Raw genomic sequence first — 54,186 nt, 5'->3', positions numbered from 1 at the left:
GGCACCTACGTCGCCGACGTGACCGTCAGCAGCGTCGAGCCCGTCGACCCCCCGCCCGGCTTCGGCTACACCCGCAGCGGCGTCCCGGTGAAGAGCTTCCCCGGCAGCGCGGTCAACCGCGCCGACGTGACGGTCCGCGCCGTCCGGGTGCCCAATTCCTACATCATGGCGACCAACTTCAGCTTCGACGGAGTCACCCAGTTCGCCGACGCGTACAAGCCACGACCCTGCGACGCACCCGATTGGCTGGACGCCGCGCTGGGCAACGCCCCGCAGGGCGCGATCGTCCGCGGCGGAGTCTATTGGGATGCCTACCGTGACCCGGTCTCCGTTGTCGTGCTGCTGGACCGCAAGACCGGCCAGCACCTCGCCCAGTGGAACCTGTGACCTGAACGTTCAGATCACCCCGACGGATCCCGCAGACGCGGCCGAGTTGGCGGCCGTTGCCGCACAGACCTTTCCGCTGGCCTGCCCGCCGTCGGTGGCCCCGCAACACATCGCGTCCTTCATCGACGCAAACCTGTCCGCGCCCCGGTTCGCCGAGTATCTGACCGATCCGGGACGTGCCATTCTGGCCGCCCGCGACCAGGGCCGAATTGTCGGTTACGCCATGCTCGTTCGCGGTGCCGACCGTGATGACTCAGCCGAGTTGTCAAAGCTGTACGTAATACCCGACTTTCACGGCAAGGGTGTGTCCTCGTCGTTGATGAATGCCGTGCTGTCGACGGCCGCCGGGTGGGGTGTTCCCCGGGTGTGGCTGGGAGTGAACCGGAAAAATGTTCGCGCCCAACGTTTTTACCTCAAGAATGGCTTCATCGTCAGCGGGGCCAGGACGTTTCAGCTGGGCGATCACCAGGAACACGACTACGTCATGAGCCGACCCGTCACCGGGCGGTCAGCGCTAACAGGCGTGACGTGGCCCGCAGATACTTCTTCCGGTAGCCACCAGCCAGCATCTCCTCGCTGAAGATGGTGTCCAGCTTCGTCCCGGAGGCCACCACCGGGATGCCGGCGTCGTAGAGGCGATCGGTGAGCGCAACCAGCCGCAGCGCGACGTGTTGGTCGTCGATGCCGTGCACGCCGGTCAGGAATACCGCAGACACCCCCTCGATCAACGTCAGATAGCGCGACGGATGCATGGTGGCCAGGTGCGCACACAGGGCGTCGAAGTCGTCGAGGGTCGCCCCCCGGACGGAGGCCGCCCGCGCGGCGACGTCCGCATCCGACAACGGCGGCGGCGCCGGCGGCAGGTCACGATGGCGGTAGTCCGGACCCTCGATCCGTACCGTGGTGAAAATGCTTGCCAGCGTGTGGATCTCGCGTAAGAAGTCCTGGGCGGCAAAGCGGCCCTCGCCCAGTTGCTCGGGCAGCGTGTTGGACGTGGCGGCCACCGACACACCGCGTTCGACCAGCGCGGAGAGCATCCGCGAGATCAGCGTGGTGTTACCCGGGTCATCCAGCTCGAATTCGTCGATGCACACGGCGGTGTAGTGCGCCAGCAGATCGATGCATTCGGCGAAACCGAACACCCCGGCCAGCTGGGTCAACTCCCCGAAAGTCGCGAACGCCTTGGGGCGCTCCCCCGGCAGTTGGTAATAGGACGACGCCAGCAGATGGGTCTTGCCCACCCCGAACCCGCCATCCAGGTACAGGCCTACCCCGGGCAACACCTCACGCTTGCCGAACAGCTTCTTGCGGCCCGCCCGCCGCTCGACGGCGTGCCGGCAGAAGTCCTGACAGGCGAGCACGGCGGCAGCCTGAGTCGGCTCTGCCGGATCGGGCCGATACGTCGCAAAGCTCACCTCGGCGAAGGTGGGCGGCGGCCGCAGCTGGGCGATCAGCCGTTCCGGCGACACCGAGGGATGCCGATCCACCAAGCGGCCCACCCGGCCGCCGGCGCCCGCAGGGGTGGACCCGTGCATGCTGGCACTGTAGCGGCGTGCTGCAATCACACTCATGCCCGACTTCGGGGCCGGCCCGGCCGCCGGCCGATCCGCCGGCATCCGCCTGACGCTGCTCGGATCGGACCGCACACTCGAGGAAGCCGACCTACCGGAGCTCTACGGATACCCGGCGGACACCGACCGCACCTGGGTACGGGCCGATTTCATCAGCAGCGTCGACGGCGGCGCCACCGTCGCCGGCACCAGCGGCGGACTCGGCGGCCCGGGTGACCGGACAGTGTTCCGGCTGCTGCGTGAACTGGCGGACGTGGTCGTGGTGGGCGCGGGCACCGTGCGCGTCGAGGGCTACTCCGGCGCTCAGCTCGGCGTCGTCGCGCGCCGCCAGCGACAGCTGCGCGGCCAAAGTGAGGTCCCGCCACTGGCGATCGTCACCAAGTCCGGTCACCTCGCCCGGGATCTCGGCGTGTTCACCCGCACCGAGGTGCCACCTCTGGTGCTCACCACCACGACGGTGGCCGACGAGACACGACGGCGCCTGACCGGCCTCGCCGAGGTGGTCGACTGCTCCGACACCGATCCCGCCAAGGTCGACGAGGCAGTGCTGCTGGCCAGGCTTGCCGAGCGTGGTCTGCGTCGTATCCTCACCGAGGGCGGGCCGGTACTGCTCGGATCGTTCATCGAGCGCGGCTTGCTCGACGAGCTGTGCCTGACGATTGCACCGTTCGTGGTGGGCGGTCTGGCCCGGCGCATCGCCACCGGACCGGGGCAGCTGCAGACCCGAATGCGCTGCGCCCACCTGCTCACCGATGACGCCGGTTATCTGTACACCCGCTACGTCAAAGCCTGACGTTACTGTGGTCGGCATGAGTCGGCGCATCACGTCCGCAACAGTCCTGGTCTCGATGGCCTGCTCGGTGACCACGGCGCTGACCGGCTGCGTCCCGGTCCTGGGCGCCAACCCGCGCTTTGCCACCTATAGCGGCGCCAAACCCCAGGGCGTCGCCACCACCACACCACCTCCCAGTGGCCCGCCGCCGATCGCCGCTCCCAAAAACGATCTGTCCTGGCGCGACTGCACGTCTCAGGTCTACGGAAACGCGGCAATCCCCGCCGCGCCGGGCATCAAGCTGGAATGCGCCACCTTCGACTCCGACCTCGACCCGGTCAACGGTGGGTCCGGTTCGGTCACCATCGGCGTGGTCCGCGCTCGCTCGGGCCAAACCCCGCGTGACGCGGGACCGCTGGTTTTCACGACCGGTTCGGATCTGCCGTCGTCGACGCAATTGCCGGTTTGGTTGTCGCATGCGGGCGCCGACATACTGCGCAGTCACCCGATTGTCGCCGTCGACCGCCGCGGCATGGGCATGTCGAGTCCGATTGACTGCCGCGACCACTTCCAGCGCGACGAGATGCGCGATCAATCGCAGTTCCAGACCGGCGACGACCCGGTGGCCAACCTCTCGGCGATCTCGAATGAGGCCACCACCAGCTGCACCGACGTCATCGCACCCGCCGATTCCGCCTACGACAACGGACACGCCGCCTCCGACCTCGAGCGACTGCGCAATCTGTGGGATGTGCCCGCACTGGCGCTGGTCGGCATCGGCAACGGTGCCCAGGTGGCGCTCACCTATGCCGGTTCCCGCCCGGATAAGGTGGCCAGGCTGATCCTCGACTCCCCGGTCGCTCTGGGTGTCAGCGCCGAGGCCAAGGCCGAGCAACAGGTCAAAGGCCAGCAGGCGGCACTGGACGCGTTCGCCGCGCAATGCGTCGCGATCAACTGCGCACTGGGCCCGGATCCGAAAGGCGCCGTCACCGCGTTGCTGAATACGGCTCGCTCGTTGCGGGGTCCCGGGACCTCGGTCGCGTCGATCGTCAACGCGATCACCACCACGCTGGGCTTTCCGACCGGCGACCGCATCAGCACCACCACCACGCTGGCCAACGCATTGGCGGCTGCGCGCGCCGGTGACATGAATCAGCTGTCCAACCTGATCAATCGCGCCGACGGCCTTCAGGACACCGACGGCCAATTCGTCAATTCGTGCAGCGACGCGGTCAACCGCCCGACCCCGGACCGGGTACGCGAGCTGGTGGTGGCCTGGGCAAAGCTCTATCCCCAGTTCGGCACGGTCGCCGCGCTCAATCTGGTCAAATGCGTGCATTGGCCAACTGGTTCGCCGCCGCAATTGCCCAAGGAGCTGAAGGTCGACGTCTTGCTGATGGGCGTGCAGGACGACCCGATCGTCGGCGTCGACGGGGTTGCGCAGACGGCGGCCACCGTCATCAACGCCAACGCCGCGAGCAAGCGGGTGATGTGGCAGGGCATCGGCCACGGTGCCAGCATCTATTCCTCCTGTGCGGTGCCGCCGCTGGTCGGCTATCTCGACGACGGCAAGCTGCCCGGCACCGACACCTACTGTCCCGCCTGACACCTGCCGGCCGGCAGCCCCGGTGTACGGTGCGCTGGTGACGGCAGCTGACTCCACTCGAACCCGCCTCCGCGAATCGATGTTGGCCGCATTCCGTCCCCGCACCGGCGCACCGAGTACGGCGTCGATCGTGCGGGCGGCGCTCTGGCCGGCAGCCATTCTGTCGGTGCTGCACCGCAGCATCGTGTTGACCACCAACGGCAATATCACCGACGACTTCAAGCCGGTCTACCGCGCGGTGCTGAACTTCCGGCATGGCTGGGACATCTACAACGAGCACTTCGACTACGTCGACCCGCATTACCTCTACCCGCCCGGCGGCACGCTGTTGATGGCGCCGTTCGGGTATCTGCCCTTCGCGCCGTCGCGCTACCTGTTCATCTCCATCAACACCGTGGCCATCCTGGTCGCGGCGTACCTGTTGCTGCGGATGTTCAATTTCACGCTGTCCTCGGTGGCCGCGCCCGCCTTGTTGTTGGCCATGTTCGCCACCGAGACGGTGACCAACACCCTGGTGTTCACCAACATCAACGGCTGCATCCTGCTGCTCGAGGTGCTGTTTCTGCGGTGGCTGCTCGACGGCAGAGTCAGCCGTCAGTGGTGGGCCGGGTTGGCCATCGGGCTGACGCTGGTCCTCAAACCGCTGCTGGGTCCGTTGCTGTTGCTGCCCGTGCTGAACCGCCAGTGGCGGGCAGTGGTGGCCGCCATCGTGGTTCCCGTCGTCGTCAATCTGGCCGCGCTGCCGCTGGTGAGCCACCCGATGGACTTCTTCACTCGCACACTGCCCTACATCCTGGGGACCCGCGACTACTTCAACAGCTCGATCCAGGGCAACGGCGTGTACTTCGGTCTGCCGACGTGGTTGATCGTGTTCCTGCGGTTGCTATTCACCGCACTCGCCGTGGGTGCGCTGTGGCTGCTATACCGCTACTACCGCACCCGCGACCCGCTGTTGTGGTTCACCACCTCGTCGGGCGTGCTGCTGCTGTGGTCGTGGCTGGTGATGTCGCTGGCCCAGGGCTACTACTCGATGATGCTGTTCCCGTTCTTGATGACAGTGGTGCTGCCCAACTCGGTGATCCGCAACTGGCCGGCATGGCTGGCGATCTACGGGTTCATGACGCTGGACCGCTGGCTGTTGTTCAACTGGATGCGGTGGGGCCGCGCCCTGGAGTACCTGAAGATCACCTACGGTTGGTCGCTGCTGTTGATCGTCACGTTCACCGTGCTCTACTTCCGTTACTTGGATGCCAAGGCCGAAAACCGGCTGGGCGGTGGTATCGACCCGACCTGGCTGACGGCCGAGCGGGAGCGCGCGCGGTGATCGCAAGCGCGGGGGACGCAACGGGTCACCGCCATTGGCGCTAGCGTGGACGTATGACGCGTCCGAAGCTGGAACTGACCGACGACCAGTGGCGCCAAAGGCTCACCCAGCAGGAATTCGACGTCCTGCGCAGGGCCGGCACCGAGCGACCCTTCACCGGCGAGTACACCGACACCAAAACCGAGGGCATCTACCAGTGCCGGGCCTGCGGTGCCGAATTGTTCCGCAGCACAGAGAAATTCGAGTCGCATTGCGGCTGGCCGTCGTTCTTCGACCCGGCGAGCTCCGAAGCGGTCATCCTGCGTCCCGACCACTCGCTGGGGATGACGCGCACCGAGGTGATCTGCGCGAACTGTCACAGCCACTTGGGTCATGTGTTCGCCGGTGAGGGTTATCCGACGCCAACGGATCAGCGTTACTGCATCAACTCCATCTCGCTGCGGCTGGTCCCGACGGGCTAGCTTTCGCCGAGGCGGTAATTTTGCAGACCCTTACTCGCACTTTCACTGCAGAATTACAGTTTCGGCGGATCCGCCCAGCGGCATCCGTCAGTCCAGCCGAGTGGCGTGCACTTCCCAGAACGGAGCGTGTACCCGGCCGCCAACCAGCCATGGTTCCATCGCCCGGAACCGTTCCAGCATGGGCCGCACCTCGTCGGCCATGTCGGGATTTCGCGCGGCCATCATCTCGATCGATTCGACGCTCAGATTGATCTGGTAGCTCGTCGGCCCCAGGTAGGTGATCACCCAGCCGCCGACCGGCAACACGTCGCGAAAGTCGCTCTCCGACAACGACCGCGCCATGGTGAACCCGTTGATGTCGTGCTCGCCGAACTCGAACATGTACAGGCGAGCGCCCGGTTTGGTCGCCCGGTGCAGCGCCTGCACATAGGACTTCTGTAGCTCCGGCGCGGTGCTGAAGGTGTGGTAGAAGGCGCAGTCGACGACGGTGTCGAACCGGCCGTCCAGCCCTTCCAACTTGGTGGCGTCGGCCACCCGGAAGTCCACCGACACGCCGGCGTTGCGCGCGTTGTCCCGGGCACGCTCGATGGCGGCCGCCGAACCGTCGATGCCGGTGGCCGAGAGGCCCTTGGCGGCGTAGTAGATGGCATGGTGGCCCGGCCCGGTGCCCGGGTCGAGCACCTCCCCCTTGATCGCGCCGAGGGCGACGAGCTGCTGGACCACCGGCTGCGGGCCGCCGATATCCCACGGCGTGGCCGCCGGAAGGCCGTGCGCGACGCGGTCGTCGCGATACATCTCCTCGAAGCGGGTGGGATCGGCCGGGTCAGGAGCGGTCATGGCAGCGATCCCACGAGCTGCTCCACCGGCACCCGCGGCCCGCTGAAAAACGGCGTCTCGGCGCGGGTGTGCCGCCGGGCGTCGGTGGCCCGCAGCTCCCGCATCAGGTCGACGATGCGGTGCAATTCGGGGGCCTCGAACGCCAGGATCCATTCGTAGTCGCCCAGCGCGAACGCCGGCACCGTGTTGGCCCGCACGTCCTTGTACTCGCGGGCGGCCATGCCATGCTCGGCGAGCATCCGGCGACGCTCCTCGTCGGGCAGCAGATACCACTCGTAGGACCGCACAAAGGGATATACGCAGATGTAGGCACCCGGCTCCTCGCCGGCCAGAAACGCCGGAATGTGACTCTTGTTGAACTCCGCCGGCCGGTGCAGCGCCACACTGCTCCACACCGGCGTGCAGACCCTTCCCAGGGCGGTGGTGCGCCGGAAGTCGGCATAGGTGGCCTGCAGTGCTTCCACCCGCTCGGCATGGGTCCAGATCATGAAATCGGCGTCGGCGCGCAGACCGGCGACGTCGTAGAGGCCGCGCACCACCACGCCGCGTTCCTCCTGCTGCTTGAAGAACATTGCGGCGTCATCAATCACGGCGTCGCGTTGCTCACCGAGTTCGCCGGGACGCACCGCGAACACCGAGAACATCAGGTAGCGGATGGTCGCGTTCAAGGCGGCAAAGTCTAGTTTCGCGTCTAGTTTCGCGTCGGGGCGTGCCATGGCACCTATCGTGCCACTTGTGCGACCGGGCCTGCCCCGGGCCTCACAAGGCGTCGACGATGCCGGTGACCGCCCGGCCCGCGGCCGCCACACAGGCCGGCACCCCGATCCCGTCGAGGTAGCTGCCCGCCACGGCCAATCCCGGAGACAGGCCGGCACGCACCTCGGCGACCAGATCCGCGTGACCCGGCCCGTATTGCGGCATCGCCTGGATCCAGCGCTGCACGCGATATTCGATCGGGTCCACGGTCACGCCGAACACCGTGGCCAGGTCGTCGACTGCCCAGGCCAGTAGCTCCTCGTCGGACTCGCGCTCGGCCAGGTCGTCGCCGAAGCGGCCGAACGACAGCCGCAGTAGTTGCGTGTCCCCACGGGGGCCCCACTTGCGTGACGACAGCGTGATCGCCTTGGCGCGTAACCGCTCGCCGCTGGCCACCAGCACACCGGAACACTGCGGAAACGGGGTGTCGAGCGGCACCGCCAGCGCCACCACGGCCGACGAGGCACTCCTGATCCGGCGGGCGGCCGCGGCGCTACGCGGCGCGATGTCGTCGACCAATGGCACCAGGCGCGGCGCCGGGATGGCCAGGATCACCGCATCGGCGTCCCAACGACCTCCGGTGTCGTCGTGCAATTCCCAGCCCTCACCGCTTCGGCCGATCTCAACCACCGCGGCGCGCACCCAATTCAGTCGGCTACCGGCGACCAGCTCGTCGACCAGCACCCGGTAGCCACCGTCCAGGGCACCGAATACCGGTCCAACACCGGCAGGCGGCAACGCCTGCCGAACCGCGTCGGTCACGCTGGCGGCGCCGCGATCGAGCGCCGCCGCCACGCCGGGGGCCGCGGCGCGCAACCCGATCGTCGCCGCCGAGCCCGCATACACCCCGCACAGCAGCGGATCCACCGACCGTGCCACCGTCTGCTCGCCGAACCGGTCGGCCACCAACTCGGCCACCGCGGGATCGCTACCCGGACGCCAGCAAAACGGCCGACCGGGCTCGCTCTCGATGCGTGCGATCGTGGCCTCGTCGACGAGGCCCGCCAGCGACGACGCCGACGACGGAATTCCCACCACCGTGCCCGACGGCAGGGCATGCAGCTGCTGCCCGCTGTAGATCAGCGGCCGAGCACCGGTGGTGGCCCGTTGCCGGCCGGCCAGGCCGAGCTCGGCCAGCAGCGCCGGCACCTCGGGCCGGCGCAGCACGAACGCTTCGGCGCCCAGATCCATGGGTTGTCCGCCGACCAGCTCGGTGCGCAGTATCCCGCCGAGCCGGTCAGCGGGATCGAACACCGTGATCGTCGCGTCGTCACCGCCGGCCGCCCGCAACCGATAGGCCGCCGTCAAACCCGAAATACCGCCGCCCACAACACAATATGTGCGCCGACTCATAGCGAGTGGACCAGCGAGACCAGTTCGGTCAGTACCCCCGGATCGGTCTGCGGCAGCACTCCGTGGCCAAGGTTGAAGACGTGCCCGGCGGCGCCCGCGTCGACGGCACGGCGTCCGTCGTCGACGACGGCGCGGGCGGCGCGTTCCACCACCGGCCAGCCCGCCAGCAGCAGCACCGGATCGAGGTTGCCCTGCAGCGCGGTACCCGGCTGCACCCTGGCGGCCGCGTCGGCCAGCGCGGTGCGCCAGTCGACGCCGACGACGGTCGCCGTTGCGGGTTTGAGGGCCTCCGACATGGCGCCCAGCAGCTCGGCCGTGCCGACCCCGAAATGCGTCATCGGCACGCCGTGTTCGGCCAACGTGGCGAACACCCGTGCGCTGTGCGGCAACACGTATTGGCGGTAGTCGACCAGCGACAACATTCCCGCCCAGGAGTCGAACACCTGAATGGCGTCCACGCCGGAGTCGATCTGTCCATGCAGAAACGCGATGGTGAGGTCGGTCAGCTTGCTCATCAGCGCATGCCAGCTGGCCGGCTCGGCCAGCATCATCGCCTTGGTGCGGACGTAATGGCGGCTGGGTCCACCCTCGATCAGGTAGGACGCCAGTGTGAACGGCGCACCGGCGAAGCCGATCAGCGCGACGTCGCCCAGCGCCGCCACCAACAGCCGAACGGTTTCCATCACCGGCTGAATCGCTTGTGGGTCAAGGGGTTTGATGCCGTCGATATCGGCGGCGGTGCGCACCGGGTGGGCGATCACCGGACCGACGTCGGCGACGATGTCCAGCTCCACGCCGGCCGCACGCAACGGCACCACGATGTCGGAGAACAGGATCGCCGCGTCCACACCGTAGCGCCGTACCGGCTGCAGAGTGATCTCGCAGGCCACGTCCGGCTCCAGACAGGCGTCCAGCATGCTGTGGCGTTGGCGCAGCGCCCGGTACTCGGGCAGCGACCGGCCGGCCTGCCGCATGAACCACACCGGCACTCGGCTGGGTTTGCGGCCGGCCACCGCCGCCAGATAGGGCGAATGCGGAAGCTCGCGTCGGGTACGCGCAGGAGTATTCACTGGCCCCAATGCTGCCATGACGGGCCCGTAGGCAGGTGTGCCCTCCGGGTTGTTTGGGTACTGCCCAATACGGCGGTCGCCGCATTGCGCGGAAATCCGCCCCTCGAAGACCCATAGATGGCAGGCAAGGAGACGGGTTCATGTTGCTGACTCGAGATTCGGCACCTCGCGGGCATGTGGTCGAGGAGGCGGAGTATTTCGTCGACCGGGTGTTGCGCAATATCGCCCACGGTCGCTTCGAGCGGTCGCTGTCGGGCTTGACGGCGTTTGCGGCTCTGGTGACCACCGCGGAGGTGTACTTCGAGCACTATCGCGCCAGCTTCGGCAACAAATGGATGTGGAGCCCGATCGTCGTCACCCCGCCGGTGGTGGTTGCCGGGGTGGGCGGAGTGTTCTCCAAGCGCTGGGCCAAGCGGTGGCTGCCGGTGACCGCGGCGGTATATGCGGCGAACGGCCTGTTGGGCGAATACTTCCACGCTCGCGGTGTGGCGCGCCGCCCCGGCGGTTGGCGGCTGTACAACTACAACGTGCCGATGGGTCCGCCCATCGCCGCGCCCGGCCTGATGAGCATCGTCGGGGCGATGGGTCTGCTGGCGGCGGTCCTGCGGCGGGAGAAGTAGCGCCGTGCCTGACATCTCGGACGGGCACCACCTGCCCAAACTGCGACCGGACGGCAAGCCGCTGCATCCGTCCTGGCTGCCGCGCCAGCGCCGCGGCACCACCCCGCAGATGATCGGCCGCTATCCCGACTACGACGTGCTGTCGACCGCCGACACCTGGGACGAGGCCACCCGAAAAGTGGTGCTGGCCCGCCTGGAGAAACCGGGGCCGTTACGGTTCTTCGACGAGTCGCAGGAGTCGACGCTGCGCGCGTTCTGCGACACCGTGTTGGCTCAGGACGCCGAGCCGCGGATACCGGTGGCCGAATTCGTCGACGCCAAGCTCGCCGATGGCCGGCTGGACGGCTATCAATACGCCGACATGCCCGACGACCGCGACACCTGGCGGCTGGTGCTCTCGGGTCTCGACGAGGCAGCCCGCGCCGCGGGCGCGGAGTCGTTCGCGGCGGCCGACCTCGCGACCCGCGAATCGGTGGTGCAGCGGTTCGCCGACGGCGAGCTATCCGGCGGCAGTTGGGAGAAGTTGAACGTCTCCCGGGCCTGGTCGGTGGTGATGCGGATGACGTTGAGCGGCTTCTACAGCCATCCGTGGGCCTGGAACGAGATCGGCTTCGGCGGCCCGGCCTATCCCCGCGGCTTCATGCGACTGGGCGGAGTGGGCAGCCGTGAGCCCTTCGAAGCCCCGGGAGCCACCTCCGAAGACCCCGTCAGGACCGTCGAACAGGAACACATCAATGGGTGATTTCTGGCGCGGGCTGCTCAAGGGCTCGCTCGGGCCGCGCGACAACGATTCGCGGTTCCTGCTCGACGTGCACTCCCGTGATCTGCCCGGCGAGTCCACCATGCGCCGCTACTCCGACGACGAGGAGGTCGATCTGGTGGTCGTCGGGGCCGGCGCGGGCGGTTCGGTGCTGGCCCAGCGGCTGGCGCGGGCCGGCTGGCGCATCGTCATTTTGGAGGCCGGCCCGTTCTGGCACCCGGACGAGGACTGGGTGTCCGACGAAACCGGCTCCCACGAGTTGTACTGGACACAGAAACGGATCATCGGCGGATCGGATCCGGTCGAGCTGGGCAAGAACAACTCCGGGCGCGGCGTCGGCGGGTCGATGGTGCACTACGCCGGCTACACGCCGCGCTTCCATCCCAGCGACTTCGAGACCTTCACCCGCGACCGGGTCGGCGCCGACTGGCCGATCAGCTACGCCGACCTGCGGCCGCACTACGAACGCCTGGAACTCGAGCTGCCGGTGGCCGGTCAGGACTGGCCGTGGGGTGATCCGCATCGCTATCCGCATGCGCCGCATCCGGTTTCGGGCGCCGCGATGAAGCTGTGGGAAGGCGCGATGCGCCTCGGCATCGAGATGCGGGTCGGCCCGGTCGGCATCGTCAACGGCACCTTCGGCAACCGGCCGCACTGCATCTACCGCGGTTACTGCCTGCAGGGGTGCAAGGTCAATGCCAAGGCCAGCCCGTATGTCACTCACCTACCCGACGCGCTGGCCCACGGCCTCGAGATCCGGGCGAACTGCATGGCCAGCCGGATCGAGCTCGACGCAAACGGAAATGCAAGCGGGGTAACGTATTTCGACGAGGTCAGGGGCCGTGAGCGGTTTCAGAGGGCCAAGGTGGTCGCGGTGGCCTGCTATTCGATCGAAACTCCGCGGTTGTTGCTCAATTCCACCAGTGCGCGGTTCCCCAACGGCTTGTGCAACAACCACGACCAGGTGGGCCGCTACGTGATGGTGCAGGGCGCCTCGCAGACCGCGGGCCGCTGGCCGGAGGAACTGCGGATGTACAAGGCGCCGCCGCCGGAGGTGTCCTCGGAGCAGTTCTACGAAACCGATCCCGACCGCGGTTTCGCCCGGGGGTTTTCCATCCAGACCGTCTCGCCGCTGCCGATCGGCTGGGCCGAGCATGTGCTCGCCGACGGGCATTGGGGCGCCGCACTGCGCGAATACATGCGTGACTACAACCACTGGTCCACGATCGGTGTACTCAACGAGCTGCTGCCACACGAAGACAACCGCGTCACCCTCGCCGACGAGACCGATCAATACGGGCTGCCCGTGGCCCGATTCGACTACAACCTGTCGGACAACGACAAGGCCAACATGGAGTACTCCACCCAGGTGATCACCAATATCCTGCACGCCGCCGGCGCACAGGACGTGCTGACCATCCAGCGTTTCGCTCACCTCATCGGTGGTGCCCGGATGGGCAGCGACCCCGAGAGCAGCGTCGTCAACTCCGACCAGCGAAGCTGGGCGGTGCCCAACCTATTCATCGCCGACGGTTCGGTGTGCCCCACCCAGGGCGGCGCCAACCCGGCGCTGACCATCATGGCGCTGGCCTCGCGGCTGGCCGAGCGGATCGTGCGCGGTGACGTGCAGGCAGACACCCTGGTCGGCAGCCGATCGGCCCGTGCGTAACATCCAGGTATGTCAGTGCGCCACCCGCCTGTCGACTACGGCGAGTCCCCAAGTCTGCAAATAGAACCCGCCGATAACGGCGTCCTGAACCTGGTTCTGGACTCCCCCGGACTGAATTCGGTCGGGCCGCAGATGCATCGCGACCTGGCCGACATCTGGCCGGTGATCGACCGCGACCCGGCCGTGCGGGTGGTGCTGGTCCGCGGCGAGGGCAAAGCATTTTCCTCCGGCGGCAGCTTCGACCTGATCGACCAGACCATGGGCGCCTATGAAGACCGGGTCCGCATCATGCGCGAGGCCCGCGATCTAGTGCTCAACCTGGTCAACCTCGACAAACCGGTGGTCTCGGCGATCCGCGGTCCGGCCGTCGGCGCGGGTCTGGTAGTGGCGCTGCTGGCCGACATCTCGGTGGCGGGCCGGACGGCGAAGATCATCGACGGTCACACCAAGCTCGGGGTGGCCGCCGGCGACCACGCCGCGATCTGCTGGCCGCTGCTGGTGGGTATGGCCAAGGCCAAGTACTACCTGCTGACCTGTGAGCCGCTTTCCGGTGCGGAAGCCGAGCGCATCGGCCTGGTCTCGACGTGCGTCGACGACGACGACGTGCTTGCCACCGCGAGCCGCCTTGCCGAGAATCTGGCGCAGGGCGCCCAGCACGCGATTCGCTGGACAAAACACAGTCTCAATCACTGGTACCGCATGTTCGGGCCCGCCTTCGAAACGTCGCTGGGCCTGGAATTCCTCAGCTTCAGTGGCCCTGACGTGCGCGAAGGACTGGCCGCGCACCGCGAGAAGCGCCCGGCGCGATTTGGCGCCGGTTCCGGGGGCTGAGCATGATTCGGCGCGCCTGTCTGCGCGTGTCGGACGTTAGGTCTACCGTCGGATTTTGTGACCCGCGCCGACGATATTGCGGAGCGCAGCGACGAGCAGGAGCCAAGCTCGTGACCGCAGCCGAACCGGCCCCCTTCCGCGAGGCGGTCGCGGCTATGAACGCTGTCACAGTACGCCCGGAGATCGAGCTCGGCCCCATCCGTCCGCCGCAGCGGCTGGCGCCCTACAGCTACGCACTGGGCGCAGAGGTCAAACATCCCGATCTCGACATCGTCCCCGAGCGGTCCGAGGGCGACGCGTTCGGCCGGCTCATCCTGCTCTACGACCCGGAGGGCTCCGACGCCTGGGACGGCACCATTCGCCTGGTCGCCTACATCCAGGCAGACCTGGACTCACAGGAAGCCATCGATCCGTTGCTGCCCGAGGTGGCGTGGAGCTGGCTGGTGGAGGCTCTCGAGTCGCGCACCGAGCACATGACCGCTCTGGGCGGCACCGTCACCGCCACCACCTCGGTGCGCTACGGCGACATTTCCGGACCGCCGCGCGCCCACCAGCTCGAGTTGCGGGCGTCGTGGACGGCGACCACGCCCGAGGTGGGCAGCCACGTCGAGGCGTTCTGCGATGTTCTCGAGCATGCCGCGGGCCTACCCCCAGCCGGGGTCATCGACCTGAGCTCGCGGTCACGCGCCTGACATGTGCCCCGACCCGTCTCCCGCGGAGACCGAACCGTCGGGCAGCACGGCATCCGGGCCCACGCCGCTGCTGCGGCCGGCGCACGGGATGCCGGACCTCTCGGTGACCGTCGGCCAGATCGAGGCGGCCGCCGAGCTCTTGGACCGCGGCCACGGGCCTTTTGCGGTGGACGCCGAGCGGGCATCCGGTTTTCGCTACTCCAACCGGGCCTATCTGATCCAGATCCGGCGGGCCGGCGCCGGCACCGTACTGATCGACCCGGTCAGCCACGGCGGCGACCCGCCGGCCGTGCTGGCACCGGTCGCCGAGGTGCTCAGGGACGACGAGTGGATTCTGCACTCCGCCGATCAGGATCTGCCGTGTCTGGCCGAGGTCGGCATGCGACCCTCGGCGCTCTATGACACCGAACTGGCCGGACGGCTGGCCGGATTCGATCGGGTGAACTTGGCGACCATGGTCGAGCGGCTGCTGGGGATGGGGCTGGCCAAGGGCCACGGTGCGGCCGACTGGTCCAAGCGTCCGCTGCCGCCGGCCTGGCTGAACTATGCCGCCCTCGACGTCGAGCTGCTCATTGAATTGCGCGCAGCGATCTCGCAGGTGCTGACCGAACAAGGCAAAACAGGTTGGGCCGCAGAGGAATTCGAGCATCTGCGGACATACGAATCGCGCACGGCCCCGGCGGCGGCGCGGCCGGACCGCTGGCGCCGCACCTCCGGTATCCACAAGGTGCGCGACCGTCGGGGTTTGGCCGCGGTTCGCGAGCTGTGGCTGGCCCGCGACCGAATTGCCCAGTTGCGCGACATCGCGCCGCGCCGGATCCTGCCGGACTCGGCCATCATCGAGGCGGCCGTAGCCGACCCGAGATCGGTCGAGGACCTCGTCGCTTTGCCGGTGTTCGGCGGGCGCAACCAGCGTCGCAATGCCGCGATCTGGCTGGCGGCGCTGGAAGCGGCCCGGGAAAACCAGCATCCGCCGGAGGTCACCGAGTCGGCCAATGGGCCGCCGCTGCCGGCGCGGTGGAGCAGGCGGAAACCCGATGCGGCCGCACGGTTGGAGGCGGTGCGGGCGGCGCTGGCAGAACTGTCGCAGCGGGTGCGGGTACCGACGGAAAACCTTGTTGCACCCGAGTTGGTGCGACGGCTGTGCTGGGAATGGGCCGGCCCCCGGGATGGCGCCGCCGACGCGATCGACGAGTTCCTGCGGGCCGGCCACGCGCGGGCGTGGCAGCGTCGACTGGTGGTGCCGGTGCTCGCCGCGGCGGTGGCCCGGGCCCATGCCGAACCCTCGAGCGACGACAGCTAGTCGAGATGCTCGCTGATCTCAGACGCCGGCCCGAGCGTCCGGCCGTACCCGCCCGTTTCTGAGTTCCCCAGCGCGGCGACCCAACCGGTGATGCGCCGGGCCACGTCCTGGTCGGTCAGCCCCAGATCGGCCAGCACCTCACCCCGTGAGGCGTGATCGAAGAACTCCTGCGGCAGCCCGACGTCGCGGCATGGCACGTCGACCTCCGCGCGCCGCAACGCGGCCGACACCGCCGAGCCGACGCCGCCGTTGACCCCGTTGTCCTCGAGCGTGACCAGCAGCTTGTGCCGCACCGCCAGCTCGCGAACACTGTTGGAGACCGGCAACACCCAACGCGGGTCGATCACCGTCACCCCGATGCCCTGAGTATGTAGCCGCTTGGCCACCGCCAACGCCATCGAGGCCAGCGGTCCCACCGCCACCAGCAGCACATCGTGGTTCAGGCTGTCGGCCGGCACCGCCAGCACGTCCACCCCGGCCCGCCGCTCCAGGGCCGAAATATCCTCGCCCACATCGCCTTTCGGGAACCTGAGGGCCGTCGGCCCATCACTGATGTCCAGCGCCTCACCCAGTTCCTCACGCAGCCGGGTGGCGTCGCGAGGTGCGGCCACCCGGATGCCGGGCACGATGTTAAGCATCGACAAGTCCCACATGCCGTTGTGACTGGGGCCATCCGAGCCGGTGATGCCGGCGCGGTCCAGCACCATGGTGACCGGCAGCTTGTGCAACGCCACGTCCATCATGATCTGGTCGAATGCGCGGTTCAGGAACGTCGAATAAATCGCGACCACTGGGTGCATCCCGCCCATCGCCAGCCCGGCGGCCGAGGTGATCGCGTGCTGCTCGGCGATACCGACGTCGAACAACCGATCCGGAAAGCGCTGCCCGAATGCCGTCAGCCCGGTCGGCCCGGGCATGGCCGCGGTAATGGCAACGATGTCGCGGCGTCGCCGGCCGTAGTTGATCAGCGCGTCGGAAAAGGTGGCCGTCCAGCCCGGGCCGGCCGCCTTGGTGGCTTGCCCGGTGACCGGGTTGATCGGGACCGTGGAGTGCATCTGCTCGGCCTCGTCGGCTTCGGCCGGGGCATAACCCATGCCCTTACGGGTGACCACATGCACGATCACCGGGCGGCCGAAGCCACGCGCCTTGCGCAGCGCGACCTCCACCGCCCGTTCGTCGTGCCCATCGACGGGTCCGACGTACTTCAGTCCGAGGTCGGTGAACATCAGCTGCGGCGACAGCGAATCCTTGATGCCGGCTTTGACGCTGTGCAGGAAGTGGTAGCACACCTCACCGACCAGCGGCACCGCCCGCACCACGTCACGGCCCTTCTCCAGCATCTGCTCGTAGGCCGGCTGCAGCCGCAGCGTGGCCAGATGATCGGCGACGCCGCCGATGGTCGGGGCGTAGCTGCGGCCGTTGTCGTTGACCACGATGATCACCGGCCGGTGCGACCCGGCGATATTGTTCAGCGCCTCCCAGCACATACCGCCGGTGAGCGCGCCGTCGCCTACCACCGCGACCACGTGCCGATTGCGGTGCCCGGTCAACTCGAACGCCTTGGCCAGGCCGTCGGCATACGACAATGCCGCGCTGGCATGGCTGGACTCCACCCAGTCGTGTTCGCTTTCGGCGCGGCACGGATACCCCGACAACCCACCCTTTGTGCGCAGGCTTTCGAAATCCTGGGCACGTCCGGTCAGCATCTTGTGAACGTAGGCCTGGTGGCCCGTGTCGAAGATGATCGGGTCGTGCGGTGAATCGAACACCCGATGCAGCGCCAGCGTCAGTTCCACGACCCCCAGGTTCGGCCCGAGGTGTCCCCCGGTCGCGGCAACCTTGTGGATCAGGAACTCGCGGATTTCCTGGGCCAGCTCCCGTAGCTGGGCCTGGGAAAGGTGCTGCAGATCGGCGGGCCCACGGATCTGTTGCAGCATCTCGCCAGTGTACGCAGCAAGGGCCCATTTAGCCCTCGTGCGCGACCTTGATAACGTCAGTGGCCGGTGAGCCGGGAAGCCTGGTCGGCGTCGAGTGGTACCAGCAACGTCCGACGACGCGAAAGAACATCATGGCCACAACAGAGCTGACCGCGACCAGAAAAGCGACGTATCGTCGCCATATGCGGGCCGAGGATATCGCCGAAGATTTTCCGGTTATCGACATCAATTCGAACGCGCTGGACGCGGCTCGCCTGCTGGCCGAGCACGGCCTGCCCGGGCTGCTGGTCACCAAGCCGTCGGGCACGCCCTACGCGGTGTTGCCGGCCTCCCAAGTGGTGCGATTCCTGGTGCCCCGCTATGTCCAGGACGATCCTTCGCTGGCCGGCGTGCTCAACGAATCAATGGCCGACCGCTGCGCCGAAAAGTTGAGCGGCAAGACGGTTCGCGATGTGTTGCCCGACCACCTGGCCGAAGTTCCGCCGGTCAATGCCGACGACACCATCATCGAGGTGGCCGCGATCATGGCCCGACTGCGCAGCCCGTTGCTCGCGGTGGTCAAGGACGGCAAGTTGCACGGGGTGATCACCGCATCGCGCCTCCTAGCAGCGGCGCTGCAGCGTTGATCGCACGGGATTCGGCGACAGCACAGGCAACTATCCGATGAGCGTGTTCGCGCTCGCGGTCTTTGTGGTTGCCTACGCACTGATCGCCAGCGAACGCGTCAACAAGACGCTGGTGGCACTGACGGGCGCAGCAATCGTGGTCGCGCTGCCGGTCATCAACTCCGAGGACGTCTTCTATTCCCACGAGACCGGAATCGATTGGGACGTAATCTTTTTGCTGCTGGGCATGATGATCATCGTCGGTGTGCTGCGCCAGACCGGGGTGTTCGAGTACGTGTCGATCTGGGCGGCCAAGCGGGCCCGGGGGTCGCCACTGCGAATCATGATCCTGCTGGTCCTGGTCACCGCGATCGCTTCGGCCCTACTCGACAACGTCACCACGGTGTTGCTGATCGCCCCCGTCACGCTGCTGGTGTGCGACCGGCTGGCAATCAACGCCGCTCCGTATTTGATCGCCGAAGCGCTCGCCTCCAACCTCGGCGGCACCGCGACATTGGTCGGCGATCCACCCAACATCGTGATCGCCAGCCGAGGAGGCCTGAGCTTCAACGACTTTCTGATCCACTTGGCCCCGATCGTCGTGATCGTGGTCGCGGTCTTCACCCTGATGCTGCCGCGGCTGTTTCCCGGTGCGTTCGCCGCCGACCCGGATCGGGTCGCCGATGTCATGCAGCTGGAAGAAAAAGAGGCCATCCGCGATCACGGGCTACTGATCAAGTGTGGTGTCGTCCTGGTCGCGGTGTTCGCGGCGTTCATCGCCAACGAACCACTGCATATGAAGCCGTCCATGGTGGCGCTGGTCGGCGCCGGGATCCTGGTCGTCGTCTCCCGGCTGGAGCAGTCCGATTATCTGTCCAGCGTCGAATGGGACACGCTGTTGTTCTTCGCCGGCCTGTTCATCATGGTCGGCGCTCTGGTGAAGACGGGTGTCGTCAAGCAACTGGCGGAGTTGGCGGTCACCGCGACCGGCGGCAACGCGTTGTTGGCCACGATGGTGATCCTGGCCGCTTCGTTGCTGATCAGCGGGGTCGTCAACAACGTTCCCTATGCCGCGACCATGACCCCGATCGTCGCCGAGCTGACACCGGTGCTCATCGACCGGGGAAACCCGGACGTGCTGTGGTGGGCCTTGGCGCTGGGCACCGACTTCGGCGGCAACCTCACCGCCATCGGCGCCAGCGCCAACGTCGTCATCCTGGGCATCGCCAAGAGGGCGGATAATCCCATCTCGTTCTGGGAGTTCACCCGCAAAGGCATTGTGGTGACGACCATGTCGCTGGCGCTGGCAGCGCTATACCTCTGGGTGCGCTACTTCGTATTGGGATGACCGAATCGGAGCGGAAACGATGAAGGACAGCCGATGAGCGTCATCGCCATCGCGATATTCGTGGTCGCCTACGCGCTGATCGCCAGCGACCGGGTCAGCAAGACCCTGGTGGCGCTGGCGGGGGCCGGGGTCATGCTCGCGGTTCGAGTCGTCGGCTCGCACGACGCGTTCTATTCGTCGGAGACCGGGATCGATTGGGACGTCATCTTTCTGCTGCTCGGCATGATGATCATCGTCGGTGTGCTGCGCCAGACCGGTGTCTTCGAGTACGTGGCCATCTGGGCGGTCAAACGCGCGAAAGGTTCCCCGCGCCGGATCATGATCCTGCTGGTGCTGGTCATGGCGGTCGGCTCGGCCATGCTGGACAACGTCACCACGGTGTTGTTGATCGCGCCGGTCACGCTGCTGGTATGTGACCGGCTGGCGATCAACGCGTCGCCGTTCCTGATGGCCGAGGTCTTCGCAGCCAACATCGGCGGCGCGGCGACGCTGGTGGGCGATCCACCCAACATCATCATCGCCAGCCGAGCGGGGTTGACGTTCAACGACTTCCTGATCCACATGGCGCCGATCGTGCTGATCGTGCTCGTCGTCTTCGTCGCCCTGCTGCCCGTGCTGTTCGGCTCCATCGCGGTCGCTGCCGACCGCGTCGCCGACGTCATGTCGCTGGACGAACGGGAAGCCATCCGCGATACCAGATTGCTGATCAAGTGCGGCGCGGTGCTGCTGCTGGTCTTCGCGGCGTTCGTCGCCCATCCGGTGCTGCACATCCAGCCGTCGGTGGTGGCGTTGCTGGGCGCCGGCGTCCTCGTCGTGATCTCGGGACTGGGACGCTCAGACTATCTGTCCAGCGTCGAGTGGGACACCCTGTTGTTCTTCGCGGGGTTGTTCGTCATGGTCGGCGCTTTGGTGAAAACGGGCGTCGTCGACAAGATGGCGCGGGCCGCGACCGAATTGACCGGCGGCAACGAAACACTCACGGTGTTTTTGATCCTGGGCGCCTCAGCGCCGGTGTCGGGCATCATCGACAACATCCCGTATGTGGCCACGATGACCCCGATCGTCACGGAGTTGGTCGCAGCCATGCCGGGTCACGTCCACCCCAACACGCTGTGGTGGGCGCTGGCGCTGGGCGCCGACCTCGGCGGCAACCTGACCGCGGTGGGAGCCAGCGCCAACGTCGTCATGCTCGGAATCGCCCGGCGCGCAGGCACTCCCATCTCGTTCTGGGAATTCACCCGCAAAGGCGTTGTGGTCACTGCGGTTTCGATCGCGTTGTCGGCAATCTACTTGTGGCTGCGTTACTTCGTGCTGGGTTAGCCGGGGGCCAGTGAGCGCCCGCCGAGACTGTACTGATGGCGTCGAGACCGCGCCCACGGCGCGCCAAGTGCCTTGGCGCGCACGCTCATCGCAGTCTCGGCGCGGGATCGAGCCTCGGCAGCGCAATGACGACTACCGGTGCGGTTTGCGATCTTCTTGTTTGACACGAGTTGCTTCTCGGCCGCGCTGTCCGGTTCGACCGATGCGCCGCGTCTGAATGCGTGCTCCACTGATTCGGTATCTGGACATTGACCGGGTTTAGTGTGCCGGTCAGCGGGTATCTCACTCACCCTAAGCGTGCAAGGGCAGCACGGCTGCCCTGGTTGCACGCGGTGCCGAGCGATAGGGCATGGGGGCCGATAGTGTGCGAGATGGCAGAGAAGGTACGGCGGGCGATAGCGGCCTATTCCGGTTCTCGGTACTCGCCGTCAACAGCGTGGCGCGCTGGAGTTCAACACAACCGCAACGTTGAAGGGTATCTGCAGCGGCGGCAACACCGGCCATGGCGTAACCGCGGATCATGACGTAACCGCGACCTTTACGCCGTCGACAAACGCAAGCACTTTGCTTTGCCGACCCGCTTATCACTGTTGGCATCACACCGCATAGTGGTTCACTCACCGACCGACGGGCTGGCCAGACTCACGCCGCTGCGGCGCCAAGCTGGACGCAAAACATCGTGATGACTTAAACGCCCTGGGCCAGAAGCTGTTTCGGCTATGTGCGGGTTGTTTCACATCACTTAGCGGGAACGACGCTTGCCCGCACACGCCGAACCGAATCGCAGCCCATTCGCTAACCGGAGGTTGCAAAAATGGATTTTGGGTCGTTGCCTCCCGAGGTCAATTCCAGCCGCATGTATGCCGGCCCCGGATCGGGACCGATGGTGGCCGCGGCCACGTCCTGGGACACGCTCGCCGCCGAACTGCGCTCGATGAGCACTGTCTACCAAGCGGTGATCTCAGCGCTGACGAGCCAGGGGTGGCAGGGGTCGGCATCGGCCGCGGTGTTGGGCGCGGTCGAACCATATATCGCATGGCTGTCCGCCACTTCGGCGCAAGCCGAACAAACCGCCGCTCAGGCCAGGGCCGCGGCGGCGGCCTACGAGACGGCGTTCATGCTGACGGTGCCGCCGCCGGTGATCGCCGCCAACCGGGCACAGCTGGCCACGCTGGTGGCGACCAACTTTTTCGGCCAGAACACTGCCGCGATCGCAGCCACCGAAGCCCAATACGGCGAGATGTGGGCCCAGGACGCGACCGCGATGTACGGCTACGCCGGCTCGTCGGCAACGGCGGCGAAGGTGACGCCGTTTACTGCGCCCCCGCCGACCACCAACCCAGCCGGCCTCGCGGGCCAGGCCGGCGGGGTTACCCATGCGGCGAGCATGGCTGCGGGCAGCCACCCCCAGCTGCTCTCCAGCATGCCTGCGGCGTTACAGGGACTTGCTTCGCCGACGGCGCCTGCGCCCAGTTCACCGTCACCGTTGTCGATGCTGAAAATGCTGGAGACCGCGGTTTCCATCGCTGTCTCGGGAACCGCTGCAGCGCTGACGGCGACCGCGATCCCGGTCGTGCTAACAAATGTCGGTTTCGTGTCAACCAATATCGGACTCACGTCACAGAGCGTCCAGCAAAAGGAGCAGCAACAGCGTCAACAGTCCCAACCGCCTCCCGGGTCAACGTCAGCTTCGGAAAGCAGGCTGGTGTCGGGAGGCTCGGCGGCCAGCAATAGCGCGGCGGGCATGGGGCGGGCGAAAGTCGTTGGCGCGCTATCGGTGCCGCCTAGTTGGACCACGGCAGCGCCGGTCAGACTGCTCGCGGCGGCGTTGCGGGACGCCGGACTCAGCGCCGCCCCGGCCGCATGGGTACCCGACCTGCCCGGTGGCCCGGCTCTTCCGATCGCGGGCATGGCCGGCGCCGGCCTCGGCGGTGCCGCCGGGGGCAGCCTGGCTGCAGCAGCGCGCGGCGACAAGTCGGGCGGCCGCAACGATTACCGCTCCGCAATCGCTGCCACCTTGGGGCTGCCGGCGGAGCGGGCCGGCGATGCCGCCGCCCCGGATTTCACCGCCGGGTCCGCAGGGAACCAAGATCCCGAGAGCGTGATCCTGACCGGATTCGAACGCGAAATCGTTGCGCTGGCGCGCCGTTACACCGAAGGCCATCGACCATGACGCGCCGGGCCATAGATAACACCGCCGAAATCACCGTCGAGATCTGTTGATGCGATCCGAATGGAGTCTGAAATGTCCTTTGTCAGCACGCAACCGGAGAGTCTGGCAACAGCGGCGGGCGATTTGCCGGCCATCGGGTCTGACATGGCCGCTCGGAACGCGGCGTCGGCAGGTGCGTTTCATCCTTTGGGTACGTCGCCTCGTTGACCCGCCGGTGCGGGTGCTGATCCGCTGTGGTCACGTTGATCAACGCAACTTAAGACGTTGCAGGCTCACCCGCGACGACCTGGACCCGATCCTGCGTGAACATGGTCACGACACAACTGATGTCATTCAGTTGGCCCTTTTCGAGACCAAGGGAGTGGTGTCGATCCTCACCGACGACCACTGTTCACATGGGCCCGCGTAGGCAGCGGTACTGTCTTGTCCCCACCAGCGATGGTCTGCCGCCAAATGAGAATGGTTCTGCCGTATGGACTTTTGTGGCGTCGCTGTTCGCGCCAGACGGACCGATCAACCGCAACCAAGTCGGTGCGCTCGCGCCGCGGCAGTCGCACCGAGCTCATGAGTCGCCGAGGTCGCCAGCGCGGCCGCAGCCTACCGCCGGCCGAGCGGAGCAAACCGCCGGCCAAGCCATGGCCGCCGCTACCGCCTACGAGGAGGCGTTCGCGACGACGGTCCCGCCCGCCGTGATCGCCGCAAACCGCGCCCACCTGGCCGTGCTGATGGCGACAAACCTTCTCGGCCAAAACACTCCGGCGATCGCCGCTACGGAAGCCGATTACGCCCAAATGTGGGCCCAGGATGCCGCCGCCATGTACGGCTATGCCAGCAGCTCGGCCGCCGCCACGGCGTTGACGCCCTTCACCCCGCCAGCCCCGGCCACCGACCCCGGAGGAGTGGCCGGTCAAGCTGCCGCGGTAGCCGATGCCACGGCTACCGGCGCCACCACCCAAACGACCGCCGTGCCTATCTCAGCCGTGCCGCAAGCGCTGCTGAGCCTCGCATCGCCTGCGGCGTCGACGGCCGGGTTGCAGCAGACACTGCTCAGTGCGACGTCGATTCCGGCAGTGGGTGCGATGTCTTCCTTGGCGGCACCGGCCGCAACCGCCGACCCGGCTTTGACCGTAGCGCTGATCGGTTTGGGGGTAGATCTTTTCGGTGCGTTCATCATCAATTCGGCCGGCTCGTTCGGTATTGATTCGGCCGGCTCGTTCGGTATTGATTCCGCTGGCATAGGAATCGCCTTGCAGGCAGCAGAGATCGAGACAAAGGGCGCATTTCCGGGCTTGGGCATGCCGACCGCGGCGAGTGTGGGTCAGGCCGTCCCGGTCGGCGCGTTGTCCGTGCCGCCTGGATGGGCCACGGCAGCCCCGGCATACCGGCCCGTTGCCCTGGCGCTACCGGCCAGCACCGCCGGGCTTGCCAGCAACGTGGCGGCAGGCAGCTCGGCAGGCCCGCTCAGTGACATGGCGCTGGCCGGTATGGCCGGCCGGGCTCTCGGCAGGACTGCCGGTTTGCGCCGCCGTGATCGGGGGGTGTTGAGTGCTGATGAGCCCGCGGAACCCAGCTACCGGGCAACCGAAAGCCCGATAACCGGCATCGCTGCCGAACTGCGCGAGCTGGCCGGCCTGCGGGATTCCGGAATCCTCACCGATGAGGAATTCGCCCGGCAGAAGCAACGCCTCCTCGATCGGTAAGCCGTGTTCGCGGGCGAGGACATGTCATGAGGCCGACGACCAACTCCCCAGCGAGGTGACGACCGGACTGCTGGACTTCCACTAGCCAAAGCTGATGCATTTTGCATAGAAGCGCCAAAACAGCACCCAGGCGATGACCACGTTATAGCCAGCACCCGCAACGAGATACGGCCACCAGATGCCGTGGTCACATGCCACCCAAAACGCCTTGGCGGCCCAGTACGGCGGCAAGACTCCGAACGCGATATTCCAATACGAGTGGACAAACCAAGCCAGACAGGGCAAACCCGCGATCAGCATACCCAGTCCACGAACCGCGGCCAGACCCTGAATCTTGTTGTGCGCCAAGCTCAGAATCAGCAGCAAGGTCACGACCGCCGAGAGCCCGGCCAGCAGTCCGATCGGGATCAGCGACGGCACCAAGCCGGGCTCGAGTATGCCACTGAACGACAGCGTGACGATGACATAGCCGGTGGTTAGCACCATGACGGTCGCTGCGCGATAGGCGAGGAAGGCCCACAGTGGGACCGGGGTCACCCGCAGCGCGGTCAGGGTGCCGGCGTCGAGCTCGTCCAGGACCAGGAACGCCGCCAGGCCGCCCACGATGATGATGCTCGTCAGCAGCAGGAAGCCGGTCAAGATCAGCGGGTAGTAGGGGACCAAGTCGAAGCCGTTGCGGTTGGCCAACATAGCGGTAACTCGCGGAGTCAGCAGCGCGACAGCGCTAGTCCAGATGACCGGAGCGACGACGATCATCACCAGCAACGGATCGCGGTAAGTACCACGAAGGTCGTTGCGCCCGAACGCTACCAGCGCCCGTGCTGCCTGGGACCGCGCCGTTACCATCCGCCGGCCGTTGCGACGACGTAGCGGCCGAACATCGCATCGGCCGCCCAATACAACGCAGCCACGCAGGCCGCCGGGTACACCACCGCGTACCCGATCTGCCAGGGCGCCAGCCGAAGCTGATCGAAGGCCGCACCCAGCAACAGCAGCGGTCCCTGGGTAGGCAGCAGATACAACACCGGGTTTGGCCAGACACCCGAGTAGTACAGAACGGGCAGGTTCATCACCGCCAGCGGGATGGTCGCCACCAGAAACCAGTCGCTGATCGAGGCAAACGGCAACGAGCTGACGAAACCTACCAGCAGCATCAGCAACGTCCCCAGCCCCACCCCGACGATCATCGGCGCCGGATGATACGAGAACCCGTGCACGATAGTGGCTACCACTACCGCCACCCCAAGCGAGATCATCAGCAGGACAATAAGTTTGGCAGCCAGATACTCGCTGAACCGCAGCGGGCTGGCGACAACCGCGCTCAGCGTGCGTTCCTGTTTCTCGAAGAAGACGGTGCCGGCGATGAAAAAGAACCCGATGATGGTGATGTCGCCGGCGAGCACATAGGGCTCGGCGACCGCACGCAGATGCTCTGACATCGGCAGCAGCACCGCTAGCCAGATCAACCCCGAAAATATCGCCGCGTGCAGAAACCGTTGCCGGGTCTGCAGCGTCACCTCCAGCCGCAACGCCTGTGCCAGCCGCATCACAACAACCGCCGGCCGGTGACTTCGACGAAGACGTCGTCGAGGCTGGCTTCCCTGCTGTGGATGGTCTCCACGTGGTGGTCACGCAGCACCGCGTAAAACGCTGGGTCGTCGGCCAGGGTGTCGAGCGGAAACTCGGCAGCGCGCAGGCCGCCGCCGTCGCGTCGATACTCGACCTTGACCAGGCGCCGGCTCCGGGCGATCTTCAGCTCGGCGGGGCGGTCCAACACGACGATCCTCCCGTCGACCACGAAGGCCACCCGATCACACAACTCGTCAGCCGTCGCCATGTCGTGCGTGGTGAGAAACACCGTGCGGCCACGTGCTTTCAGATCCATGATCAGGTGCTTGACGGTGCGGGCGTTTACCGGGTCCAGGCCGGCGGTCGGTTCGTCGAGAAAGAGCAATTCGGGGTCGTTGATCAACGCCCTGGCGAACGTCAGGCGCATCTGCATGCCCTTGGAATACTTGCCGGCCCGGATATGGGCGTGGTCGGCCAGACCGACGGCATCCAGCAGCTGCATGGGGTCCAGGGTGGGCTGTGCATACAACGAAGCGAAAAACCGCAAATTCTCCAGTCCGGTGAGCTTCTGATAATGGTTGGGCAGCTCGAACGACACGCCGATGCGTTCGTAATAGTCAGATCCCCAGGCTGCCGGGTCCTTTCCCCAGACCGCGACCTCACCGCCGTGCCCGCGCAGCAGGCCGATGAGAATCCGCTGCGTCGTCGACTTACCCGCGCCGCTGGGGCCTAGGAATCCAAAGATTTCCCCGCGGCCCACGGTGAAATTCATCCCGCGGACCACCGCGGCGGACGCTCGGGGATAGGTATAGGTGAGCCGACGGACCCGGATCACCTCGCCCACAACATCCGACACTGCCGGCTCGGGGTCCCGCATGCGCGTCCTTCCGTCGTACCGCGTCAATACGAATACGAACATCCGACCAGACTTCCCGGAGCGCCGTCGCCAGCATAATCAAGATTGCGGCCGCTCGGCATGGGCCTAGCAGGTCAACAGCGCAACGCATTCCACGTGATGAGTCAGCGGGAACGCGTCGAACACCCTGATCTTCTCGACCAGGTAGTCATGACTGCGGTAAAGGCCGATGTCGCGCGCGAAAGATGCTGCCTCACAACCGATATGCACCACGCGCGGAACCCGCGCGGCGGCCAGCAGGTTGATCACGTCGCGTCCGGCCCCGGTGCGCGGCGGATCGAGTACCGCGATGTCGGCGCCGGGCGGTTGCCCCTCGAGCACCCGCCGCACCGAATCGCTGACGACGGCTACCTGCGGCAGATCGGCCAACGCGGCATGGGCCGTCCTCGACGCCGCACGCGCGCTGTCGACGGTCCATACCCGTCCCGACTCCCCCACCGCCTCACCCAGCACCGCGGCGAAAACACCGGCACCGCCGTACAGATCCCACGCCGTCATGCCGGGAGCAGCCTGCGCCCAATCGGCGACCAGGCCGCTGTACACCTCCGCCGCATCGCGATGCGCCTGCCAAAAGGCCGTCACCGGCACCCGCCAAATTCGCCCGCCAACCCGCTGCACCGCGCGAGACTCACCCTCGACCGCGCTGGTGGCGACCCGCCGGCCATGGCGCACCGTGAGCATCACGTGACGCTGGCCGTCGTCGTCGAGCACCACGTTCACCTGGCCGCCCGGTGGCCAGGCACGACCCGAATTCAAGCCGTCCAGCATCCTCGCGGGTAGCTGCCCGCAATGCAGATCGGTCACCAAGGAGCTGCTGTGGTAGCGGTGAAATCCGACGCGACAGTAGGGTCCCACCTCCAGTCGCACCCGGGTGCGCCAACCGGTGGGACCGGCATCCGAGAGCGGTTCGACCGCGCCGAACCAGTTGTATCCGCCGAGCCGTTTCAGTTGATCGGCCACCACCTGCGCCTTGAGCGCCCGCGCCGCTTCCGGGGCGGCAAAAGCCAGATCACAACAACCGGCGCCAGTCACCCCGGCAATCGGGCACAACGACTCGATCCGGTCCGGGGACGGATCGAGAACCTCGATAACCTCTGCGTGCCAATAGGATTGACGCTCGGCGGTCACCCTTACCCGCACCCGCTCGCCGGGTAAGGCATAGCGGACGAAGACCACCCGGCCTTCGTGGCGCGCCACACAGCTACCGCCGTTTGCCGGCGCACCGGTGACCAACGTCAGTTCGGGTGCCAAGTTCAATCGAAGATGCCTCGCCGCGCATCGCCGGGAGCCACATGTGGCTGCAGCGTCTTCACCCGCTCCGACGAAGTCAGTTGCCAGGGAACCGATGTCACCATCACCCCCGGCATGAACAGCAACCTGCCCTTGAGCCGCAGCGCGCTCTGGTTGTGCAACAGCTGCTCCCACCACCGGCCCACCACGTACTCCGGAATGAACACCGTCACCACGGTCCGAGGGGATTCCTTGCTGACCCGTTTGACGTAATCCAGAACCGGACGGGTCACCTCACGGTAGGGCGAAGCGATGACCTTCAGCGGCACGCTGATATCGCTTTCCTCCCACTTGTGCACCAGGTCACGGGTTTCGGCGTCGTCGACGCTGACCGTGACGGCCTCGAGCACGTCGGGACGGGTCGCCCGCGCGTAGGCCAGCGCACGCAGTGTCGGTAGATGCAACTTCGACACCAGTACCACGGCATGATTGCGGCTGGGCAATACGATTTCGTTGTCCTGGGCTGCGGCCTGTTCCGCCAATTCCCGGTTGACCGCGTCATAGTGGCGGCGGATCAGCTTCATGAGCATGAACAGGGCGCCCATGGCGACGATCGCAATCCAGGCGCCCACAAGGAATTTCGTGACCAGGACGATCAGCAGGACGGTGCCGGTAGACACCAATCCAACCGAGTTGACCACCCGCGAGCGGATCATCTTGCGCCGGCCCGCGGGATCGGTCTCGGTGCGAAGTAACCGAGTCCAATGCCGGACCATCCCGATCTGGCTCAGGGTGAACGAAATGAACACACCGACGATGTAGAGCTGGATCAGCGCGGTGAGTTCGGCGCGGAAGGCCATCACCGCGGCGATGGCGGCTGCCGCGAGGAACAAGATCCCGTTGGAGAACGCCAGCCGGTCTCCGCGGGTGTGCAGCTGGCGCGGCAGGTAGCTGTGCTGCGCCAGCACCGAGCCGAGCACCGGGAAGCCGTTGAACGCGGTGTTGGCGGCCAACACCAAGATGAGCGCGGTGACCGCGGCGATCAACAAGAACCCCACGTGGAAGCCGCCGAACACGGTCTGCGCCAATTGAGCAACCAACGTTTTTTGTTGATAGCCCGGCGGGGCGCCGGTCAGCTGCGTCTCCGGATCGTCGACGACCTGGACCCCGGTTTCGACGGCGAGCAGGACCATGGCCATCAACAAGGTCACCGCGATGGTGCCCAGCATGAGCAGTGTCGTGGCGGCGTTGCGGGACTTGGGCTTCTGGAAAGCCGGGACCCCGTTGCTGATTGCCTCCACACCCGTCAGTGCCGCGCAGCCCGAGGAGAATGAGCGGGCCACCAGAAATGCCAGTGCGGCACCGACGACTTTGCCGTGTTCAGCGTGCATTACGAATCCGGCGGACTCGGCGCGCAGCGGGTTGCCCAACACGTAGATCCGGAACAGCCCCCAACAGAGCATTGCGCCGACTCCGATGATGAACGCATAGGTCGGAACGGCGAATGCCAGCCCGGATTCGCGGACTCCCCGCAGGTTCATCGCCGTCACCAACACAATGGCGCTCACCGCGAAGAACACCTTGTGCTCATACACGAAGGGGATCGCCGAACCGATGTTCGACATCGCCGATGCGATCGAAACGGCAACCGTGAGAACATAATCGACCATCAGGGCGCTAGCGACCACGAGACCGGCGGTGGGGCCCAGGTTGGTGCTGACGACCTCGTAGTCGCCGCCCCCGGATGGATACGCGTGCACGTTCTGCCGGTAGCTCGATACCACCACCAGCAGCACAGCGGCCACCGCCAGTGCGATCCACGGCGCCATGGAGTATGCGGCGAGACCGGCCACCGACAGCATCAGAAAGATCTCTTCGGGGGCGTAGGCCACCGAAGACATCGCATCCGAGGCGAACACCGGCAACGCGATCCGCTTCGGAAGTAGCGTGTGGCTGAGCCGGTCGCTGCGAAACGGCCTGCCGATCAGCAGCCGCCGCGCGGCGGTGGAAAGTTTGGACACGAGAGCCAAGGGTAAGCCCCGACGGCTTTGACGGTAGCGTTCCCTGGGCGAGAATTTTGCACACCCGAATCAGCTACAGCCGAGAGGACGTCACGTGCGAGTGGTAGTGATGGGGTGCGGCCGGGTCGGCTCGTCGGTGGCCGACGCGCTGTCCCGCATCGGCCACGACGTCGCGGTCATCGACCGTGACAGCACCGCTTTCAACCGGCTCAGCCCCGAGTTTGCCGGTGAGCGGGTGCTCGGCCAGGGATTCGACCGAGATGTGCTGCTGCGGGCGGGCATCGAAGGTGCCGACGCATTCGCTGCGGTGTCCTCCGGTGACAACTCCAACATCATCTCGGCACGGTTGGCCCGGGAAACCTTCGGTGTGCCGCGAGTGGTCGCCCGTATCTATGACGCCAAGCGCGCCGAGGTCTACGAACGCCTGGGTATTCCCACGATCGCCACGGTGCCCTGGACCACCGACCGGCTGCTCAACGCGCTGCTCCGGGAAACTGAGACCGCCAAATGGCGCGATCCCACCGGTACCGTCGCGGTCGCCGAGGTCATCTTGCACGAGGACTGGATCGGCCACCGGGTCACCGACTTGGAGCAGGCCACCGGCGCCCGGGCGGCGTTCCTGATCCGATTCGGAACCGGGGTGCTGCCCGAGCCGAAGACGATCCTGCAGGCCGGCGACCAGGTCTACGTCGCCGCCATCTCCGGCCGGGCGGCCGAGGCGGTGGCCATTGCGGCCCTGCCGCCCAGTGAGGACTTCGAGTCAGGGCCGCGCAAATGACGCGCGCCGACGACGAAGACCCCGGCTCGGCCCGGCTTCGAGCCGGGGTTAAGGAGTGGCGCAAATGAAGGTAGTCGTCGCCGGGGCCGGCGCCGTCGGCCGCTCAGTCACCCGTGAGCTCATCGGAAATGGGCACGACGTGACCCTGATCGAGCGCAATCGCGACCACCTCGACCCCGATGCCATCCCGACCGCGCATTGGCAATTGGGCGATGCCTGCGAGCTGAGCCTGCTGGAGTCGGTACACCTCGAGGATTTCGATGTCGTGGTCGCCGCTACCGGCGACGACAAGGTCAACGTGGTACTCAGCCTGCTGGCCAAGACCGAATTCGCGGTGCCGCGGGTGGTGGCCCGTGTCAACGATCCCCGCAACGAGTGGCTGTTCACCGACGCCTGGGGCGTTGACGTGGCCGTGTCGACGCCGCGCATGCTGGCCTCGCTGATCGAGGAGGCCGTCGCCGTCGGCGACCTGGTACGGCTGATGGAATTCCGCAAGGGCCAGGCAAACCTGGTGGAGATCACGCTGCCCGACGACACACCCTGGGGCGGCAAACCGGTGCGCAGGCTGCAATTGCCGCGGGATGCGGTCCTGGTCACGATCCTGCGCGGACCGCGAGTCATCGTGCCGCAAGCCGATGAGCCGCTGGAAGGGGGCGACGAATTGTTGTTCGTCGCGGTCACCGAGGCAGAGGAGGAGCTGAGCCGGCTGTTGCTGCCGCCAACTTCACCGGCGGGCGAGCCCGGTCCTCGAGCGTGAGCTAACGCTTCTCCCGGTGCGGCCCACGACTGCCCAGTCGGTAGCGTCCCCCCAATGAGCGCCTTCACCACACCGACAAACGAGCGCACACCCGCAACGCGCTAGAACTCGCGACCGGCGTCAGTATCGAGGTCTGCCACCCCCGCCACCGCAGGGCCTTCGACGATCGGCATCGCCCGCTGAGCGGCCTTTATCGCGGCGTATGTCGCCAGCGCCGCCATCGCGGTGAGCGGCCAGCCCATCCCGATGCGCGCGACGCCCAGCCAGCCGGTCTTGTCGGCATCGTAGAGGAGCCGCTGGACGATGAACCGGGCGGCGAACACCAGCGTCCAACCCAGCGTGGCGATGTCAAACGCGTAGCGGGCGCGGGCTACGTCGCGCCAGCCGCGGTCCCGCCCGGCGGCCCAGCTCCAGAGGACACCGACGGCGGGCCGGCGAATCACCACCGACAGGGCGAAAATCACCGCCCATAGCAACGACATCCAAATGCCCAACAAGAAATAACCCTTGGACTGACCCACCAGGTAGGCGATCAGTGCACACACGGCGACCCCGAAGAACCCGGAAACGGCGGGCTGCGTGGACTCCCGCCGAATCAGCCGCAATAGCAACACCAATGCGGCCACACCCACGGCAGACCCGATTGCGGGCAACAATCCGGCCACACCGGATACCGCGACAAAGACGATCACCGGCAGCGACGAATAGACCAGACCACTGACGCCACCGGCCTGTGCCAGCAGGCGCTCTGCGCTGATGCGGTGCGTACTCATGCCGGGGCCGCTGCCGCTAGCCGGCTCAAGACTGCGTATCCCAGACAAACCCGGATAACGGAAATGGTCACCGCTGAATTTCGTAGTGCGGGTTGTAGATGGCCTTGCTCCCGTTTTCGAGCTTGCCCAGCCGGCCGCGTACCCGCAGCGTGCGGCCGGAGTCGATGCCGGGGATCCGGCGCTGGCCCAACCACACCAACGTCACGGTGTCGCTACCGTCGAACAACTCCGCGCGAACACCGCCGGCGCAACCCTTGCCGTTGGTTTCGACACTACGCAGCGTGCCCACCATCGTGACTTCCTGACCACGCTGGCAATCTATGACGCGCTGCGCGCCGGTAGTGAGGACTTCGTCCGACAATTCTTCGACGTCGCGCTGCTCCGGATCTTCCGTCAATCGACGGGTCAGCCGGCGCAGATAACCTTGGGCGCCCATGCCCTCTCCTGACACTCCAACGTCGTAACGGAAGCTCTTCTTGCGATCAGCATTCCACCTATGCCAACGGTCACCGTAGACCTGTTGGTTCCCGTCCGCCACACGTATCGATGCACCGGGGTCGGAGTACCCGCGATGGCGGAGCACTATCAAGGAATGCCAGTCGATTTTCGCGGAGTCACGGCCGTGGTGTTGCCCGGAACCGGTTCCGACGACGACTACGTCTACCGGGCGTTTTCCGGCCCCCTGAACGCGGTCGGTGCGACGCTGCTGACACCTGCACCACAACCAGAGCACTTGATCGCCGGGTACCTGTCCGCCCTGGACGACGCCGCGCGGGCAGGCCCGGTGGTGGTCGGCGGCATCTCGATCGGAGCCGCCGTCGCCGTCGCGTGGGCGCTGGCCCATCCCGACTTGACCCTGGCGGTCCTGGCCGCGTTACCTGCGTGGACGGGCCCGCCCGAATCAGCCCCGGCCGCCCACGCGGCGCGACACACGGCCTCACAGCTGCGCCGTGACGGCCTGGCGACGACGACGACGCAGATGCGGGCATCCAGCCCCGCCTGGTTGGCCGACGAGCTGGCCCGATCCTGGCGGGTTCAATGGCCGCAATTACCCGACGCCATGGAGGAAGCCGCAGCCTATATCGCGCCTGGCCGCAGCGACCTCGAGCGGCTGACCGCGCCGTTGGGGGTCGCTGCCGCCATCGACGATCCGATTCACCCGCTGCAGGTCGGTGTTGACTGGGTGACCGCGGCGCCGCATGCCGCCCTACGAACGGTGACGCTCGATGAGATCGGCGCGGATCCGGCCGCACTGGGAGCTGCCTGCCTGGCCGCGCTGGCCGAGGTCCGAGACGCCTCCTAGAACGCTCGCCAAGTCCTAGCCGCTGGTGCTGCTGCGCAACTGCCGCATCGCCGACCCGCCGGCGCCGCGTCGCGCCGCCGGCTGGTTGGATTGTTGCTGCTCCAGCTCCTGCGCCTGTGCCTGCGCCTGTGCGGCCGCGGCCTCGCGCAGCTGCTCCACCATCGGCTCGGGCAACTGCACCGGCAACGGGGTACGTACCGGCAGGGGGGTGTCTCCGCGGCGCACAACGGTGTCCGCCAACGCCTCGCGAGCCTCGTCGGTCAACGCATCGATCGTCTCGTGCGGGCCGTTGACCACACATCGGATCATCCAGCGGTAGCCGTCGACGCCGATGAAACGCACCACGCCGGAGGCCGTGCCGATCACTTCCCGACCCCATGGGCCGTCCTTGATGGAAACCTGAGCGGAGTCCTTGCGCAGCGAGTCGGCCAGCTCGCCGGCCACCTCACGCCACAGGCCGGCGGACTTGGGCGCCGCGTAGGCCGCGATGGTGAAGCGGCCGTTGGGCGTGACAATCCACACCGCGCTGGGGACGCCGTTCTCGGTCAGTTCGACCTGCACCTGGCCTGCCGTCGGCATCGGAATCAACACCGAACCCAGGTCGAGTCTGGCCAACTCCGCGACCGAAGGGTCGTCGAAGTCTTCGATGTCGAACGGTCCCACCAACTCGTCGCCGTCTTCGTCGGCCAGTTCCGATGCTTTCGGCGCGGCGGCGGCCGGTGCTTCCGGCTCAGCCGAACTCGATCCGCTGTCCCTGTTGCGTGTGCGTCTACCGAATGCCATCACAAACTCGCATGTCCGCCGGAGGAGCCGTGGCCACCATCACCACGGGATGTCTCGGCCAGCCCGGCCTCGTCGAATGACGCGACCTCGACCAGCTCGACTAACTCGACCCGCTGCACCAGCAGCTGGGCAATACGGTCACCTCGATGCACCACGATCGGCGTGGCGGGGTCGAGGGTGATCAGCGCGACCTTGATCTCGCCACGGTAACCCGCGTCGATGGTGCCGGGGCTGTTGACGATCGAAAGACCCCCCCGGGAGGCCAAGCCCGAGCGCGGATGGACCAGCCCCCCCACCCCGAACGGAATGGCAACCGCCACGCCCGTCGGCACCAGGGCGCGCTGCCCGGGGGCCAGCTCCACGTCTTGCGCACTGTAGAGATCTACTCCCGCGTCGCCGTGATGAGCGCGGCCGGGCAGCGGGAGCCCGGGGTCGAGACGGACAACGGCCAGACTGGTCGACACGGGGCCACAGACTACTCTCGATCGAATGTCGGGTACCCGCGTCGCGCCGCACAGTGTGCGATACCGCGAACGACTCTGGGTGCCGTGGTGGTGGTGGCCGCTGGGGTTTGCGGCGGCGGCGCTCATCGCTTTCGAAGTCAACATGGGTGTCGCCGCGCTGCCCGACTGGCTGCCGTTCGCGACGTTGTTCGCCGTCGCGGCTGGCACCCTGCTGTGGCTGGGCCGGGTGGAGATCCGAGTCACAGCCGACCAGACCGGCGTCGAACTGTGGGCCGGTGCGGCGCACCTGCCGGTCGCCGTCGTGTCCCGATCGGCCGAAGTGGCGCGCACCGCCAAGTCAGCGGCACTGGGCCGACAGCTCGACCCGGCAGCATTTGTACTGCATCGCGCATGGGTCGGCCCCATGGTTCTGCTGGTGCTCGACGACCCGGAAGACCCCACCCCGTACTGGCTGGTGAGCTGCCGTCACCCCGAGCGGGTGTTGTCGGCCCTGAAAAGCTGAGTGCAGCGATCACGCCGCGCAGTCGGTACAGATCATCACGCCGTTCTTCTCGCTGGCCAGTCGACTGCGGTGTTGCACCAGGAAGCAGCTCGAGCAGGTGAACTCATCCGCTTGCTTCGGGATGACACGCACCGACAGCTCTTCACCGGACAAGTCGGCGCCAGGCAGCTCGAATGACTCGGCGGACTCGGACTCATCTACGTCGACCACGGCCGACGCCGCCTCGTTCCGTCGAGCCTTCAGCTCCTCGAGCGAATCCTCCGACACATCGTCGGCCTCGGTGCGCCGTGGAGCGTCATAGTCGGTAGGCATTATTCCGTCCCCTCGCATGCCCTCTCATAAGTTCAAGCATCGCTTTGTACCAGCGTCGAACGCATCCACCAAACGATTCGTGCCCAGAACTCGGCTCAATCAACTGTGATTTACGTCACACTCTCTTCGGCGGCCTCGTGATCGGGCCTCAACGCGGCAATCCAGGCGCGGACTACAGTGCACGTGTGGTCGCACAAATCACCGAGGGCACCGCCTTTGACAAGCACGGTCGGCCATTTCGGCGGCGCAATCCCCGCCCCGCGATTGTCGTCGTGATCCTGCTGGCGATCGCGACGGCGGTGGCGTGGACGGTGGCCCTGACCCGACCGGCGGACGTCCGCGAGGCCGCGACGTGCAATCCCCCGCCGCAGCCGGCCGGGTCGACGGCGCCGCCCAGGCTCGGTGAGCCGGTGTCGCGGACCGAAATGACCGACGTCGCCCCGGCCAAGCTCAGCGAGACGAAAGTGCGCGTTCTCAACGCCAGCGGACGAGGAGGTCAAGCCGGCGACATCGCCGGGGCCATGCAAGATCTCGGTTTCGCCCAGCCGACGGCCGCCAACGACCCGGTCTATGCCGGCACCCGGCTGACCTGCCAGGGCCAGATCCGGTTCGGCACCGCAGGTCAAGCCGCGGCCGCCGCGGTATGGCTGGTGGCGCCGTGTACCGAGCTGTTCCACGACAGCCGTGCCGACGACTCGGTCGACCTCGTCCTCGGCACGGACTTCACCACGTTGGCCCACAACGACGACATCGACGCGGTACTCGCGAGCCTGCGGCCCGGTGCCACGGAGCCGACGGATCCCACGCTGGTGGCCAAGATCCACGCAAGCAGTTGCTGAGCAGCTCAGTCCGGCATCGGCTCGAGAGCATCGAATCGCGTCAGCACCGCCACCAGCTCGTCGGCAATGCCGGGCGCGGCGGCGAGCACCAAGCCCCCTTCCTGGGCATTCGCGGCGGGTAACAGCACCCGGGCTCCCGCTTCGGCTGCTATCAGGGCGCCCGCCGCTCGGTCCCACACCTGCAGCCCGTGCTCGTAGTAGGCATCCAGCTGGCCGGCGGCGACCATGCACAAGTCCAAGGCCGCAGACCCGATCCGGCGCACATCTCGGACCACCGGCAGCATCCTGGCCAGCAGCGCTGCCTGGGTAGCGCGGCGCCGCGTCGAGTACGCGAAGCCGGTGCCCAACAGGGCCATCGACAAACTGTCGACAGCGGTGCAGCGCAACCGACGAGTCCCGTGCTGGTCGGTGACACGCGCGCCCAGCCCGGCGGCAGCCGAATACACCCTGCCGCCGACGACATCGGCGACCGCGCCGGCCACCGACACGCCGCCGACTTGGGCTCCCACCGACACCGCGTAGGCCGGAATGCCGTAGACGAAGTTCACGGTGCCGTCGATGGGGTCAAGCACCCAAGTCACGGCGTCCGCCGCGGCCGTCGAGTCTGCTGGGCCCCCGCCCTCCTCCCCCAAAATCGGGTCACCGGGCCGAAACTGAACCAGCCGTTCACGCAGCAGTCGCTCGGTATCGGTGTCGACGACGGTCACCGGATCGGTCGGAGTGGTCTTGGTCCGGACCGCGTCACCGGCGTCCGTGACCGCATGCAGACCGAATATCTCGGCGCGCCGACCACGGACGAACTCGGCCGCCTCCGCGGCGAGCGTCTCGGCCACCGCACGCAGCCGCGCGGGCTCGTTGTCGGATCGTGTCACCGCACTATCGCATCACAATCGCCCGGAGACGCGCGCGTCGTCGCCGGGCCGAGCCATAATCGCCCGGCTCCACAACAGGCCTCAACAGACAGAGCGCGCATCGTCGCCGAGCCGGGCCAGAATGCCCGGTCTCGGTAAGCATGCGGGCTAAGGTATTCGGACACATATGTCTCGCCGAGGAGAACCGATGACCAGCGCCGACCCCCTGCCCCACACCGCCGATGACACACCACAACGTCGCGGGTTCGGCATCGATGTCGGGGGTAGTGGCATCAAGGGCGGAATCGTCGACCTGGACACCGGCCAGCTGATCGGGGACCGGATCAAGCTACTGACTCCCCAACCGGCCACGCCGTCAGCGGTCGCCAAGACCATCGCCGAGGTGGTTCACGGCTTCGGCTGGACCGGACCACTCGGAGTGACCTATCCCGGCGTGGTCACGCACGGCGTCGCGCAGACGGCGGCAAATGTGGACAAGTCATGGATCGGCACCAACGCCAGCGAAGTCATCGCCGCCGAACTGGGCGGTCAAGCGGTGACGGTTCTCAACGACGCCGATGCGGCCGGGCTTGCCGAAGAACGCTATGGAGCCGGCAAGGACAACTCCGGGCTGGTCATCCTGCTCACCTTCGGAACAGGTATCGGGTCTGCGGTCATCCACAACGGCAAGCTGATACCCAACACCGAGTTCGGGCATCTCGAGGTCGGGGGTAAGGAGGCCGAGCAGCGGGCCGCGTCGTCGGTCAAGGAACGGAAAGGCTGGAGCTACGAAAAGTGGGCCAAGCAGGTGACGCGGGTTCTGGTCGCTATTGAGAACGCGATGTGGCCCGACCTGTTCATCGCCGGCGGCGGCATCAGCCGCAAAGCCGACAAATGGGTGCATCTGCTGGAAAATCGCACCCCGGTAGTGCCGGCAACCCTGCAGAATGCCGCTGGGATAGTTGGCGCAGCAATGGCCTCCATCAGGGATGTGACCCACTGAATTTTTCCCGCTCGGGCGGTACGGGCGCGCGGTGAAGTTACAATGGTCGTCGGCGACCGCCCGACTGATAGAGCGCACGTTTTCACGCCGATATCGACGCCGACATTCGACATAGCAGACACTTTCGGTTCAGCACGCCCAGACTCATACCGGAAGCGAGTACCACCGAAGGGGTGTATGTGGCAGCGACCAGGGCCAGCCAGGCGACCGGTGAGCCGGTGAAGCGCACCGCCACCAAGTCCCCGGCCAAAGCCGGCGCCAAGCGACCGGCGGCAAAGACAGCCAATGGCGCTGCCCCCGCGAAGCGGGCCACTAAGGCGGCGGGCCGGTCCACAAAGGCGGCCGATGCCGCCAACGACGCCGAGGACCCCACCCCGAAGAAAAGCCGTACCGCGGCCAAAGCCGCAAAGGCCCCGGCCCGTGACGCCGGCACGTTCGGCGACGAACTTGCAGGCGCGGCCACCGACCCGGCGGCTGCGCTCGATGCCGCCGAAGACCTCGACGATGAGCCCGACCTCGACGTCGACGCCGTCGAAGACCTCGACCTCGATGCTGGTCTGGGCCTAGACGACCTGGGAGACGACGTGGAAGACGACGTCGTCGCCGCCGTCGTCGAGGACACCGACGAGGTTGAATCTCCGGCTGTCGCTGCGCCCGGCAGCGCTGTCGATGACGAGGAGGAGATCGCCGAGCCCACCGAGAAGGACAAGGCCTCAGGCGATTTCGTATGGGACGAGGACGAGTCAGAAGCGTTGCGCCAGGCACGCAAAGACGCCGAACTCACCGCCTCCGCGGACTCCGTTCGCGCCTACCTCAAGCAAATCGGCAAGGTGGCGCTGCTCAACGCCGAGGAAGAGGTCGAGCTGGCCAAACGGATCGAGGCCGGCCTCTACGCCACGCAGCTGATGGCGGAGATGGCAGAGCGCGGCGAGAAGCTACCCGCCGCGCAACGTCGCGACATGATGTGGATTTGCCGCGACGGCGATCGCGCGAAGAACCATCTGCTGGAGGCCAACCTGCGGCTGGTGGTTTCACTGGCCAAGCGCTACACCGGGCGCGGGATGGCGTTCCTGGACTTGATCCAGGAGGGCAACCTGGGCTTGATCCGGGCGGTGGAGAAGTTCGACTACACCAAGGGTTACAAGTTCTCCACCTACGCGACCTGGTGGATCCGCCAAGCCATCACCCGCGCCATGGCCGACCAGGCCCGGACCATCCGTATTCCGGTGCACATGGTCGAGGTGATCAACAAGCTCGGCCGAATCCAGCGGGAGCTCCTGCAGGACCTGGGCCGCGAGCCCACCCCCGAGGAGCTCGCCAAGGAGATGGACATCACCCCGGAGAAGGTGCTCGAGATCCAGCAATACGCTCGGGAGCCGATCTCGTTGGACCAGACCATCGGCGACGAGGGCGACAGCCAGCTGGGCGACTTCATCGAGGACAGCGAAGCGGTGGTGGCCGTGGACGCGGTGTCGTTCACGCTGCTGCAAGACCAGCTGCAGTCGGTCCTGGACACGCTGTCCGAGCGCGAAGCCGGCGTGGTACGGCTGCGCTTCGGCCTCACCGACGGCCAGCCGCGCACCCTCGACGAGATCGGCCAGGTATACGGCGTGACCCGGGAACGCATCCGGCAGATCGAGTCCAAGACCATGTCGAAATTGCGCCACCCCAGCCGCTCGCAAGTCCTGCGCGACTACCTGGATTGAGCGAGCCCGCCGACGTGGTGGGACCGTGCGGTTTCCACCTATGTCTCGTCGGCAAGTTGATCCCGAGTCTGCTGCAGACCGGGCGCGTCCGGGTCGTCGCCTTGGTGCTGCAGCTTTTCCTGCAGGTCGCGTTGCTCGTCGGTCGCCTTCCTGGCGTCGTAGGGTTTGGGCGACGGGTTCGTGTTCTGATCCATGAGAAATCCTCGTCTCGAATCGAGCCGTCAATCGAGGATCTCCGACATTTCATGCGACGAAACCGGTTGGGTCCGGGCAAAGTCGCGACAACCCGGGCTGCCTAAGACACATGCCTCGACACGGCATGCTTCCCGACGGCCGGAACACCAGATGCCCGCACCCAACGGCGGCGCATCGCCCGCCACCGTCGTACTGTCACGGCATGTCAGCAACCCGCAGGTGTATCTCCTCCGGATCCGACTTCGAATCGGTCGTTGGCTATTCGCGCGCGGTGCGCGTTGGCCGGCATGTGGCAGTGGCCGGCACCACCGGCAGCGGCAGCGATATCGCCGCGCAGACCAGAGACGCCCTACGCCGCATCGAGGCCGCACTCGGACAGGCTGGCGCAAGGCTCGCCGACGTGGTCCGCACCCGGATATACGTCACCGATATTTCCCGCTGGCGGGAGGTCGGCGATGTCCACGCCGAGGTTTTCGGCGGAATCCGACCCGCGGCGACCATGGTCGAGGTTTCGGCGCTGATCGCACCCGGCCTGCTGGTTGAGATCGAAGCCGACGCCTACGTGGGTGCCTGAGGGCCCGAAACCGGCGGGAAGGTGCCGTCTGCAGCCGAGGGGTAGGCGGCGACGCTGATCACCGCGCGTGCCGGAAGCTCGCCGTACAGGTGCGGGAACAGCATCCAGTCCGGATCGGCGACCGTTCCAGGCTCCCAACGCACGGGCGAATCGAGCGCCGCCGGGTCGATGTACAGCAGGACCATGTCACGACGGCCGTGGAATAGACGATTGGCCGGCAGATGTATCTGCTCAGGCGTCGACAGATGGATGAACCCGGTCGCTGATCCGGGACGGAAGCCACCGCGGCGGCGGGCGGACGACCATTCGGAGGCGGCACACATGTGCACCAAGACCGCCGGAGTGGACGACATACTAGCCAGCTTGCCCGACTCATTGTCGCCAAATCCGTGAGAAAGGACACACCTGATACCACCCGGGGAACAAGGCGAAAACGGGGAACGTCTGAGACAGTGAACTTACCGAGATATGGAGAAGCCATGAACGCGACGTTGACCAGTCCCGAGCTGACTAGAGCCGACCGCTGCGACCGCTGTGGCGCAGCAGCGCGGGTGCGCGCCAAGCTGCCGTCCGGTTCCGAACTTCTCTTCTGCCAGCACCACGCCAACGAGCACGAAGCGAAATTGATCGAGCTGTCGGCCGTGCTGGAGGTCAGTGGAAACTAGTTCGCCGAAACTCGCTCGCCTAAAGTCGGGTCCAATGTGCCACGTGTGACCGATCTTCGGTAATGCTGGACCGGATGAGCGACCAAACGCCAAAGCCGTCCCGACACCACATCTGGCGAATCAGCCTTCGGACGCTCTCCAAGAGTTGGGACGACTCGATCTTCTCCGAGTCAGCGCAAGCAGGTTTCTGGTCGGCGCTGTCCCTTCCCCCCTTGCTGTTGGGAATGCTGGGCAGCCTGGCCTACGTGGCTCCGCTATTCGGTGAGGACACCTTGCCCGCCATCGAAAAAACGATCCTTTCCACCGCCCACAGCTTCTTCTCAGCCAGTGTCGTCAACGAGATCATCGAGCCGACCATCCGCGACATCACCGCCAACGCACGCGGCGAGGTGGTGTCGCTGGGTTTCTTGATCTCATTGTGGGCAGGATCGTCGGCCATCTCTTCCTACGTCGACGCCGTGGTGGAGGCTCATGACCAGACTCCGCTGCGCCATCCGGTACGGCAGCGGTTCTTCGCGCTGTTCCTGTACGTGGTGATGCTGGTGTTCCTGGTGGCCGCGGCGCCGGTCGCGGTGGTGGGCCCGCGTAAGGTGAGCGACCACATTCCGGCCAGCTTGGCCAATGTCCTGCATTACGGCTACTACCCGGCTCTGATCGGGAGCCTTACGTTGGGGGTGATCATCCTTTACCGCGTCGCTCTGCCGGTACCGCTGCCGACACATCGACTGGTCATCGGCGCGGTGCTGGCCACCACGGTGTTCCTGATCGCGACGCTGGGTTTACGGTTCTATCTGAGGTGGATCACCAGTACGGGCTATACCTACGGCGCGCTGTCCACGCCCATCGCGTTTCTGTTGTTCGCGTTCTTCGGTGGTTTTGCGGTCATGATCGGAGCCGAACTCAACGCCGCGATCCAAGAGGAATGGCCGGCGCCGGTCACACACGCACATCGGCTGCGCAACTGGCTGAGGACCCGCACTGCCGCCATCACGGGAACGGCCGACTAGGCGTCTGACTGGGCGGGGCCAATCGACAGGGGCCCAGGTCAAGCGATGAATTCCATGGCATTGTGGGCGCCACATAGCAAGACAATCGAAAAACACAATTGTCCGCGCATTGGCGGACACCGAAGAATGAATGCCATGTCCTACAGCCGGTGGAACCCATGTCCACCGGGAAAGTTGATTGGACAGCGATCAACTTACGAAAAGCCTTGCACACCATCAGTATTCACATCGTAGAAACCGTCGAGCGGGCTAGCCTAATACCAAAGCAACCTGAAAGCTCAAGACGATTGTCGAGGTTCGAGCGACCAAGGATGGCTACGGTAGATAACTGCGCCTATGGCGCCTGAAGTAGCGCGAGACAAGGGGTTGCAGCCGCAATGAATAAATTACAGATGATAAGCGGTGTGCGCCGGGGCGTTGCCGCGTCTGCGGCAGCGTTCGGCGTCGCGCTGCTAAGCGCCGGTGTGGCAAGTGCCGACGACGACACATTCCAGTTGAGGAGCCGGCTGGGCAACTTCTGTCTGGACACCCCCAGTGGGAACGTCTACACACCAACGGTGATCAACCCCTGCGATGGATCGCCGACCCAGCGCTGGCATGTTGCCCCACTCTTGCGGATCGAAAGCGTCGCCTTCCCCGGGGCATGCCTAGGGGACATGCTGTTTAGCCAGTGGGTATCCGTCAACCGCTGCTATATGAACGACCAACCTTGGATCATCCAGCCCAATGGCCAGGTCACCGGCAACCTTTTCGATACACCCTGCCTCAACGTTGACGGCGGCGTGGCGAATCCTGGGACTCATGTGATCGTCGCGCTGTGCGCCCCAGATAACCCCGCTGAGGAGTGGGATACCATTTCGTGACCAGGCTTGCTGCGCGCCAACACCGCGACGGTCTCGCGTGGTGCCGATCAGCCCTTCTTGAGCTTGTCGTAGATCTGCTTGCAGTCCGGGCACACCGGTGAACCCGGCTTGGGTACCCGGGTCACGGGAAATACCTCACCGCATAACGCCACCACATGGCTTCCCAGCACCGCGCTCTCGGCGATCTTGTCCTTCTTGACGTAGTGGAAGTACTTCGGGATGTCGCTGCCGGTCCCGTCGTCGACGCGTTCCTCGGTGTCGGTGCGTTCGATCGTCTGCGTCTGCATACCAGACATTGTGCCCCCTGACTCGCTCCTGCCGGAATCGACTGGATGTGGGAGAGTAGAGAAATGAAGCGCGGCTTCGAGCTGAGTTTCGACGACTTCGATGAGCGGGGCCGCCCGGTACTGATCACCGCCGCCGCACCGTCCTACGAGGAACAGCACCGAGCGCGGGTACGCAAGTATCTGACCTTGATGGCGTTCCGCATTCCGGCCCTCATCCTGGCGGCCGTCGCCTACGGGGCCTGGCACAATGGTCTTGTCTCATTGCTGATCGTCGCCGTCTCGATTCCGTTGCCCTGGATGGCCGTGCTCATCGCCAACGACAGACCGCCCCGCGGCGCCGATGAACCCCGTCGGTTCGACGACGCCCGACGACGCACTCCGCTGTTTCCGACGGCCAAGCGTCCGGCGCTGGAGCCTCGGCAAGACCCTGCGTCCCGATCGGACCCCCCGGACTTCGACGGCTGGTCCAATCCCGGTTAAACCGGCTGCCGCGGCACACTTCTCAGGACATTCTCAGGTCGCTGGCACATTTCTGCACGTCACGGTGTGTGAGATGACAGCGCGGCGGGAACTCTGTGGTCGAGCCTGTCGTTAAACCCCGTGACAGGACAAGCCGATCGGGAGGGCGCTATGGCACATGCCACCACAAGCCGGGCTGACAGCGATCTGGATGCTCAAAGCCCCGCAGCGGACTTGGTGCGCGTATATCTGAACGGCATCGGTAAGACGGCGTTGCTCAACGCCGCCGATGAAGTTGAGCTGGCCAAGCGCATCGAAGCCGGGCTGTATGCCGAGTATCTGCTCGAAACCCGAAAGCGGTTGGGCGAGAACCGCAAACGCGAATTGGCGGCCGTGGTACGCGACGGCCAGGCAGCGCGCCGTCACCTCCTCGAGGCCAACCTTCGGCTGGTGGTGTCACTGGCCAAGCGCTACACGGGCCGCGGAATGCCGCTGCTCGATCTCATCCAGGAGGGCAACCTGGGCCTGATCCGCGCGATGGAGAAATTCGACTACACAAAGGGATTCAAGTTCTCGACGTATGCCACCTGGTGGATCCGCCAAGCCATCACCCGTGGCATGGCCGACCAGAGCCGTACCATTCGTCTGCCCGTTCACCTGGTCGAGCAGGTCAACAAGCTGGCGCGGATCAAGCGGGAGATGCACCAGAACCTGGGCCGGGAAGCCACCGACGAGGAACTCGCCGAAGAGTCCGGCATTCCGGTTGACAAGATCAACGACCTGCTCGAACACAGCCGGGACCCGGTGAGCCTGGACATGCCGGTCGGCTCTGAGGAAGAGGCGCCGCTGGGTGACTTCATCGAGGACGCGGAAGCCATGTCCGCGGAGAACGCCGTCATCGCTGAACTACTGCACACCGATATCCGCAGTGTGCTTGCCACTCTCGACGAGCGTGAGCACCAGGTGATCCGGCTGCGCTTCGGCCTGGACGACGGTCAGCCCCGCACGCTGGATCAAATCGGCAAGCTGTTCGGTCTGTCGCGCGAGCGTGTGCGCCAGATCGAGCGGGATGTGATGTGCAAGTTGCGCCATGGCGAACGTGCCGATCGGCTGCGGTCATACGCCAGTTGAGAACCGGCCGGACGCCCAGCGGAAGGCACTAAGAAAAGCGCCAGAGAACGGCGCTTAGAATCTAGGTACAAGACAGTGTGCCCGCCGCGGTGAGCGGCGGGCACACTGCTGTCGGGGGCGTTTTGGGCCAACCACATGCACAGCTGGCCAAGTAGACTCGGCGGCGACGGAGGATGCTGAATGAACGACTTGGTCGATACCACCGAGATGTACTTGCGGACGATCTACGACCTCGAGGAAGAGGGCGTAACGCCGCTGCGCGCCCGGATAGCCGAGCGCCTGGAGCAGAGCGGGCCCACTGTCAGCCAAACCGTTTCCCGGATGGAGCGGGACGGATTGCTTCGGGTGGCCGGGGATCGCCACCTCGAACTCACCGACAAGGGCCGGGCGCTGGCGATCGCCGTGATGCGTAAGCACCGCCTCGCCGAACGACTCCTCGTCGACGTCATCGGGTTGCCGTGGGAAGAGGTACACGCCGAGGCATGCCGGTGGGAGCACGTGATGAGTGAGGATGTCGAACGTCGGCTGGTCAAGGTGCTGAACAACCCGACGACGTCTCCGTTCGGCAATCCGATTCCGGGCTTGCTGGACCTGGGCGTGGGCCCGGAATTCGGCGCCGAAGACGCCAACCTGGTGCGGCTGACCGAGTTGCCGGCCGGTCCGCCGGTGGCAGTGGTCGTTCGCCAGCTCACCGAGCATGTTCAAGGCGACATCGACTTGATCACGCGGCTCAAGGACGCCGGCGTCGTGCCGAACGCCCGCGTGACGGTCGAAACCAGTCCGGGAGGCGGAGTGACCATCGTCATCCCGGGGCACGAGAACGTCACCCTGCCCCACGCGATGGCGCACGCCGTCAAGGTCGAGAAGGTCTGATTACCCCGCACATCGGCCGGATTGGCCGGATGGGCCGAACGCCCGTCGCGGCGGTAGCCGCACGCCGAGTTGCCGAGCCAGCCGATAGCCGGTGGTCGCGAGTTCCCGGATATGCTCCGGCCGAAGCCCCGACTGTAACGCCGTGTCGAGCATGCCGGCCATCCGATGCCCTGGCGAGCAGCGCAGCGCGGCCTCCAGGGACACCCCGGCCAGTGGACCGTCTCCGCGGGCGTAGGCACTGAACGCGAGCAACACCAGCGCCTCCACCCGCCACGGCTCGGGTAGCGCGCGGGCCAGTACTGCCCACAACGACTCGGCCGGGCCGGAGTTCTCACCGACCGCCAGGGCATAGAGCGTGTCGCGCACCCGCACGTCGGTCAGCGCACAGCCCAACTGGGCCAGCTCCACGTCCGATAGCGGTTGCCCGTCGGCCACCCGCGCGGCAGCGGCCATCGCCTTCTCCACGTCGCGACGGCTGCAGCCCAACGGGTCGGCGTGCTCGGCGATCTCACGCTCGGCGGCCTCTTGCCTCACGGTGGCGGCCAGTGTGTCGGTGCGCACCCGGTCGTCCACCGCGACCACGGCCTCGAGGTCGGCACGCCGCGGGTACAGCCGCCGACCGTCGAGCACCGCCGCCACCGCCAGCGGCGACGCCGCCGGGTCGTCGATGACGCCCCCCGAACCGCAGCCGTCGACGCAATGCCAGCGTCCGCCAACCGCGATGCGGTCGACCATGTGGGCCGCCCAGAGCACGATGTCACGCTGCGCCAGCGCCTCGGTCAGCGCATCGCACGCCCGCCGGTACTCGTCGCTGCATCCCGGACACTGCGCTCCGTCCGCGTCGACGATCACGGCGATCGCGGCCTCGGGGTCAGCCGCGGCGGCGACCTCCGCGAGTTGCTCGACCTGGTGGCCAAGGTCTTCCGACAGGTCAACGCGCATCACCGATCCCAGTTCACCCTCGGCCACCGAGACCAGGACCAGCGATTTTTCCGGCACGAAGCCGAGGATGGCCGGCAGCGCCGCGATCAGTGCGCCGGGGCGATTCAGTTCAAAGTCAGGTCGATGCTTCGTCATAGGCGTCAACGCTGACGACCGGCACCGTCAGCCGGTGCGCACGACGGGCATCTGGGCCGCGATCCTGTGGACGAAGTCGCCACTGTGCGTTCTACTGTCTATCTCATGGGGTCGATGCGCGAGTACGACATGGTGGTTCTCGGCTCTGGGCCTGGCGGCCAGAAGGCGGCCATTGCCTCCGCCAAGTTGGGCAAATCCGTTGCGATCGTCGAACGTGGCCGAATGCTGGGCGGCGTCTGCGTCAACACCGGCACCATCCCATCGAAGACGTTGCGCGAGGCGGTGCTCTACCTCACCGGCATGAATCAGCGCGAACTCTACGGGGCCAGCTACCGCGTGAAGGACCGGATCACCCCGGCCGATCTGCTGGCCCGGACCCAGCATGTGATCGGCAAGGAAGTCGACGTGGTACGCAATCAGTTGATGCGCAACCGGGTCGACCTGCTGGTGGGGCACGGCCGGTTCATCGATCCGCACACCATCATGGTCGAAGACCAGACGCGTCGCGAAAAGACCACTGTCACAGGCGATTACATCGTCATCGCCACCGGAACCAGGCCAGCCCGGCCGTCCGGCGTCGAATTCGACGAAGAACGGGTCCTGGACTCCGACGGGATCCTGGACCTCAAGTCGCTACCGGCCTCGATGGTCGTGGTCGGTGCCGGGGTGATCGGTATCGAGTATGCCTCGATGTTCGCCGCGCTGGGCACCAAGGTGACCGTCGTCGAGAAACGGGAAGACATGCTCGACTTCTGCGATCCCGAGGTTGTCGAGGCGCTCAAATTCCACCTGCGCGACCTGGCGGTGACATTCCGGTTCGGTGAAGAGGTCACCGCGGTGGACGTCGGCTCGGCGGGCACCGTCACCACCCTGGCCAGCGGCAAACAGATTCCCGCCGAGACGGTGATGTACTCCGCCGGACGCCAGGGCCAGACCGACCACCTCGACCTGTCCAATGCCGGCCTGGAGGTCGAACGCCGCGGACGAATATGGGTGGACGAACAGTTCAAGACCAAGGTGGACCATATCTACGCCGTCGGCGACGTCATCGGCTTCCCGGCCTTGGCCGCGACCTCGATGGAGCAGGGCCGGCTGGCTGCCTACCACGCGTTCGGGGAGCCGACCGACGGCATCACCGACCTGCAGCCGATCGGCATCTATTCGATCCCCGAGATCTCCTACGTCGGCTCCACCGAGGTGGAACTGACCAAGGAGTCCATTCCTTACGAGGTGGGCGTGGCGCGCTACCGGGAACTGGCCCGCGGCCAGATCGCCGGCGACTCCTACGGCATGCTCAAACTGCTGGTGTCCACCGACGATCTCAAGCTGCTCGGCGTGCACATCTTCGGCACCAGCGCCACCGAGATGGTGCATATCGGACAGGCCGTCATGGGATGCGGAGGAACCGTCGAGTACCTGGTCGACGCGGTTTTCAACTATCCGACATTCTCCGAGGCCTACAAGGTGGCCGCGCTCGACGTGATGAACAAGGTGCGGGCGCTCAATCAGTTCCGCCGCTAATACGTCACGAGGCCGTATCGTCGGAATCGGTCGGCCTAGGATCGCCGTAACATCACCCGGGCGCCGACTCGGCCTCGGCCGGCAGCGCAGGGCGATGCTCGTCGGACGACCGGCGCCGGTTTGGTTGTTTGCCTGGGCGTCCAGGGTCGCCCGTCGCGGTTCGCTGTGAATATGGCGTGCAGCTTTTCGCGTTATGAAGATGTGCGCATAAGTGAGATGTTCGTTGATTGGGGCCCGTTGATTTGAGACACACTGATCAGGGCGCCCCGGTTGAACCCCCGAGAGGAGGCAACACCCATGACGCACGATCAAGACCGGGATGACGCGCAGGACTACCAACCCGGACAACCTGGCATGTACGACCTCGAGTTCCCGGCGCCGCAATTGTCGACGTCGGATGGCCGTGGTCCGGTGTTGGTGCACGCCTTGGAGGGTTTCTCCGACGCGGGCCACGCAATTCGGCTGGCCGCTGCCCACCTGAAGGGGTCACTGGACACCGAGCTGGTCGCGTCGTTTGCGATCGACGAATTACTGGACTATCGCTCCCGGCGGCCGCTGATGACCTTCAAGACCGACCACTTCACCAGCTACGACGACCCCGAGCTCAGCCTGTACGCACTGCGCGACAGCGTCGGCACCCCATTTCTGCTGCTGGCCGGTTTGGAGCCGGACCTGAAATGGGAGCGATTCATCACCGCCGTGCGACTGCTGGCCGAACGCCTGGGGGTCCGGCAGACCATCGGCCTGGGCACCGTTCCCATGGCCGTACCCCATACCCGCCCGATCACGATGACCGCCCATTCCAACAATCCGGAACTGATCGCCGACTTCCAGCCGTGGATCTCCGAAATCCAAGTCCCGGCAAGCGCGTCCAACCTGCTGGAATACCGAATGGCGCAGCACGGTCATGAGGTCGTCGGGTTCACCGTGCACGTCCCGCACTACTTGACGCAGACCGACTACCCCGCGGCCGCGCAGTCCTTGCTCGAGCAAGTTGCCAAGACGGGATCGTTGGAACTGCCATTGGCGGCGCTGGCAGAAGCCGCGGCGGAGATCCGGGCCAAGATCGACGAACAAGTCCAAGCCAGCGCGGAAGTAGCCCAAGTGGTGGCCGCTCTCGAGCGCCAGTACGATGCCTTCATCGACGCTCAGGAAAACAGATCGTTACTCACACGTGACGAGGATCTGCCCAGCGGCGACGAGTTGGGTGCGGAGTTCGAGCGATTCCTGGCCCAGCAGGCAGAGAAGAAGCGCGACGACGACGACCAGGCTTGATGCCTCCAACACCGCCCCCGAGAAAGCCGTAGGCGGCCCGACAACGAGGTTGGCGAATGACCGAGCGGAAGCGCAATCTTCGCCCAGTGCGCGAAATTACTGCGCCTTCGCTGCAGTTCCGCACTATTCACGGCTACAAGCGCGCGTTCCGGATCGCCGGGTCGGGGCCAGCGATCCTGCTGGTCCACGGCATCGGGGACAATTCGACGACCTGGACCGGCATCCACGCAAAGCTTGCGCAGCGGTTCACCGTGATTGCTCCCGACCTGTTGGGTCATGGAAAGTCCGATAAGCCGCGCGCCGACTACTCGGTGGCCGCCTACGCCAACGGCATGCGCGACCTGCTCAGCGTGCTCGACATCGAGCGGGTGACCGTCATCGGTCATTCCCTCGGCGGCGGCGTGGCGATGCAATTCGCCTACCAGTTTCCCCAGCTGGTCGACCGGCTGATCCTGGTCGGCGCCGGTGGCGTCACCAAGGACGTCAACGTCGTGTTCCGGTTGGCCTCACTGCCGATGGGCGCCGAAGCACTGGCATTGCTGCGGTTGCCGATGGTGCGTCCGACGGTTCAGGTGGTCGGGCGGGTGCTGGGGCTGGCGATCGGCTCGACCGCCATTGGCCGCGACCTGCCCAATGTGCTGCGAATCCTGGACGACCTGCCCGAGCCGACGGCGTCGTCGGCGTTTACGCGCACCCTGCGCGCCGTGGTGGACTGGCGCGGCCAGATCGTTACCATGCTGGACCGATGCTATTTGACCCAAGCCATCCCGGTGCAGATCATCTGGGGCAGCCGCGACGTCGTGGTCCCCGTCCGCCACGCCCGGCTGGCACACGCCGCGATGCCCGGCTCGCACCTGGAAATCTTCGAGGGCTCCGGGCATTTCCCGTTCCATGACGATCCCGCCCGCTTCATCGACACCGTGCAACGCTTCATCGACAGCACCGAACCTGCCGAATACGATCAGGCGGCGCTTCGGGAATTGCTTCGTAGCGGCGGTGGTGAAGGAACTGTTTCCGGCCCGGCCGATACCCGCATCGCCGTGCTCAGTGCGATGGGTTCCGACGAACGCAGCGCCACCTGATCAACCCGGCCGTCATCGAATCTCGCGGCGTCGTACAGTCGGGCCATGGGCATCGAGGTAACGGTGTTGCGAGTGTTCACCGACTCCGAGGGGAACTTCGGCAATCCGCTCGGCATAGTCGATGCGAGCCGGGTCCAATCCCGCGACCGGCAGCAGCTGGCAAACCAATTGGGCTACAGCGAGACCATTTTCGTCGACCTTCCGGCCGCCGGCTCGCACACCGCCCATGCCACCATCCACACTCCCCGCACCAGCCTGCCGTTCGCCGGACATCCGATCGTGGGTGTGTCGTGGTGGCTGCGTGAGCGGGGAATGCCGATCAAGACACTGCACGTGCCCGCCGGTCTGGTACAGGTCAGCTATGACAACGATCTGACCGCCATCAGCGCACGGGCCGAATGGGCGCCCGAACTGGCCATCCATCATCTCGACTCACTCGATGCCCTGGCGGCCGCCGACCCCGACGACTTCTCCGACGACACCTCGCATTACCTGTGGACCTGGACCGACGAGCCTGCCGGCGCCCTACGGGCTCGGATGTTTGCGGCCAACCTGGGGGTCGAAGAAGACGAAGCGACCGGTTCGGCGGCCATGCGGATCACCGACTACCTCAGCCGCGACCTGACCATCACGCAGGGCAAGGGATCGGTGCTCACGACGACCTGGAGCGCCGAGGGCTGGGTCACGGTTGCCGGATTGGTCGCCGATGACGGTGTGATGCAACTGGTTTGACGTCAGCGCTGACGGTGCAACAAGGCGGCGACGTGATGCTGTAAGGGTTGCCCGACCGCGGCCATCCGCAACGAGTGCGAGAGTTCGTCGCCGGCGACGCTGAACGAACGGGTGATCGCCGTAACCTCTTTTGCGGTGGGAGTCAATCCGATGGTTGTGGTGGCCAACTCCAGGTGCACGGCGTCGTCGCCCACCGAATACGTGCCTAACTCGATTTCGGCGATGCCGCTGGGGTGCGCCAAGACCAACTCGGCGTGGCCCGGTTGGGGAACACGCAGGTAACCGGTCTCGGCATGCAATGGCCTGCCGTCGTCCGCCGCACGGGTCTTATGCCCGTAAATGAGAAACGGCTTGCCGACGTGTGAGAACTCGATCTCTTCGAAATAGTCGAACGGCTCGATCGTGGGATATTCCCCGGCGCCCCGGCCCACCCATGTGCCCAGCAATGGCTCCAAGGGCCCAAGATCGGGGTGCAACTCCGCAGGCATGACAGGGATCCTATCGGCGTCGCGCCCGAATCAGCGTGAGGTCGATAGCTTGCGGTGCGCGCGCAGTGCCTCGATCTCCCGTTCGAAATCCTCGGCCGACGAAAAGGATCGGTACACCGACGCGAAACGCAGATAGGCAACCTCGTCGAGTTCGCGCAGCGGCCCCAGGATGGCCAGGCCGACGTCGTGACTAGGCACCTCGGGCGAACCCGCGGCCCGCACGGTGTCTTCCACCTGCTGGGCGAGCAGGTTCAGCGCGTCATCGTCGACGTGGCGGCCCTGACACGCCCGGCGCACCCCGCTGATGACCTTTTCCCGGCTGAACGGTTCGGAGACCCCGCTGCGCTTTACCACAGCCAGAACCGCGGTCTCCACGGTGGTGAAACGTCGCCCGCATTCCGGGCACGACCGGCGCCGCCGGATTGCCTGGCCCTCATCGGTTTCCCGTGAGTCGATCACCCGCGAGTCGGGGTGCCGGCAGAACGGACAGTGCATGGCCGCTCCTTCGCCGTCATGGCATCCCGGTGTTTCAGACCACTCCGAGACTACCTGCGCACTCCCACGCACTGCCAACGCCGTTGCCATCCACGCACGTTCGATTTCGCGGCCTCTCGGAAACTTTGGCGCGCAGTGGCTTTCGCTGCCATCCTGCATGATGTCGTCAGCCGACCGGCGCGATCAACGTCTGCCCGGCGACAGGCATCGACGAATCCAGGTCGTTGAGTTCTCGGATCCGTTCGACAACCTGACGCACCGGCGTATCGGGCGCGACCCGGGCCGCCACGTCCTGCAACGACTCGCCGGCCGCAACTCGCACCACGGCAAGCCGGTCCGGCATGCCAGACGAATCCGCGGAATTGCCGTTGACCAGCTCCCCGAAATGCGCCATCAGGCCCAGCCACAGCGTGATCATCCCGGCAAGCACCGCCAGACCCACCGTGGTCGCCACCGAGGCAGGACGCCTGCGATGCGGAGCCGTCGAGATCGCCACGCCAGTGCGCGGGTAGCGCAGCGCCGCGCCGCCCGGCCGGCACGGCCCCGGCCGCCGCCGCGGC

The 54,186-nt window shown here is 66.2% G+C and carries 59 protein-coding genes and 2 pseudogenes (1 of these 61 cut by a window edge); 37 read left to right on the top strand and 24 right to left on the bottom strand.

All coding sequences use genetic code 11. The features are described from left to right. Window positions 1-387: the 3' portion of a hypothetical protein gene (locus tag B4U45_RS25325; protein ID WP_075550032.1), read on the top strand. It extends 132 nt beyond the left edge of the window; 387 of the gene's 519 nt are visible here — the last part of the coding sequence; the start codon falls outside the window, past its left edge; the stop codon is at window positions 385-387. Continuing rightward, on the top strand, window positions 308-967 hold the full coding sequence (locus tag B4U45_RS25320; RefSeq protein WP_082275714.1) for a GNAT family N-acetyltransferase: 660 nt from the start codon (window positions 308-310) through the stop codon (window positions 965-967). The genes B4U45_RS25325 and B4U45_RS25320 overlap by 80 nt, the downstream gene beginning before the upstream one ends. Here B4U45_RS25320 and zapE read toward each other — a convergent pair. Next, a complete protein-coding gene (gene zapE / locus B4U45_RS25315) occupies window positions 885-1,958 on the bottom strand; it encodes a cell division protein ZapE (protein ID WP_075550008.1) in 1,074 nt (357 codons plus the stop codon). The genes B4U45_RS25320 and zapE overlap by 83 nt on opposite strands. Here zapE and B4U45_RS25310 point away from each other — a divergent pair. The 4 genes from B4U45_RS25310 to msrB are packed head-to-tail and all read left to right on the top strand — an operon-like array spanning window position 1,957 to window position 6,121. Further along, entirely contained in the window at window positions 1,957-2,751 is a 795-nt protein-coding gene (locus tag B4U45_RS25310) for a pyrimidine reductase family protein (protein ID WP_075550007.1), read from the top strand. The two genes, zapE and B4U45_RS25310, sit on opposite strands and share 2 nt — an antisense overlap. Next, the gene (locus B4U45_RS25305; protein WP_176357477.1) at window positions 2,711-4,336 is read left to right on the top strand and encodes an alpha/beta hydrolase; all 1,626 of its coding nucleotides are present in this window, start codon (window positions 2,711-2,713) and stop codon (window positions 4,334-4,336) included. The genes B4U45_RS25310 and B4U45_RS25305 overlap by 41 nt, the downstream gene beginning before the upstream one ends. 22 nt (window positions 4,337-4,358) lie before the next feature. Further along, entirely contained in the window at window positions 4,359-5,660 is a 1,302-nt protein-coding gene (gene aftC, locus B4U45_RS25300) for an arabinofuranan 3-O-arabinosyltransferase (RefSeq protein WP_075550005.1), read from the top strand. Between the two features lie 53 nt (window positions 5,661-5,713). Next, the gene (gene msrB / locus B4U45_RS25295) at window positions 5,714-6,121 is read left to right on the top strand and encodes a peptide-methionine (R)-S-oxide reductase MsrB (RefSeq protein ID WP_075550004.1); all 408 of its coding nucleotides are present in this window, start codon (window positions 5,714-5,716) and stop codon (window positions 6,119-6,121) included. An 87-nt stretch (window positions 6,122-6,208) separates the two neighbouring features. Here the strand turns inward: msrB and B4U45_RS25290 are convergent, their stop codons facing one another. From B4U45_RS25290 to hemE, 4 genes are read right to left on the bottom strand one after another with little or no spacing between them, the layout of a single operon-like run. Next, on the bottom strand, window positions 6,209-6,958 hold the full coding sequence (locus B4U45_RS25290; protein ID WP_075550003.1) for a class I SAM-dependent methyltransferase: 750 nt from the start codon (window positions 6,956-6,958) through the stop codon (window positions 6,209-6,211). Next, the gene (hemQ, locus tag B4U45_RS25285) at window positions 6,955-7,674 is read right to left on the bottom strand and encodes a hydrogen peroxide-dependent heme synthase (RefSeq protein ID WP_075550002.1); all 720 of its coding nucleotides are present in this window, start codon (window positions 7,672-7,674) and stop codon (window positions 6,955-6,957) included. Before hemQ ends, B4U45_RS25290 begins: the two co-directional genes overlap by 4 nt. Window positions 7,675-7,717: 43 nt before the next feature. Beyond that, window positions 7,718-9,067, bottom strand: a complete 1,350-nt coding sequence (locus tag B4U45_RS25280) for a protoporphyrinogen oxidase (protein WP_075550001.1) — start codon at window positions 9,065-9,067, stop codon at window positions 7,718-7,720. Next, window positions 9,064-10,155: a uroporphyrinogen decarboxylase gene (hemE, locus tag B4U45_RS25275; RefSeq protein WP_075550000.1), complete on the bottom strand. Its 1,092-nt coding sequence runs from the start codon at window positions 10,153-10,155 to the stop codon at window positions 9,064-9,066. Before hemE ends, B4U45_RS25280 begins: the two co-directional genes overlap by 4 nt. A gap of 122 nt (window positions 10,156-10,277) precedes the next feature. On the opposite strand from hemE, the gene B4U45_RS25270 reads away from it, so the two are divergent. From B4U45_RS25270 to B4U45_RS25245, 6 genes and pseudogenes are all read left to right on the top strand, one after another. Next, window positions 10,278-10,757 (top strand): hypothetical protein, encoded by a 480-nt coding sequence (locus B4U45_RS25270; protein ID WP_075549999.1) that lies wholly within the window; start codon window positions 10,278-10,280, stop codon window positions 10,755-10,757. Between the two features lie 4 nt (window positions 10,758-10,761). Then, complete coding sequence (locus B4U45_RS25265) at window positions 10,762-11,499, top strand: gluconate 2-dehydrogenase subunit 3 family protein (protein WP_075549998.1); 738 nt, start codon at window positions 10,762-10,764, stop codon at window positions 11,497-11,499. Beyond that, window positions 11,492-13,186: a GMC family oxidoreductase gene (locus B4U45_RS25260; RefSeq protein WP_122526402.1), complete on the top strand. Its 1,695-nt coding sequence runs from the start codon at window positions 11,492-11,494 to the stop codon at window positions 13,184-13,186. The genes B4U45_RS25265 and B4U45_RS25260 overlap by 8 nt, the downstream gene beginning before the upstream one ends. A 9-nt stretch (window positions 13,187-13,195) precedes the next feature. Continuing rightward, window positions 13,196-14,017, top strand: coding sequence for an enoyl-CoA hydratase/isomerase family protein (locus tag B4U45_RS25255; RefSeq protein WP_219859539.1), 822 nt, complete (start codon window positions 13,196-13,198; stop codon window positions 14,015-14,017). A gap of 57 nt (window positions 14,018-14,074) precedes the next feature. Then, window positions 14,075-14,709, top strand: a pseudogene (locus B4U45_RS25250) (DUF3000 domain-containing protein). 1 nt (window position 14,710) lies between these two features. Then, window positions 14,711-16,012 carry an HRDC domain-containing protein gene (locus B4U45_RS25245; RefSeq protein ID WP_075549994.1) on the top strand — a complete coding sequence of 434 codons (1,302 nt, stop codon included), beginning with the start codon at window positions 14,711-14,713 and terminating at the stop codon, window positions 16,010-16,012. On the opposite strand, the gene dxs is transcribed toward B4U45_RS25245, so the two are convergent. Then, entirely contained in the window at window positions 16,009-17,949 is a 1,941-nt protein-coding gene (gene dxs / locus B4U45_RS25240; RefSeq protein WP_075549993.1) for a 1-deoxy-D-xylulose-5-phosphate synthase, read from the bottom strand. The genes B4U45_RS25245 and dxs overlap by 4 nt on opposite strands. Window positions 17,950-18,131: 182 nt before the next feature. Between dxs and B4U45_RS25235 the strand changes: the two genes are divergently transcribed. From B4U45_RS25235 to B4U45_RS25205, 7 genes and pseudogenes are all read left to right on the top strand, one after another. Further along, a complete protein-coding gene (locus B4U45_RS25235; RefSeq protein ID WP_075550031.1) occupies window positions 18,132-18,575 on the top strand; it encodes a CBS domain-containing protein in 444 nt (147 codons plus the stop codon). Window positions 18,576-18,612: 37 nt separating this feature from the next. Continuing rightward, on the top strand, window positions 18,613-19,902 hold the full coding sequence (locus B4U45_RS25230) for an ArsB/NhaD family transporter (protein WP_075549992.1): 1,290 nt from the start codon (window positions 18,613-18,615) through the stop codon (window positions 19,900-19,902). A 33-nt stretch (window positions 19,903-19,935) separates the two neighbouring features. Then, the gene (locus B4U45_RS25225; protein WP_075549991.1) at window positions 19,936-21,222 is read left to right on the top strand and encodes an ArsB/NhaD family transporter; all 1,287 of its coding nucleotides are present in this window, start codon (window positions 19,936-19,938) and stop codon (window positions 21,220-21,222) included. 814 nt (window positions 21,223-22,036) lie between these two features. Further along, the gene (locus tag B4U45_RS25220; RefSeq protein WP_219859538.1) at window positions 22,037-23,395 is read left to right on the top strand and encodes a PPE family protein; all 1,359 of its coding nucleotides are present in this window, start codon (window positions 22,037-22,039) and stop codon (window positions 23,393-23,395) included. A 72-nt stretch (window positions 23,396-23,467) separates the two neighbouring features. Continuing rightward, a pseudogene (locus tag B4U45_RS25215) lies at window positions 23,468-23,566 on the top strand (PE domain-containing protein); the annotation flags it as partial. 1 nt (window position 23,567) lies between these two features. Further along, window positions 23,568-23,804: a YetF domain-containing protein gene (locus tag B4U45_RS25210; RefSeq protein WP_183154986.1), complete on the top strand. Its 237-nt coding sequence runs from the start codon at window positions 23,568-23,570 to the stop codon at window positions 23,802-23,804. Then, the gene (locus B4U45_RS25205) at window positions 23,704-25,095 is read left to right on the top strand and encodes a PPE family protein, SVP subgroup (RefSeq protein WP_082275712.1); all 1,392 of its coding nucleotides are present in this window, start codon (window positions 23,704-23,706) and stop codon (window positions 25,093-25,095) included. Before B4U45_RS25210 ends, B4U45_RS25205 begins: the two co-directional genes overlap by 101 nt. 81 nt (window positions 25,096-25,176) lie before the next feature. Here B4U45_RS25205 and B4U45_RS25200 read toward each other — a convergent pair whose 3' ends face one another. The 5 genes from B4U45_RS25200 to B4U45_RS25180 form a co-directional block, all read right to left on the bottom strand. Further along, window positions 25,177-25,941: a fluoroquinolone transporter permease gene (locus tag B4U45_RS25200; RefSeq protein ID WP_075549988.1), complete on the bottom strand. Its 765-nt coding sequence runs from the start codon at window positions 25,939-25,941 to the stop codon at window positions 25,177-25,179. After that, window positions 25,935-26,645 carry a fluoroquinolone export ABC transporter permease subunit gene (locus B4U45_RS25195; RefSeq protein WP_075549987.1) on the bottom strand — a complete coding sequence of 237 codons (711 nt, stop codon included), beginning with the start codon at window positions 26,643-26,645 and terminating at the stop codon, window positions 25,935-25,937. The genes B4U45_RS25200 and B4U45_RS25195 overlap by 7 nt, the downstream gene beginning before the upstream one ends. Then, a complete protein-coding gene (locus tag B4U45_RS25190) occupies window positions 26,642-27,541 on the bottom strand; it encodes an ABC transporter ATP-binding protein (RefSeq protein ID WP_075549986.1) in 900 nt (299 codons plus the stop codon). Before B4U45_RS25190 ends, B4U45_RS25195 begins: the two co-directional genes overlap by 4 nt. 105 nt (window positions 27,542-27,646) lie before the next feature. Next, window positions 27,647-28,837: a class I SAM-dependent RNA methyltransferase gene (locus tag B4U45_RS25185; RefSeq protein ID WP_371687085.1), complete on the bottom strand. Its 1,191-nt coding sequence runs from the start codon at window positions 28,835-28,837 to the stop codon at window positions 27,647-27,649. Continuing rightward, window positions 28,834-30,831 carry an APC family permease gene (locus B4U45_RS25180; protein ID WP_063468685.1) on the bottom strand — a complete coding sequence of 666 codons (1,998 nt, stop codon included), beginning with the start codon at window positions 30,829-30,831 and terminating at the stop codon, window positions 28,834-28,836. The genes B4U45_RS25185 and B4U45_RS25180 overlap by 4 nt, the downstream gene beginning before the upstream one ends. A 94-nt stretch (window positions 30,832-30,925) precedes the next feature. On the opposite strand from B4U45_RS25180, the gene B4U45_RS25175 reads away from it, so the two are divergent. Beyond that, the gene (locus B4U45_RS25175) at window positions 30,926-31,609 is read left to right on the top strand and encodes a potassium channel family protein (RefSeq protein ID WP_063468686.1); all 684 of its coding nucleotides are present in this window, start codon (window positions 30,926-30,928) and stop codon (window positions 31,607-31,609) included. 64 nt (window positions 31,610-31,673) lie between these two features. Continuing rightward, window positions 31,674-32,366 (top strand): potassium channel family protein, encoded by a 693-nt coding sequence (locus B4U45_RS25170; protein WP_075549984.1) that lies wholly within the window; start codon window positions 31,674-31,676, stop codon window positions 32,364-32,366. A 101-nt stretch (window positions 32,367-32,467) separates the two neighbouring features. Here B4U45_RS25170 and B4U45_RS25165 read toward each other — a convergent pair whose 3' ends face one another. After that, window positions 32,468-33,139: a DUF3159 domain-containing protein gene (locus B4U45_RS25165; RefSeq protein ID WP_075549983.1), complete on the bottom strand. Its 672-nt coding sequence runs from the start codon at window positions 33,137-33,139 to the stop codon at window positions 32,468-32,470. 67 nt (window positions 33,140-33,206) lie between these two features. Beyond that, window positions 33,207-33,575 (bottom strand): OB-fold nucleic acid binding domain-containing protein, encoded by a 369-nt coding sequence (locus tag B4U45_RS25160; RefSeq protein WP_036411151.1) that lies wholly within the window; start codon window positions 33,573-33,575, stop codon window positions 33,207-33,209. A 156-nt stretch (window positions 33,576-33,731) separates the two neighbouring features. Between B4U45_RS25160 and B4U45_RS25155 the strand changes: the two genes are divergently transcribed. Then, window positions 33,732-34,442, top strand: coding sequence for an alpha/beta fold hydrolase (locus B4U45_RS25155; protein ID WP_075550030.1), 711 nt, complete (start codon window positions 33,732-33,734; stop codon window positions 34,440-34,442). A 15-nt stretch (window positions 34,443-34,457) separates the two neighbouring features. Here B4U45_RS25155 and B4U45_RS25150 read toward each other — a convergent pair whose 3' ends face one another. Next, window positions 34,458-35,228 (bottom strand): DUF3710 domain-containing protein, encoded by a 771-nt coding sequence (locus B4U45_RS25150; RefSeq protein WP_423734691.1) that lies wholly within the window; start codon window positions 35,226-35,228, stop codon window positions 34,458-34,460. Continuing rightward, entirely contained in the window at window positions 35,225-35,689 is a 465-nt protein-coding gene (dut, locus tag B4U45_RS25145) for a dUTP diphosphatase (RefSeq protein ID WP_219859536.1), read from the bottom strand. The genes B4U45_RS25150 and dut overlap by 4 nt, the downstream gene beginning before the upstream one ends. 25 nt (window positions 35,690-35,714) lie before the next feature. Between dut and B4U45_RS25140 the strand changes: the two genes are divergently transcribed. Next, a complete protein-coding gene (locus B4U45_RS25140; protein WP_075549980.1) occupies window positions 35,715-36,191 on the top strand; it encodes a DUF3093 domain-containing protein in 477 nt (158 codons plus the stop codon). A gap of 9 nt (window positions 36,192-36,200) precedes the next feature. On the opposite strand, the gene B4U45_RS25135 is transcribed toward B4U45_RS25140, so the two are convergent. After that, entirely contained in the window at window positions 36,201-36,503 is a 303-nt protein-coding gene (locus B4U45_RS25135; protein ID WP_023372621.1) for a DUF4193 domain-containing protein, read from the bottom strand. 185 nt (window positions 36,504-36,688) lie between these two features. On the opposite strand from B4U45_RS25135, the gene cei reads away from it, so the two are divergent. Then, on the top strand, window positions 36,689-37,342 hold the full coding sequence (cei, locus tag B4U45_RS25130; RefSeq protein ID WP_075550029.1) for an envelope integrity protein Cei: 654 nt from the start codon (window positions 36,689-36,691) through the stop codon (window positions 37,340-37,342). Window positions 37,343-37,347: 5 nt separating this feature from the next. On the opposite strand, the gene B4U45_RS25125 is transcribed toward cei, so the two are convergent. Next, the gene (locus B4U45_RS25125) at window positions 37,348-38,214 is read right to left on the bottom strand and encodes an inositol monophosphatase family protein (protein WP_075549979.1); all 867 of its coding nucleotides are present in this window, start codon (window positions 38,212-38,214) and stop codon (window positions 37,348-37,350) included. Window positions 38,215-38,401: 187 nt separating this feature from the next. Between B4U45_RS25125 and ppgK the strand changes: the two genes are divergently transcribed. Both ppgK and B4U45_RS25115 read left to right on the top strand, forming a co-directional pair. Further along, a complete protein-coding gene (ppgK, locus tag B4U45_RS25120; protein ID WP_075549978.1) occupies window positions 38,402-39,196 on the top strand; it encodes a polyphosphate--glucose phosphotransferase in 795 nt (264 codons plus the stop codon). Between the two features lie 179 nt (window positions 39,197-39,375). Then, the gene (locus B4U45_RS25115) at window positions 39,376-40,902 is read left to right on the top strand and encodes an RNA polymerase sigma factor (RefSeq protein ID WP_075550028.1); all 1,527 of its coding nucleotides are present in this window, start codon (window positions 39,376-39,378) and stop codon (window positions 40,900-40,902) included. A 38-nt stretch (window positions 40,903-40,940) separates the two neighbouring features. Here B4U45_RS25115 and B4U45_RS25110 read toward each other — a convergent pair whose 3' ends face one another. Further along, window positions 40,941-41,096 carry a hypothetical protein gene (locus tag B4U45_RS25110; protein ID WP_162877260.1) on the bottom strand — a complete coding sequence of 52 codons (156 nt, stop codon included), beginning with the start codon at window positions 41,094-41,096 and terminating at the stop codon, window positions 40,941-40,943. Between the two features lie 203 nt (window positions 41,097-41,299). On the opposite strand from B4U45_RS25110, the gene B4U45_RS25105 reads away from it, so the two are divergent. Further along, window positions 41,300-41,671 (top strand): RidA family protein, encoded by a 372-nt coding sequence (locus B4U45_RS25105; protein ID WP_075549977.1) that lies wholly within the window; start codon window positions 41,300-41,302, stop codon window positions 41,669-41,671. Here the strand turns inward: B4U45_RS25105 and B4U45_RS25100 are convergent. Continuing rightward, window positions 41,656-42,024, bottom strand: coding sequence for a DUF952 domain-containing protein (locus B4U45_RS25100; RefSeq protein ID WP_075549976.1), 369 nt, complete (start codon window positions 42,022-42,024; stop codon window positions 41,656-41,658). The two genes, B4U45_RS25105 and B4U45_RS25100, sit on opposite strands and share 16 nt — an antisense overlap. 126 nt (window positions 42,025-42,150) lie before the next feature. Here B4U45_RS25100 and B4U45_RS25095 point away from each other — a divergent pair, with 126 nt between their 5' ends. From B4U45_RS25095 to B4U45_RS25085, 3 genes are all read left to right on the top strand, one after another. After that, window positions 42,151-42,336, top strand: coding sequence for a DUF7455 domain-containing protein (locus B4U45_RS25095; protein ID WP_075549975.1), 186 nt, complete (start codon window positions 42,151-42,153; stop codon window positions 42,334-42,336). Window positions 42,337-42,410: 74 nt separating this feature from the next. Continuing rightward, complete coding sequence (locus tag B4U45_RS25090; RefSeq protein WP_075550027.1) at window positions 42,411-43,343, top strand: YihY/virulence factor BrkB family protein; 933 nt, start codon at window positions 42,411-42,413, stop codon at window positions 43,341-43,343. A 377-nt stretch (window positions 43,344-43,720) separates the two neighbouring features. Beyond that, complete coding sequence (locus B4U45_RS25085) at window positions 43,721-44,206, top strand: Rv1419 family lectin (protein ID WP_075549974.1); 486 nt, start codon at window positions 43,721-43,723, stop codon at window positions 44,204-44,206. Between the two features lie 47 nt (window positions 44,207-44,253). Here the strand turns inward: B4U45_RS25085 and B4U45_RS25080 are convergent, their stop codons facing one another. Further along, window positions 44,254-44,493, bottom strand: coding sequence for a DUF3039 domain-containing protein (locus B4U45_RS25080; RefSeq protein WP_075549973.1), 240 nt, complete (start codon window positions 44,491-44,493; stop codon window positions 44,254-44,256). A 45-nt stretch (window positions 44,494-44,538) separates the two neighbouring features. On the opposite strand from B4U45_RS25080, the gene B4U45_RS25075 reads away from it, so the two are divergent. From B4U45_RS25075 to ideR, 3 genes are all read left to right on the top strand, one after another. After that, the gene (locus B4U45_RS25075) at window positions 44,539-44,973 is read left to right on the top strand and encodes a DUF3099 domain-containing protein (RefSeq protein WP_075549972.1); all 435 of its coding nucleotides are present in this window, start codon (window positions 44,539-44,541) and stop codon (window positions 44,971-44,973) included. Between the two features lie 150 nt (window positions 44,974-45,123). After that, window positions 45,124-46,083: a sigma-70 family RNA polymerase sigma factor SigB gene (gene sigB, locus B4U45_RS25070; RefSeq protein WP_075511208.1), complete on the top strand. Its 960-nt coding sequence runs from the start codon at window positions 45,124-45,126 to the stop codon at window positions 46,081-46,083. A 180-nt stretch (window positions 46,084-46,263) separates the two neighbouring features. Beyond that, on the top strand, window positions 46,264-46,956 hold the full coding sequence (gene ideR / locus B4U45_RS25065; protein WP_023372597.1) for an iron-dependent transcriptional regulator IdeR: 693 nt from the start codon (window positions 46,264-46,266) through the stop codon (window positions 46,954-46,956). Here ideR and B4U45_RS25060 read toward each other — a convergent pair whose 3' ends face one another. Continuing rightward, window positions 46,957-48,033, bottom strand: a complete 1,077-nt coding sequence (locus B4U45_RS25060; protein ID WP_083153362.1) for a DUF4192 domain-containing protein — start codon at window positions 48,031-48,033, stop codon at window positions 46,957-46,959. A gap of 114 nt (window positions 48,034-48,147) precedes the next feature. Here B4U45_RS25060 and sthA point away from each other — a divergent pair, with 114 nt between their 5' ends. The 4 genes from sthA (at window position 48,148) to B4U45_RS25040 (ending at window position 52,643) form a co-directional block, all read left to right on the top strand. After that, window positions 48,148-49,554 carry a Si-specific NAD(P)(+) transhydrogenase gene (sthA, locus tag B4U45_RS25055; RefSeq protein ID WP_089024986.1) on the top strand — a complete coding sequence of 469 codons (1,407 nt, stop codon included), beginning with the start codon at window positions 48,148-48,150 and terminating at the stop codon, window positions 49,552-49,554. A 297-nt stretch (window positions 49,555-49,851) separates the two neighbouring features. Further along, window positions 49,852-50,829, top strand: a complete 978-nt coding sequence (locus tag B4U45_RS25050) for a proteasome assembly chaperone family protein (protein WP_075549970.1) — start codon at window positions 49,852-49,854, stop codon at window positions 50,827-50,829. Between the two features lie 56 nt (window positions 50,830-50,885). Beyond that, window positions 50,886-51,911 (top strand): alpha/beta fold hydrolase, encoded by a 1,026-nt coding sequence (locus B4U45_RS25045; protein WP_075549969.1) that lies wholly within the window; start codon window positions 50,886-50,888, stop codon window positions 51,909-51,911. 45 nt (window positions 51,912-51,956) lie between these two features. Then, a complete protein-coding gene (locus B4U45_RS25040; protein ID WP_075549968.1) occupies window positions 51,957-52,643 on the top strand; it encodes a PhzF family phenazine biosynthesis protein in 687 nt (228 codons plus the stop codon). A 2-nt stretch (window positions 52,644-52,645) separates the two neighbouring features. Here B4U45_RS25040 and B4U45_RS25035 read toward each other — a convergent pair whose 3' ends face one another. The 3 genes from B4U45_RS25035 to B4U45_RS25025 all read right to left on the bottom strand — a co-directional run. Next, entirely contained in the window at window positions 52,646-53,131 is a 486-nt protein-coding gene (locus B4U45_RS25035) for a peroxynitrite isomerase (RefSeq protein ID WP_075549967.1), read from the bottom strand. A 30-nt stretch (window positions 53,132-53,161) separates the two neighbouring features. Then, complete coding sequence (gene nrdR, locus B4U45_RS25030; protein ID WP_075549966.1) at window positions 53,162-53,626, bottom strand: transcriptional regulator NrdR; 465 nt, start codon at window positions 53,624-53,626, stop codon at window positions 53,162-53,164. A gap of 166 nt (window positions 53,627-53,792) precedes the next feature. Further along, on the bottom strand, window positions 53,793-54,186 hold a 394-nt coding region (locus tag B4U45_RS25025), incomplete at its 5' end, for a LysM peptidoglycan-binding domain-containing protein (RefSeq protein ID WP_219859535.1).

Origin of the sequence: Mycobacterium persicum (assembly GCF_002086915.1) — a bacterium.
Lineage (GTDB): Bacteria > Actinomycetota > Actinomycetes > Mycobacteriales > Mycobacteriaceae > Mycobacterium > Mycobacterium persicum.
This window is presented reverse-complemented; position numbering and strand designations above follow the sequence as displayed.

Excerpts from the sequence above, each read along its gene's own strand:
- B4U45_RS25155 (WP_075550030.1), top strand. The coding sequence starts at position 33,732 with ATGCCAGTCGATTTTCGCGGAGTCACGGCCGTGGTGTTGCCCGGAACC.
- B4U45_RS25270 (WP_075549999.1), top strand. The coding sequence starts at position 10,278 with ATGTTGCTGACTCGAGATTCGGCACCTCGCGGGCATGTGGTCGAGGAG.
- zapE (WP_075550008.1), bottom strand. The coding sequence starts at position 1,958 with ATGAGTGTGATTGCAGCACGCCGCTACAGTGCCAGCATGCACGGGTCC.
- dxs (WP_075549993.1), bottom strand. The coding sequence starts at position 17,949 with ATGCTGCAACAGATCCGTGGGCCCGCCGATCTGCAGCACCTTTCCCAG.
- B4U45_RS25035 (WP_075549967.1), bottom strand. The coding sequence starts at position 53,131 with ATGCCTGCGGAGTTGCACCCCGATCTTGGGCCCTTGGAGCCATTGCTG.
- B4U45_RS25305 (WP_176357477.1), top strand. The coding sequence starts at position 2,711 with ATGACGCCGGTTATCTGTACACCCGCTACGTCAAAGCCTGACGTTACT.
- B4U45_RS25280 (WP_075550001.1), bottom strand. The coding sequence starts at position 9,067 with ATGAGTCGGCGCACATATTGTGTTGTGGGCGGCGGTATTTCGGGTTTG.
- B4U45_RS25190 (WP_075549986.1), bottom strand. The coding sequence starts at position 27,541 with ATGCGGGACCCCGAGCCGGCAGTGTCGGATGTTGTGGGCGAGGTGATC.
- B4U45_RS25095 (WP_075549975.1), top strand. The coding sequence starts at position 42,151 with ATGAACGCGACGTTGACCAGTCCCGAGCTGACTAGAGCCGACCGCTGC.
- B4U45_RS25105 (WP_075549977.1), top strand. The coding sequence starts at position 41,300 with ATGTCAGCAACCCGCAGGTGTATCTCCTCCGGATCCGACTTCGAATCG.
- B4U45_RS25170 (WP_075549984.1), top strand. The coding sequence starts at position 31,674 with ATGAAGGTAGTCGTCGCCGGGGCCGGCGCCGTCGGCCGCTCAGTCACC.
- ideR (WP_023372597.1), top strand. The coding sequence starts at position 46,264 with ATGAACGACTTGGTCGATACCACCGAGATGTACTTGCGGACGATCTAC.
- B4U45_RS25235 (WP_075550031.1), top strand. The coding sequence starts at position 18,132 with ATGCGGGCCGAGGATATCGCCGAAGATTTTCCGGTTATCGACATCAAT.
- ppgK (WP_075549978.1), top strand. The coding sequence starts at position 38,402 with ATGACCAGCGCCGACCCCCTGCCCCACACCGCCGATGACACACCACAA.
- B4U45_RS25045 (WP_075549969.1), top strand. The coding sequence starts at position 50,886 with ATGACCGAGCGGAAGCGCAATCTTCGCCCAGTGCGCGAAATTACTGCG.
- B4U45_RS25135 (WP_023372621.1), bottom strand. The coding sequence starts at position 36,503 with ATGCCTACCGACTATGACGCTCCACGGCGCACCGAGGCCGACGATGTG.
- hemQ (WP_075550002.1), bottom strand. The coding sequence starts at position 7,674 with ATGGCACGCCCCGACGCGAAACTAGACGCGAAACTAGACTTTGCCGCC.
- B4U45_RS25200 (WP_075549988.1), bottom strand. The coding sequence starts at position 25,941 with ATGGTAACGGCGCGGTCCCAGGCAGCACGGGCGCTGGTAGCGTTCGGG.
- sthA (WP_089024986.1), top strand. The coding sequence starts at position 48,148 with ATGCGCGAGTACGACATGGTGGTTCTCGGCTCTGGGCCTGGCGGCCAG.
- B4U45_RS25245 (WP_075549994.1), top strand. The coding sequence starts at position 14,711 with ATGTGCCCCGACCCGTCTCCCGCGGAGACCGAACCGTCGGGCAGCACG.
- B4U45_RS25310 (WP_075550007.1), top strand. The coding sequence starts at position 1,957 with ATGCCCGACTTCGGGGCCGGCCCGGCCGCCGGCCGATCCGCCGGCATC.
- B4U45_RS25040 (WP_075549968.1), top strand. The coding sequence starts at position 51,957 with ATGGGCATCGAGGTAACGGTGTTGCGAGTGTTCACCGACTCCGAGGGG.
- B4U45_RS25090 (WP_075550027.1), top strand. The coding sequence starts at position 42,411 with ATGAGCGACCAAACGCCAAAGCCGTCCCGACACCACATCTGGCGAATC.
- B4U45_RS25140 (WP_075549980.1), top strand. The coding sequence starts at position 35,715 with ATGTCGGGTACCCGCGTCGCGCCGCACAGTGTGCGATACCGCGAACGA.
- B4U45_RS25220 (WP_219859538.1), top strand. The coding sequence starts at position 22,037 with ATGGATTTTGGGTCGTTGCCTCCCGAGGTCAATTCCAGCCGCATGTAT.
- B4U45_RS25085 (WP_075549974.1), top strand. The coding sequence starts at position 43,721 with ATGAATAAATTACAGATGATAAGCGGTGTGCGCCGGGGCGTTGCCGCG.
- B4U45_RS25110 (WP_162877260.1), bottom strand. The coding sequence starts at position 41,096 with ATGGATCAGAACACGAACCCGTCGCCCAAACCCTACGACGCCAGGAAG.
- B4U45_RS25230 (WP_075549992.1), top strand. The coding sequence starts at position 18,613 with ATGAGCGTGTTCGCGCTCGCGGTCTTTGTGGTTGCCTACGCACTGATC.
- B4U45_RS25160 (WP_036411151.1), bottom strand. The coding sequence starts at position 33,575 with ATGGGCGCCCAAGGTTATCTGCGCCGGCTGACCCGTCGATTGACGGAA.
- B4U45_RS25290 (WP_075550003.1), bottom strand. The coding sequence starts at position 6,958 with ATGACCGCTCCTGACCCGGCCGATCCCACCCGCTTCGAGGAGATGTAT.
- sigB (WP_075511208.1), top strand. The coding sequence starts at position 45,124 with ATGGCACATGCCACCACAAGCCGGGCTGACAGCGATCTGGATGCTCAA.
- B4U45_RS25260 (WP_122526402.1), top strand. The coding sequence starts at position 11,492 with ATGGGTGATTTCTGGCGCGGGCTGCTCAAGGGCTCGCTCGGGCCGCGC.
- B4U45_RS25165 (WP_075549983.1), bottom strand. The coding sequence starts at position 33,139 with ATGAGTACGCACCGCATCAGCGCAGAGCGCCTGCTGGCACAGGCCGGT.
- B4U45_RS25205 (WP_082275712.1), top strand. The coding sequence starts at position 23,704 with ATGGTCACGACACAACTGATGTCATTCAGTTGGCCCTTTTCGAGACCA.
- hemE (WP_075550000.1), bottom strand. The coding sequence starts at position 10,155 with ATGGCAGCATTGGGGCCAGTGAATACTCCTGCGCGTACCCGACGCGAG.
- B4U45_RS25080 (WP_075549973.1), bottom strand. The coding sequence starts at position 44,493 with ATGCAGACGCAGACGATCGAACGCACCGACACCGAGGAACGCGTCGAC.
- B4U45_RS25320 (WP_082275714.1), top strand. The coding sequence starts at position 308 with ATGCCTACCGTGACCCGGTCTCCGTTGTCGTGCTGCTGGACCGCAAGA.
- nrdR (WP_075549966.1), bottom strand. The coding sequence starts at position 53,626 with ATGCACTGTCCGTTCTGCCGGCACCCCGACTCGCGGGTGATCGACTCA.
- msrB (WP_075550004.1), top strand. The coding sequence starts at position 5,714 with ATGACGCGTCCGAAGCTGGAACTGACCGACGACCAGTGGCGCCAAAGG.
- B4U45_RS25255 (WP_219859539.1), top strand. The coding sequence starts at position 13,196 with ATGTCAGTGCGCCACCCGCCTGTCGACTACGGCGAGTCCCCAAGTCTG.
- B4U45_RS25060 (WP_083153362.1), bottom strand. The coding sequence starts at position 48,033 with ATGACGAAGCATCGACCTGACTTTGAACTGAATCGCCCCGGCGCACTG.
- B4U45_RS25050 (WP_075549970.1), top strand. The coding sequence starts at position 49,852 with ATGACGCACGATCAAGACCGGGATGACGCGCAGGACTACCAACCCGGA.
- B4U45_RS25225 (WP_075549991.1), top strand. The coding sequence starts at position 19,936 with ATGAGCGTCATCGCCATCGCGATATTCGTGGTCGCCTACGCGCTGATC.
- B4U45_RS25100 (WP_075549976.1), bottom strand. The coding sequence starts at position 42,024 with ATGTCGTCCACTCCGGCGGTCTTGGTGCACATGTGTGCCGCCTCCGAA.
- B4U45_RS25075 (WP_075549972.1), top strand. The coding sequence starts at position 44,539 with ATGTGGGAGAGTAGAGAAATGAAGCGCGGCTTCGAGCTGAGTTTCGAC.